53 protein-coding genes, 1 tRNA gene and 2 pseudogenes (2 of these 56 cut by a window edge) are annotated in these 57,671 nt (G+C 35.4%); 31 read left to right on the plus strand and 25 right to left on the minus strand.

Going from position 1 to position 57,671, the window contains the following annotated elements:
• The 4 genes from ACFIK0_RS03345 to ACFIK0_RS03360 all read left to right on the plus strand — a co-directional run.
• Positions 1 to 151: the end of an SUF system Fe-S cluster assembly protein gene (locus ACFIK0_RS03345; RefSeq protein ID WP_375663483.1), read on the plus strand. The gene continues 251 nt to the left of window position 1, outside the view; the window shows 151 of its 402 coding nt (coding positions 252-402); its start codon lies off the left edge, out of view; its stop codon occupies positions 149 to 151.
• Between the two features lie 83 nt (positions 152 to 234).
• Complete coding sequence (locus ACFIK0_RS03350; protein ID WP_375659999.1) at positions 235 to 1,875, plus strand: site-specific DNA-methyltransferase; 1,641 nt, start codon at positions 235 to 237, stop codon at positions 1,873 to 1,875.
• 22 nt (positions 1,876 to 1,897) lie between these two features.
• The gene (locus ACFIK0_RS03355; RefSeq protein ID WP_375663484.1) at positions 1,898 to 4,651 is read left to right on the plus strand and encodes a DEAD/DEAH box helicase; all 2,754 of its coding nucleotides are present in this window, start codon (positions 1,898 to 1,900) and stop codon (positions 4,649 to 4,651) included.
• Between the two features lie 376 nt (positions 4,652 to 5,027).
• Positions 5,028 to 5,966 carry a COG2958 family protein gene (locus tag ACFIK0_RS03360; RefSeq protein ID WP_375663485.1) on the plus strand — a complete coding sequence of 313 codons (939 nt, stop codon included), beginning with the start codon at positions 5,028 to 5,030 and terminating at the stop codon, positions 5,964 to 5,966.
• 531 nt (positions 5,967 to 6,497) lie between these two features.
• On the opposite strand, the gene sodC is transcribed toward ACFIK0_RS03360, so the two are convergent.
• The 4 genes from sodC to ACFIK0_RS03380 form a co-directional block, all read right to left on the minus strand.
• Positions 6,498 to 7,025, minus strand: a complete 528-nt coding sequence (gene sodC, locus ACFIK0_RS03365) for a superoxide dismutase [Cu-Zn] SodC (protein WP_375663486.1) — start codon at positions 7,023 to 7,025, stop codon at positions 6,498 to 6,500.
• A 386-nt stretch (positions 7,026 to 7,411) separates the two neighbouring features.
• Entirely contained in the window at positions 7,412 to 7,750 is a 339-nt protein-coding gene (locus ACFIK0_RS03370) for a hypothetical protein (protein ID WP_375663487.1), read from the minus strand.
• The gene (locus tag ACFIK0_RS03375; RefSeq protein ID WP_273791056.1) at positions 7,728 to 8,072 is read right to left on the minus strand and encodes a hypothetical protein; all 345 of its coding nucleotides are present in this window, start codon (positions 8,070 to 8,072) and stop codon (positions 7,728 to 7,730) included. The genes ACFIK0_RS03370 and ACFIK0_RS03375 overlap by 23 nt, the downstream gene beginning before the upstream one ends.
• Positions 8,073 to 8,499: 427 nt before the next feature.
• On the minus strand, positions 8,500 to 9,726 hold the full coding sequence (locus ACFIK0_RS03380; RefSeq protein ID WP_375637628.1) for a UbiH/UbiF family hydroxylase: 1,227 nt from the start codon (positions 9,724 to 9,726) through the stop codon (positions 8,500 to 8,502).
• A 182-nt stretch (positions 9,727 to 9,908) separates the two neighbouring features.
• Here ACFIK0_RS03380 and pcsA point away from each other — a divergent pair, with 182 nt between their 5' ends.
• From pcsA to ACFIK0_RS03395, 3 genes are read left to right on the plus strand one after another with little or no spacing between them, the layout of a single operon-like run.
• Positions 9,909 to 10,727 (plus strand): phosphatidylcholine synthase, encoded by an 819-nt coding sequence (gene pcsA, locus ACFIK0_RS03385; protein ID WP_273791054.1) that lies wholly within the window; start codon positions 9,909 to 9,911, stop codon positions 10,725 to 10,727.
• A 21-nt stretch (positions 10,728 to 10,748) separates the two neighbouring features.
• Entirely contained in the window at positions 10,749 to 11,795 is a 1,047-nt protein-coding gene (locus ACFIK0_RS03390; RefSeq protein WP_375663488.1) for an enoyl-CoA hydratase/isomerase family protein, read from the plus strand.
• Positions 11,792 to 12,208, plus strand: a complete 417-nt coding sequence (locus ACFIK0_RS03395) for a DUF6163 family protein (RefSeq protein WP_273791052.1) — start codon at positions 11,792 to 11,794, stop codon at positions 12,206 to 12,208. The genes ACFIK0_RS03390 and ACFIK0_RS03395 overlap by 4 nt, the downstream gene beginning before the upstream one ends.
• Positions 12,209 to 12,515: 307 nt before the next feature.
• Here ACFIK0_RS03395 and ACFIK0_RS03400 read toward each other — a convergent pair whose 3' ends face one another.
• From ACFIK0_RS03400 to ACFIK0_RS03430, 7 genes are all read right to left on the minus strand, one after another.
• Positions 12,516 to 12,875, minus strand: a complete 360-nt coding sequence (locus tag ACFIK0_RS03400; RefSeq protein WP_375613428.1) for a hypothetical protein — start codon at positions 12,873 to 12,875, stop codon at positions 12,516 to 12,518.
• Between the two features lie 109 nt (positions 12,876 to 12,984).
• On the minus strand, positions 12,985 to 13,794 hold the full coding sequence (locus ACFIK0_RS03405; RefSeq protein WP_375631133.1) for an MBL fold metallo-hydrolase: 810 nt from the start codon (positions 13,792 to 13,794) through the stop codon (positions 12,985 to 12,987).
• Between the two features lie 10 nt (positions 13,795 to 13,804).
• A complete protein-coding gene (locus tag ACFIK0_RS03410; protein ID WP_273791049.1) occupies positions 13,805 to 14,578 on the minus strand; it encodes a TatD family hydrolase in 774 nt (257 codons plus the stop codon).
• Positions 14,568 to 16,127 carry a methionine--tRNA ligase gene (gene metG / locus ACFIK0_RS03415; protein WP_375663489.1) on the minus strand — a complete coding sequence of 520 codons (1,560 nt, stop codon included), beginning with the start codon at positions 16,125 to 16,127 and terminating at the stop codon, positions 14,568 to 14,570. The genes ACFIK0_RS03410 and metG overlap by 11 nt, the downstream gene beginning before the upstream one ends.
• A 76-nt stretch (positions 16,128 to 16,203) precedes the next feature.
• Complete coding sequence (locus ACFIK0_RS03420) at positions 16,204 to 17,247, minus strand: DNA polymerase III subunit delta' (RefSeq protein ID WP_375611915.1); 1,044 nt, start codon at positions 17,245 to 17,247, stop codon at positions 16,204 to 16,206.
• The gene (gene tmk, locus ACFIK0_RS03425) at positions 17,244 to 17,888 is read right to left on the minus strand and encodes a dTMP kinase (RefSeq protein WP_375663490.1); all 645 of its coding nucleotides are present in this window, start codon (positions 17,886 to 17,888) and stop codon (positions 17,244 to 17,246) included. The genes ACFIK0_RS03420 and tmk overlap by 4 nt, the downstream gene beginning before the upstream one ends.
• 28 nt (positions 17,889 to 17,916) lie before the next feature.
• Entirely contained in the window at positions 17,917 to 19,080 is a 1,164-nt protein-coding gene (locus ACFIK0_RS03430; protein WP_375654471.1) for a D-alanyl-D-alanine carboxypeptidase family protein, read from the minus strand.
• Between the two features lie 719 nt (positions 19,081 to 19,799).
• Here ACFIK0_RS03430 and ACFIK0_RS03435 point away from each other — a divergent pair.
• Positions 19,800 to 20,024: a hypothetical protein gene (locus ACFIK0_RS03435; RefSeq protein ID WP_273791044.1), complete on the plus strand. Its 225-nt coding sequence runs from the start codon at positions 19,800 to 19,802 to the stop codon at positions 20,022 to 20,024.
• Positions 20,025 to 20,173: 149 nt separating this feature from the next.
• Here ACFIK0_RS03435 and ACFIK0_RS03440 read toward each other — a convergent pair whose 3' ends face one another.
• The gene (locus tag ACFIK0_RS03440; RefSeq protein WP_375631127.1) at positions 20,174 to 21,073 is read right to left on the minus strand and encodes a septal ring lytic transglycosylase RlpA family protein; all 900 of its coding nucleotides are present in this window, start codon (positions 21,071 to 21,073) and stop codon (positions 20,174 to 20,176) included.
• A 277-nt stretch (positions 21,074 to 21,350) separates the two neighbouring features.
• Between ACFIK0_RS03440 and ACFIK0_RS03445 the strand changes: the two are divergent.
• Positions 21,351 to 21,540 (plus strand): annotated as a pseudogene (locus ACFIK0_RS03445) (hypothetical protein); the annotation flags it as partial.
• A 90-nt stretch (positions 21,541 to 21,630) separates the two neighbouring features.
• Here ACFIK0_RS03445 and ACFIK0_RS03450 read toward each other — a convergent pair.
• Positions 21,631 to 21,706: transfer RNA gene (locus ACFIK0_RS03450), tRNA-Lys, on the minus strand.
• A gap of 1,225 nt (positions 21,707 to 22,931) precedes the next feature.
• Between ACFIK0_RS03450 and lexA the strand changes: the two genes are divergently transcribed.
• On the plus strand, positions 22,932 to 23,636 hold the full coding sequence (gene lexA / locus ACFIK0_RS03455) for a transcriptional repressor LexA (RefSeq protein ID WP_273791042.1): 705 nt from the start codon (positions 22,932 to 22,934) through the stop codon (positions 23,634 to 23,636).
• Positions 23,637 to 24,097: 461 nt separating this feature from the next.
• A complete protein-coding gene (gene rimO, locus ACFIK0_RS03460; protein WP_375657786.1) occupies positions 24,098 to 25,411 on the plus strand; it encodes a 30S ribosomal protein S12 methylthiotransferase RimO in 1,314 nt (437 codons plus the stop codon).
• A gap of 531 nt (positions 25,412 to 25,942) precedes the next feature.
• Here the strand turns inward: rimO and ttcA are convergent.
• The 4 genes and pseudogenes from ttcA to ACFIK0_RS03480 form a co-directional block, all read right to left on the minus strand.
• The gene (gene ttcA, locus ACFIK0_RS03465; protein ID WP_375663491.1) at positions 25,943 to 26,818 is read right to left on the minus strand and encodes a tRNA 2-thiocytidine(32) synthetase TtcA; all 876 of its coding nucleotides are present in this window, start codon (positions 26,816 to 26,818) and stop codon (positions 25,943 to 25,945) included.
• Between the two features lie 265 nt (positions 26,819 to 27,083).
• Positions 27,084 to 27,701: a 30S ribosomal protein S4 gene (gene rpsD / locus ACFIK0_RS03470; RefSeq protein ID WP_375663492.1), complete on the minus strand. Its 618-nt coding sequence runs from the start codon at positions 27,699 to 27,701 to the stop codon at positions 27,084 to 27,086.
• 170 nt (positions 27,702 to 27,871) lie between these two features.
• Positions 27,872 to 28,699: a glutamate racemase gene (gene murI / locus ACFIK0_RS03475; protein ID WP_273791039.1), complete on the minus strand. Its 828-nt coding sequence runs from the start codon at positions 28,697 to 28,699 to the stop codon at positions 27,872 to 27,874.
• Positions 28,692 to 29,529 (minus strand): annotated as a pseudogene (locus tag ACFIK0_RS03480) (RNA methyltransferase). The gene murI and the pseudogene ACFIK0_RS03480 overlap by 8 nt, the downstream one beginning before the upstream one ends.
• Positions 29,530 to 29,807: 278 nt before the next feature.
• Here ACFIK0_RS03480 and sfsA point away from each other — a divergent pair.
• From sfsA to radC, 3 genes are read left to right on the plus strand one after another with little or no spacing between them, the layout of a single operon-like run.
• Entirely contained in the window at positions 29,808 to 30,524 is a 717-nt protein-coding gene (sfsA, locus tag ACFIK0_RS03485) for a DNA/RNA nuclease SfsA (RefSeq protein WP_273791037.1), read from the plus strand.
• Positions 30,517 to 31,347, plus strand: coding sequence for a type I methionyl aminopeptidase (gene map, locus ACFIK0_RS03490; RefSeq protein WP_375663493.1), 831 nt, complete (start codon positions 30,517 to 30,519; stop codon positions 31,345 to 31,347). The genes sfsA and map overlap by 8 nt, the downstream gene beginning before the upstream one ends.
• Positions 31,348 to 31,364: 17 nt before the next feature.
• Positions 31,365 to 32,159: a DNA repair protein RadC gene (gene radC / locus ACFIK0_RS03495; protein ID WP_273791035.1), complete on the plus strand. Its 795-nt coding sequence runs from the start codon at positions 31,365 to 31,367 to the stop codon at positions 32,157 to 32,159.
• A 43-nt stretch (positions 32,160 to 32,202) separates the two neighbouring features.
• Here the strand turns inward: radC and ACFIK0_RS03500 are convergent, their stop codons facing one another.
• The 4 genes from ACFIK0_RS03500 to ACFIK0_RS03515 form a co-directional block, all read right to left on the minus strand.
• Positions 32,203 to 32,415, minus strand: coding sequence for a DUF3126 family protein (locus ACFIK0_RS03500; RefSeq protein ID WP_375659991.1), 213 nt, complete (start codon positions 32,413 to 32,415; stop codon positions 32,203 to 32,205).
• A gap of 616 nt (positions 32,416 to 33,031) precedes the next feature.
• Positions 33,032 to 33,805 (minus strand): alpha/beta fold hydrolase, encoded by a 774-nt coding sequence (locus ACFIK0_RS03505; RefSeq protein WP_273791033.1) that lies wholly within the window; start codon positions 33,803 to 33,805, stop codon positions 33,032 to 33,034.
• Positions 33,802 to 34,314: a DUF192 domain-containing protein gene (locus ACFIK0_RS03510; protein ID WP_375663494.1), complete on the minus strand. Its 513-nt coding sequence runs from the start codon at positions 34,312 to 34,314 to the stop codon at positions 33,802 to 33,804. Before ACFIK0_RS03510 ends, ACFIK0_RS03505 begins: the two co-directional genes overlap by 4 nt.
• Positions 34,315 to 34,565: 251 nt before the next feature.
• Complete coding sequence (locus tag ACFIK0_RS03515) at positions 34,566 to 35,141, minus strand: cold-shock protein (protein WP_375663495.1); 576 nt, start codon at positions 35,139 to 35,141, stop codon at positions 34,566 to 34,568.
• Positions 35,142 to 35,464: 323 nt separating this feature from the next.
• Here ACFIK0_RS03515 and ACFIK0_RS03520 point away from each other — a divergent pair, with 323 nt between their 5' ends.
• The 5 genes from ACFIK0_RS03520 to ACFIK0_RS03540 all read left to right on the plus strand — a co-directional run bounded on the left by ACFIK0_RS03520 (position 35,465) and on the right by ACFIK0_RS03540 (position 40,323).
• Positions 35,465 to 36,598 carry an ABC transporter substrate-binding protein gene (locus tag ACFIK0_RS03520; RefSeq protein ID WP_375663496.1) on the plus strand — a complete coding sequence of 378 codons (1,134 nt, stop codon included), beginning with the start codon at positions 35,465 to 35,467 and terminating at the stop codon, positions 36,596 to 36,598.
• Positions 36,599 to 36,712: 114 nt separating this feature from the next.
• On the plus strand, positions 36,713 to 37,789 hold the full coding sequence (locus ACFIK0_RS03525) for a branched-chain amino acid ABC transporter permease (protein WP_375663497.1): 1,077 nt from the start codon (positions 36,713 to 36,715) through the stop codon (positions 37,787 to 37,789).
• Positions 37,789 to 38,847: a branched-chain amino acid ABC transporter permease gene (locus ACFIK0_RS03530; protein ID WP_273791028.1), complete on the plus strand. Its 1,059-nt coding sequence runs from the start codon at positions 37,789 to 37,791 to the stop codon at positions 38,845 to 38,847. The genes ACFIK0_RS03525 and ACFIK0_RS03530 overlap by 1 nt, the downstream gene beginning before the upstream one ends.
• Complete coding sequence (locus tag ACFIK0_RS03535) at positions 38,844 to 39,626, plus strand: ABC transporter ATP-binding protein (RefSeq protein ID WP_273791027.1); 783 nt, start codon at positions 38,844 to 38,846, stop codon at positions 39,624 to 39,626. The genes ACFIK0_RS03530 and ACFIK0_RS03535 overlap by 4 nt, the downstream gene beginning before the upstream one ends.
• The gene (locus ACFIK0_RS03540; RefSeq protein ID WP_273791026.1) at positions 39,613 to 40,323 is read left to right on the plus strand and encodes an ABC transporter ATP-binding protein; all 711 of its coding nucleotides are present in this window, start codon (positions 39,613 to 39,615) and stop codon (positions 40,321 to 40,323) included. Before ACFIK0_RS03535 ends, ACFIK0_RS03540 begins: the two co-directional genes overlap by 14 nt.
• A gap of 96 nt (positions 40,324 to 40,419) precedes the next feature.
• Here the strand turns inward: ACFIK0_RS03540 and gatA are convergent, their stop codons facing one another.
• Complete coding sequence (gene gatA, locus ACFIK0_RS03545) at positions 40,420 to 41,904, minus strand: Asp-tRNA(Asn)/Glu-tRNA(Gln) amidotransferase subunit GatA (RefSeq protein WP_375663498.1); 1,485 nt, start codon at positions 41,902 to 41,904, stop codon at positions 40,420 to 40,422.
• A gap of 31 nt (positions 41,905 to 41,935) precedes the next feature.
• The gene (gatC, locus tag ACFIK0_RS03550; RefSeq protein ID WP_273791024.1) at positions 41,936 to 42,223 is read right to left on the minus strand and encodes an Asp-tRNA(Asn)/Glu-tRNA(Gln) amidotransferase subunit GatC; all 288 of its coding nucleotides are present in this window, start codon (positions 42,221 to 42,223) and stop codon (positions 41,936 to 41,938) included.
• 147 nt (positions 42,224 to 42,370) lie between these two features.
• On the opposite strand from gatC, the gene ruvX reads away from it, so the two are divergent.
• Complete coding sequence (ruvX, locus tag ACFIK0_RS03555; protein ID WP_375625758.1) at positions 42,371 to 42,850, plus strand: Holliday junction resolvase RuvX; 480 nt, start codon at positions 42,371 to 42,373, stop codon at positions 42,848 to 42,850.
• On the opposite strand, the gene ACFIK0_RS03560 is transcribed toward ruvX, so the two are convergent.
• Complete coding sequence (locus tag ACFIK0_RS03560) at positions 42,835 to 44,454, minus strand: acyl-CoA dehydrogenase family protein (RefSeq protein ID WP_375663499.1); 1,620 nt, start codon at positions 44,452 to 44,454, stop codon at positions 42,835 to 42,837. The two genes, ruvX and ACFIK0_RS03560, sit on opposite strands and share 16 nt — an antisense overlap.
• Positions 44,455 to 44,579: 125 nt before the next feature.
• Here ACFIK0_RS03560 and ACFIK0_RS03565 point away from each other — a divergent pair, with 125 nt between their 5' ends.
• From ACFIK0_RS03565 to dprA, 4 genes are read left to right on the plus strand one after another with little or no spacing between them, the layout of a single operon-like run.
• Complete coding sequence (locus ACFIK0_RS03565) at positions 44,580 to 45,545, plus strand: aspartate carbamoyltransferase catalytic subunit (protein WP_375631119.1); 966 nt, start codon at positions 44,580 to 44,582, stop codon at positions 45,543 to 45,545.
• A complete protein-coding gene (locus tag ACFIK0_RS03570; protein ID WP_375663500.1) occupies positions 45,542 to 46,843 on the plus strand; it encodes a dihydroorotase in 1,302 nt (433 codons plus the stop codon). Before ACFIK0_RS03565 ends, ACFIK0_RS03570 begins: the two co-directional genes overlap by 4 nt.
• Before the next feature lie 11 nt (positions 46,844 to 46,854).
• Positions 46,855 to 47,487: a glycerol-3-phosphate 1-O-acyltransferase PlsY gene (plsY, locus tag ACFIK0_RS03575; protein WP_273791019.1), complete on the plus strand. Its 633-nt coding sequence runs from the start codon at positions 46,855 to 46,857 to the stop codon at positions 47,485 to 47,487.
• On the plus strand, positions 47,444 to 48,676 hold the full coding sequence (gene dprA / locus ACFIK0_RS03580; RefSeq protein WP_375663501.1) for a DNA-processing protein DprA: 1,233 nt from the start codon (positions 47,444 to 47,446) through the stop codon (positions 48,674 to 48,676). Before plsY ends, dprA begins: the two co-directional genes overlap by 44 nt.
• Here the strand turns inward: dprA and ACFIK0_RS03585 are convergent.
• Positions 48,606 to 48,812: a hypothetical protein gene (locus ACFIK0_RS03585; protein ID WP_005773510.1), complete on the minus strand. Its 207-nt coding sequence runs from the start codon at positions 48,810 to 48,812 to the stop codon at positions 48,606 to 48,608. The genes dprA and ACFIK0_RS03585 overlap by 71 nt on opposite strands.
• A gap of 261 nt (positions 48,813 to 49,073) precedes the next feature.
• Here ACFIK0_RS03585 and topA point away from each other — a divergent pair, with 261 nt between their 5' ends.
• From topA to ACFIK0_RS03620, 7 genes are all read left to right on the plus strand, one after another.
• Positions 49,074 to 51,647, plus strand: coding sequence for a type I DNA topoisomerase (gene topA, locus ACFIK0_RS03590; RefSeq protein ID WP_375663502.1), 2,574 nt, complete (start codon positions 49,074 to 49,076; stop codon positions 51,645 to 51,647).
• A gap of 3 nt (positions 51,648 to 51,650) precedes the next feature.
• Positions 51,651 to 53,927, plus strand: a complete 2,277-nt coding sequence (gene rnr, locus ACFIK0_RS03595; protein WP_375663503.1) for a ribonuclease R — start codon at positions 51,651 to 51,653, stop codon at positions 53,925 to 53,927.
• Positions 53,928 to 54,193: 266 nt separating this feature from the next.
• On the plus strand, positions 54,194 to 55,366 hold the full coding sequence (locus tag ACFIK0_RS03600) for an MFS transporter (protein ID WP_375663504.1): 1,173 nt from the start codon (positions 54,194 to 54,196) through the stop codon (positions 55,364 to 55,366).
• A gap of 102 nt (positions 55,367 to 55,468) precedes the next feature.
• Positions 55,469 to 55,636 (plus strand): 50S ribosomal protein L33, encoded by a 168-nt coding sequence (rpmG, locus tag ACFIK0_RS03605; RefSeq protein WP_004864083.1) that lies wholly within the window; start codon positions 55,469 to 55,471, stop codon positions 55,634 to 55,636.
• A gap of 331 nt (positions 55,637 to 55,967) precedes the next feature.
• On the plus strand, positions 55,968 to 56,531 hold the full coding sequence (locus ACFIK0_RS03610) for a thermonuclease family protein (protein WP_375611942.1): 564 nt from the start codon (positions 55,968 to 55,970) through the stop codon (positions 56,529 to 56,531).
• Positions 56,532 to 56,559: 28 nt separating this feature from the next.
• Positions 56,560 to 57,189 (plus strand): uracil-DNA glycosylase family protein, encoded by a 630-nt coding sequence (locus tag ACFIK0_RS03615; protein ID WP_375637613.1) that lies wholly within the window; start codon positions 56,560 to 56,562, stop codon positions 57,187 to 57,189.
• Positions 57,190 to 57,210: 21 nt separating this feature from the next.
• Positions 57,211 to 57,671, plus strand: partial view of an Lrp/AsnC family transcriptional regulator gene (locus ACFIK0_RS03620; protein WP_015856433.1) — the 5' portion only. 31 nt of this gene lie beyond the right edge of the window; only the first 461 of its 492 coding nucleotides appear in the window; the start codon lies at positions 57,211 to 57,213; its stop codon lies off the right edge, out of view.

Consider the following 57,671-nt stretch of genomic DNA (forward strand, 5'->3'; position numbering starts at 1 on the left):
CCCTGTTGCTGGTGAAATGCCGGGGTGGGTAGAAAATGCAGTCAGTGCAGTTGAAGGGGTTTCGTATGTTGAAGTCACTATGACTTTTGATCCACCATGGACACCTGATTGTATGTCAGAAGAAGCTCAAATTGCTGTCGGATGGTACTAAAAGTATTGTTAAGAGACTCTAATTTAGCCATTCATGAATAAGCTGGTTACTTTTCACAAGCATTTGAATTTAAGGACGATCGCATGAGTTATAATAAACAAAAACTAGAACTCACTTGGATTGGAAAAGAAAAACGCCCAAAACTAGAGCCTCGTATCTTATTAGAAGATCTTGAAAAATCTTATCACGCTTCGCATCAAATATCATCCCAAGATATTTTTGATAATAAGCTTATTTTTGGTGACAATTTGCTCGCACTCAAAGCGCTTGAGAAAGAATATATGGGGAAGGTAAAATGTATCTATATCGATCCGCCTTATAATACAGGCAATGCCTTTGAACATTATGAAGATGGTTTAGAGCATTCCATATGGCTCAGTCTTATGAGAGACAGGCTAGAATTGTTACATCATTTACTGGCGGATGATGGAAGTATCTGGATATCAATTGATGATGATGAACAAGCCTATCTTAAAGTGATGATGGATGAAATTTTTGGTCGCCAAAATTTCATCAACAATATTATTTGGCAAAAGAAATATGCTCCACAAAATGATACAAAATGGCTTTCCGATAACCATGATTTTATCATGGTTTATGCTAAAGATAAAACGATTTGGCGCCCTCAATTGCTTCCTCGTTCAAGCGATATGGATGCGCGCTATAAAAACCCTGATAATGATCCGCGTGGATTATGGCAATCGGGAGATTTATCCGTGAAAAGAGTGACGCCTAAGGATATTTATGAAATCATCACGCCTACTGGACGAAAAGTTATGCCTCCTGCTGGAGCTAGTTGGCGTGTTAGTAAAAAAAAATTTGCCGAGCTATTAGAGGATAATCGTATTTGGTTTGGAACAGATAACGGCGGGGTACCAAGGATTAAACGTTTTGTTTCTGAGGTTAAGCAGGGAATAACCAGTATGACGATTTGGCCTTATACAGAAGTAGGGCATAATCAAGATGCTAAAAAAGAAGTTAAAGTTTTTAATTCTGATAATGTCTTTACAACTCCCAAACCTGAGCGGTTAATGGAACGCATTATTCAACTTGCCACTAATCCTGGTGATCTTGTTTTAGATTCTTTTGCGGGTTCCGGCACAACCGGTGCTGTTGCTCATAAAATGGGAAGAAAGTGGATTATGATTGAACTTGGTGAACATTGTCACACCCACATTATCCCTCGTTTAAAACAAGTCATTGATGGAACTGATCAAGGGGGAATTTCCAAAAGTGTCAATTGGCAAGGTGGCGGTGGATTTCGCTATTATCGTCTTGCACCTTCTCTGTTGCAAAAAGATCCATGGGGACAATGGATTATTAGTCGCGAATATAATGCTGCGATGCTTTCAGAAGCAATGTGCAAACATATGGGATTTACCTATGCACCTGATGAAAATCATTATTGGATGCAAGGGTACTCAACCGAAACAGATTATATTTATGTCACAACAAGCGCTATGACCCATGAACAACTCCGTATAATGAGTGAAGAGGTAGGCTCTCATCGCACGTTGCTGATTTGTGGTACAGCCTTTGATACAAAATCAGCATCCTTTGAAAATCTGACACTCACTAAAATCCCCCGTGCAGTGTTAGAAAAATGCGAATGGGGAAGGGACGATTACAGTTTAAATGTAGCCAATCTTGAACCAGTGATTGTGGTAAAAGAAAACAACAAAAATAAAGATATTGCGCAAGCAGAATTAGATTTATTTGAATAGTATATAAAAAGCGGAGTTTTTCATGAACACTATTGAAAAAAGGATTTCTGCTCGCTTATCGTTACGTGATCCTCAACGTGAATCTTTAAATATTTTGGTAAAAATCTTAGAAAATATAGAGCTTTCTAAAAATGCTGATTTGGTTGCAGAGTTAGAAGTGATAAAAAATCTTTATCCTTCTGTACAAGATTTTGAACGAAACTTTCCCTCTTTTTGTTTTGCCTTAGCAACGGGTGTTGGAAAAACGCGACTTATGGGGGCTTTTATTAGCTATCTTTATTTAACAGGTCGCAGTCGCCATTTTTTTGTTTTAGCGCCAAATTTGACTATTTATGAAAAGTTAAAACAGGATTTTAGTCCCCAAAGTCCGAAGTACGTTTTCAGTGGAATGAGTGAATTTATTGCCAATAGACCCGTTATTATTACAGGTGAAGATTATGAAAGTGGTAAAGGTATTCGCGCTGATGAACACCATTTTCAAGGACAAAAGCGTTTGTTTGAGAATAGAGATACGGCTTTTATCAATATTTTTAATATTTCTAAAATTAATACAACAGATAATAAAAAAGGCGCACTAAAATCTAGTATGCCGAGGATTAAACGCTTACAAGAGACAATTGGCGAAAGTTATTTTGATTATCTCGCAAATCTTCCTGATTTAGTTTTGTTAATGGATGAAGCACATCGTTATCGAGCTTCTGCTGGTGCGGCAGCAATTAATGAGTTAAAACCTGTTTTAGGAATAGAGCTTACAGCGACACCAAAAACAATAGGTGCAAAACCCGTAGATTTTAAAAATGTTGTCTATAGTTATTCACTTGCAGAGGCTATGAGGGATGGTTTTGTAAAAGAGCCTGCTGTTGCTACACGTAAAGATTTTCAACCTCAAAATTATACATCTGAACAATTAGAACATATCAAATTACAAGATGCAATTCATGCCCATGAAAACGTGAAAGCAGATTTAATTGTCTATGCAAAAGATTATAACAAAAAGTTCGTTAAGCCTTTTATTTTAGTTGTCGCTCAAGATACAAATCATGCACAGAAATTGCGTGATTTATTGGAATCAGATGATTTTTTTGCAGGAGCTTATAAGGGAAAAGTTATAGAGATTCATACAAAACAGTCGAATATAGAAGAAGATCAAAATATTCAAAAGCTGATTGCAATTGAAGATTCTCATAACCCAACAGAAATTGTTATTCACGTTAATAAATTAAAGGAGGGGTGGGATGTTACGAATCTCTATACTATTGTACCGTTGCGTGCATCGGCTTCAGAAATTTTAACAGAGCAAACAATTGGGCGTGGATTGCGTTTGCCTTATGGGTATAGAACAGGCGTGGAAGCTATTGATCGTTTAACAATTATTGCGCATGATCGTTTTCAAGATATTATTGATCGTGCAAACGATCCAAACTCAATTATAAAAAAGCATATTGAGATTGGAACAGGAGGGAATATCCCCTTTGAAAAGACCGATATATTGACAGTTCCAAGTCAAGTAGAAGCTTTATTGATGCAAACGATGGTAACACGTAATTCCGATATAAATGGAGCATCTTCTGATTTACAAGGTATCATATTACGTCATACAGATTCCCCTACATTAACACCTGAAGAGCAAGATATTGTAGCGATCGCGTGGGATCTTATCAAAGAGAATGATAAATTGCCAAGTTCTCAAATGCTTTGTTCTGCACAGATACAAGAAAAAATTGCTAATAAAGTTATGAATATTAAGCCTTCATCACAAAAGTCTCTTGTATCAAAAGTGGTGACAATTCTGACAAAACAATTAACAGAACTGATAATAGATATTCCAAATATTATACTCATACCTTCGCGTGATGTTACTTATGGTTTTTATGATTTTGATTTAAAAAATCTAGAAAGCTTAAATTTTCAACCTGTTAGTAAAGAACTTTTAATTCGAGAATTGCGTACCCATAAAAGCATTTTTCTTACTTCTAAGAATGAATATGTAAAAGAGCCTTATCTTGAAAACTACATCATTCGTGGTTTGATTGATAATGACTTTGTCGATTATGATAACCATACGCTCTTATTACGAAAATTAGCTAGTCAGATACTAGAACATTTCCGATCTTATTTACCCAATGATACAGCTGTTGAGAACGTATTAATTCACTATCAGCACAAGCTTACTAGTTTTATTGTTGCGCAATTAAGAGAACATCAATGGGAAACGCAAAAAGATTATGCGGTTAAAGTTACACGAGGTTTTGCAACTTTATCACCTATCCATTATGTGTTACCGCAAGGGACGTCTCCTCTTGATTTTCGTAATATTCCTGCCATTAAAAGTGATATTAAAAAACTTGTATTCAGCGGCTTTAGAAAATGCTGTTATCCTTTACAAAAGTTTGATTCAGTAGAAGGGGAATTACGATTTGCTCAAATATTAGAGGATGATGCACAAGTCTTGAAATGGATGAAACCCGCTCGAGGTTTTTTCAGAATAGAATATGATAAAGGATCGACTTATGAACCGGACTTTGTTGTAGAAACGAAGGATGCCAAATATCTTTGTGAGCCTAAAAAAGCCTCTGAAATGCAAAATCCTATTGTTTTAAAAAAGAGAGAAGCTGCAGTTCAATGGTGTTGTCATGCAACGCGCTATGCGGCGACTTATGGCGATAAAAAATGGTATTATGTTCTTATTCCCCATGATGCTATTAAAGCAAATAGTAGTTTTGAAGGTTTGTGTGCAGAGTTTACCATTTCAGAATCTATACTTGAGAGCTCGTAACTTTTTGCTTCAAAAATAAAACACATAAGTTTTTTAATTGACGGGTGTGAGGTTCAATCAAATGTTTGAATAATTATTTTTAACTTTTTTCTAACGACGTTAAAATAAAAAGAAAAATGTATAGAAAAGTTATACAAGATTATGCTTTTGTATGGGGATTTGTAGCACATTTACAATTTTTTATAAAAGTACAATCTTATTTTCGTTATGTGAAAAGATCTTTGAGTTATAGTCATAAATTAAAAAAATATTTTGATTTTATTGAGTAATTTGATAAATGTTCTTTTTTTAAAAAACTTAAACAGTTTATTGTTCTTTCATTTAAAACGCCTGAATATAATGAAATACCCAGAGGATAAAAGGGGGAGTTTTTCATATGACTTTAAATTTAACAAACACTGTTTTTAATTTTTTAAAGAAAAACCCGACGAAAAAGTTTACAGCTCGAGAAATTGCTCAATGGATATTTGAAAATTACCCAGAGAAATGCCGCCAAAAACAAAAGCATTCAACGGCGATAATCAATCCCCTTAATAGTGATGCTGCTCTTATTCAGCAAATTGTTGCTGAAATAGGATCGCAGCGCCCTCAATTACAAAAGCGTTATTCAGAAATTAAAACCACTGAAGGACGACCGCGACAATATTATTTTACTAAACAAACAGATAGTGCTGAAATTGACGCAATAGAGGACAATGCAAAGAGTAGAACAGAAGGTAGCTCTGTTAAAGAGCATGATCTTTATCCGTTATTATCTAAATTTTTATGGTCAGAGCTTGCAGTTTATAGCAAGCGCATTAATGAGAAATGTTCTCGTAATAAACATGGTGCAGGCGGAAATAAATGGCTTTATCCAGATCTCGTAGGGATGCAAGATTTAAGCAAGGAATGGAATCGTGAAATCAAAGACTGTGTTTTGCAATATTTTGATAAAAAGACAAAGCTTTGGTCTTTTGAAGTAAAAATTCTCATCAATCGTTCAAATTTACGAAAAGCATTTTTTCAAACAGTTAGTAATTCTTCATGGGCTAATTTGAGTTATTTAGTAGCTAGTGAAATTGAAGGAGTTGATACATTAAAAGAGCTTCGGATGCTTTCAAGTTTGCATGGAATTGGATTTATAAGACTTAATAAGGAAAACTCTTCCGAGAGTGAGATATTAATTCCTGCCAAAGAACGTAGTGATATTGACTGGGATACTGCTAATAGATTAGTGGAGGAAAACAAAGATTTTCTTGATTATATTAAGCTCATTCGTCAATTTTATCAAACTGGTGAGATGCGTCCTCTAGATTGGGATCATATGTATCTATGAGGGGTATTTTAAAAAAGACTCCATTGTTTAAAAGCCCTTTTTTCAGGGTGATGAAAAATTACTCTAACTATTTTGTTTGACTTATTATATTGATATTGTATCAATTAAATTTTTTTCGCGTACCTCATGAGTGGGGGAAGAGTAAAAATTCTGTTTTAGGCCTGTTCTATTTTGTGCATTGGGCATGATTCCATTAGATACTAGACTTAATGACTATAATTTATTACAAATTTGCTACTTTAGAGAGTGAAATTCGACTTTTTTGCTTTGTTTATATCAAGCATTAAAAATATTACTTTCTCATATTGAAGTCTTCTTACGGAGAATTTACACTACTATTTCTTTAATTTCTACTGCTGTTCATTTTGAATATTATTAAGTTTTTTATTATCCGAAGTAAACATTCAAAATATTAATTTTATAAAATATTCACAAAGTTTACTCAATTTCTTGAAATAGATTTAAAAAATAAATTTTTCTCACATCTTATAGTAAAGGGGTGTACTATCACAGTTTGCCACAATACTCTCTTTATTTTTCAATAATACCGCACGCTAAACGTGCACCACCTCCGCCAAGCGGTAATGGTTTATCTGATTGATTATCAGCCCCTAAATGAATGACTAAAGAGCGCCCTTTAATTTCAGAGATTTTTTTTAATCGTGGAGCAAGAACGCTCATTATGGCATATCCGTGCTTATCAACATAAAGTGCTGGTAAATCACCAAGATGACCATTGATATTATAAGGTCCTAAATGTTTTCCGGTATGTTCCGGATCATAATGTCCACCTGCGCTTCCACCAATTATGCCATCTTTTGTATCACATGAAGGATTCACATGTACATGAAAACCATGCATCCCTTCTGATAAAGTAGATAAATTAGGGATGAAAATCAAACCGTATGTGTTTTCTTCAATTTTAATGCTACCAATAGCCTTTTTGAAATTGTTATCTTCTAATTTATAAATATTTACTTTTGTTGATAGTGCTAATACAGAATTTTTATGAATTAAAAATGCCATAAAAAACAATAATGATAATAATATTTTTTTCATAAAATACCTTTATACTTATTTTTAAATAGATTATTATCTATAATTAATAATCTATACTAATAATATATTATATAAGTGTCTTAAATTGAACTTTAACAAAAATAATTTAAATAGAAATATTAGTTATTAGAAAGAGCAAATAAATTAAAGTATGTTTATATATATATTTCTAAACATAACTTTCATTTTTTGATCTATAAAAAATGTAGCTTCCATAGACTGATAATTATATCTCGCTTACATTTCTTCAAGAGATGCTTTAAAAAATCTACTTTTTTGATGTGTAATAAAGAATTAAGCAAACAGTTTTAATAAGTTAGATGTTATTTCATTTATAATATGATAATCGTTTCATCAAAAAAAAGAACATATAATTTGTTGATGATTTAATTGTTTTCATAGAAAAAATGACGAGAGACTTCCCATAAAATACAGCATATACCGACACTTCCTCCCATTCCTGATCCTATCAGTGCTCCTATTATTATTCCGGCAGAAAGTGCTACTCCTATACCCATTGCGATAACTGGACCAAATCCTGGAAGAGCAATATAACCATAAGCTGAAAGAATTGCCGCGATAGCTCCTGATATGCTTCCATTTAAACCGCCAATGAAAGCAAATTCTTTAATAGAATGGCAGCACTTTTTTAAATTTTTTTTCTTACGGCTGTAAAAAGAAACGTTGCTGTAAGTTTTAAAATCAATCATATTCTTTTCTTTCATTTTGAATGCTAACTGTTCCTGAATAGTCAACGGATACGAAAAAATGGGACTTTTTAAATTTTACTAAAGCACGCCAGATGCCATTGTCATCTAAACGCAATCGTTTAATATTCTCAAAACCATTTTGCATAAGACAATTTTTAACTTGTGAAGCAGTAAATGAGTTCTGACCTATTTTAGTGACATTTTGAGTAGAGCTATAGGTAAAGGTTTGACAATAAGGAAGGTGAAAAACTTCACTTATTGAAGTAGTGACTATCAACGAGACACATACAATCATTATAAAAAAAGTACTTAATTTCAAAAATTTATTTAGTGTCATCTTGTTACCATTTGTTAAAACAACACTTCATTAACCTCTGTGTTACTAACAGGTTCCAAAGATGATTTTATTTTTAATATTATACTTAATAATAAAAAGATTTTAAAATCCATTGATTAAATAAAACTGTTTTTTATTATTTATTTTCTTATTAAAATTAATATTATAAAATAACTCTTTAAAAACGGTATTATTTTTCATTTTCTTTATAGTGCAAAATTTAACAGATGTGATTTAGCAAGATATCTTTACAATTTAAGCTTTAGTCTATAATTAAGTTTTATCTTATTTCATATCAATATGCTAAATATATATAATAATTTTTTCTTTCCTAGAAAGAACAAAGATATTTTTTGCATCAGTAATATGATATGATTGCAAAATGCAATTTATTATTTTTTTATTTTACGTTATTGTCCATTATTGTTCAGTAGGGCTGTTTTGATGATTTTGTTGGAGATATTTGCATAATTTCCTTGAATCCATAACCCGGATACATTCCTTCGCGCATAAATAAATTACGTAATGGTGGGAAACTATGTAACAAACCAAGCCCAATGCTTCGTATGATATGAACAGGCAACATATGAGAAAGTAGAGCAGAGTTCAGTGTATGAACAGCTCCACTTCGGATTAATATATCTGGTTTGCGACATTTGTTATAATGTGCAACAATCATTTCAGAGTTAGAATTGGATATTTTATTAGGTAAAATATCAATTAAAGTTTGGACATCACGGAATCCTAAATTCAATCCTTGTGCCCCAATAGGGGGGAAAACATGAGCGGCTTCACCGACTAAAATTGTTCGATTAGCAGCAAAATGACGAGAAAGAAGTCCGAAAAGCGGCCATGCTTGAATTGATGTTTCTAAGCTTAGCTTTCCAAGCATTGATTGCATTTTGTTTTCGATCATTTTTGCAATTGTTTTTGGTTCTGTATTCAATAATTCTTCAGCACGGGAAGGATGAACAACCCATACAAGACTAGATCTTCGTCCTGGTAGTGGAACCTGTGTAAATGGACCGTGTTCTGTATGAAATTCGGTTGATGTATTTTGATGAGAAAACTCATGAGAAAAGTTGAGAACAAGTGCTTTTTGTGGATAATTCCACTGTTTGACACTTATCCCTGCTGCGGCACGTGTAAGAGAGTGACGTCCATCAGCTGCAATAACAAGTGGTGCTTGAATGACTCTACAATCAGCAAGAGTAATACATACATGTTTTTTTGTGTGATGAACAGATTTGGCTGCAGAAACAAATCTTGTAATATTAGGCGTATGTGTAACAGCATCGACTAAAGCACTGTTCAATTTTACATTAGGTATATTATAGCCAAAAGCTTTTTCACCAATTTCAGCAGAAGAAAAATGCACCGTAGGAGCATGCACAATTCTAGAAGTTATATCTATAATTCTCATGGAAGATAAAGCTGCTGCATGTTTTTGAAGATTATCCCAAATATTGAGTTTTTGAAGCATGCGTATTGCAGGCATCATAAGAGCAGTTGTCCGTAACTCATCTGTATGAGCAGGGGGCCCAACAAGAAAAACAGAAAGCCCCTCATGTGCAAGACTCAGCGCCGCTAACATTCCGACAGGGCCTGCACCAATAACAGCAATATCTTTATGCTCTTCCTTTTCAAATATCACAATGACTTGAACCTTTCTCCATTGAGAAAATATTTTAACATTTCCAAATGATCGCTCTCTTTTTATTATATGAAGCTCTTCTATTATAGTATGTAATAAATAATGCGATATAAAAAAGTAACCTTTTTATGATTTTTTAAAATGCTGAGTTATATCATCGGTAAAAAATGGCGTATTGATAGATGGTTGAAGACTTTAAAAACGAGGATAAGAAAAACTTGAAACGTAAACTAACAAAGAAAATCAAAACAAATGCTAAATTATTACGCCATAAAAAAGTAACAATGCCACAAGCAAAGGCCTTTTCTGTTCATTTACTAACAGCTTCGGGATCATTTTTAGCGTTTCTTTCTCTTATATCAGCCTCTCAAAAAGAATGGACAGCTATGTTCTGTTGGCTTGGGCTTGCTCTTCTCGTTGATGGTATAGATGGACCAATTGCACGTAAACTTGATGTTAAATACGTTCTTCCAACATGGTCTGGAGAGCTGTTAGATAATATTATTGATTACGTGACTTATGTCTTAATTCCTGCCTTTGCACTCTATCAAAGTGGTTTTATGGGGGTAGGGTTATCATTTTCATTGAGTGCAATTATTGTTATTTCATCTGCTATTTATTATGCAGATACTAGTATGAAAACCAAAGAAAATTTTTTTAAAGGATTTCCTGTTGTTTGGAATATGATGATTTTTACGCTTTTTGTCGTCAGACCAGGAGAGTGGATTACTTTTATCATTATTGTTTTATCGGCGATTATATCTTTTTTGCCAATTTATTTTATTCATCCAGTAAGAGTCCTTCGTTTACGTAGGGTTAATTTTCCCATTTTTCTCTTATGGTGTTTTTTTGGTATTTCTGCCTTCTTTTATCAACTAGAGGCTCCCTATTGGGTTAAAATAGGAATTTCGGTAACAGGAATTTATATATATTGTATTGGTGCAATCATGCAAATATTTCCTCAACTTGGGGCAAAAAATATAAAAAAAACAATGAAATAGTTGTTTTAAGAAGGGTGTGAGATGCAAATTAATTTTGGAGCAGATGATGATATTTCTTTTACGAAAGAAGGGCGAGCTGGTATTATAAAGCTCACACGTCCTTCAGCATTAAATGCTCTTAATCAACGAATGGTTTCAGCTTTAAAAAAAGCTCTCAGAATATGGGAAACAGATGATAATGTTTCTTGTGTCTTAATTGAAGGGGAGGGGCGTGCTTTTTGTGCTGGTGGAGATGTTGTAGAAATCTATCATATGGGGAAAAGTGTTGCTGCTTGTCAATACTTTAGGGATGAATATAGCTTAAATGCTTATATTAAACATTTTTCAAAGCCCTACATTGCTTTCTTAAACGGTATTTGGATGGGAGGAGGGGTCGGTATTTCTCTCTATGGTTCGCATCGAATTGTTACAGAAAATACAGTTTTTGCTATGCCAGAAGGTGCGATTGGATTTTTCCCAGATGTAGGTGCAAGTTTTTTCTTACCATCTCTTCCCAATCATTTTGGCATCTATCTTGCATTAACGGGCGCACGCATAAAGTGGGGAGATTGCTTAAATTTAGGATTAGCAACACACGCCGTTGCTGAAACTGAATTCGATATGATTAGAAAAGCTGTTATTGAGCAAGGAGATCCTACTTTAGCTTTAAACGAGCGAGCAATTACAAAAGACTATGAAACAAGTTATGAAATACGTTGTATTATTAACAGTTGTTTTAGTGCCCATAGCTTAGAAGAATGTCTTGAGTTACTACATAAAAAAAGCAATGAAGATGTTTTATTTGCTAAAGAATGTTATGATATTTTGCAGTCACGTTCTCCGACAAGTTTAAAAGTTATCTGGAAACAAATGAAACAAAATTCATCTCAAACGTTGGAAGATTGTATGAAAATTGAAAACCGCATAGCGCATCATATGATTCATTCACATGATTTTTATGAAGGTATACGTGCTATGTTAATCGATAAGGATAAAAGACCTCAATGGCAGCCAGATAAATTTTCAAATGTGACAGATGAAATGGTAGATTCTTACTTCCAACCTGTTGAACAAGAGTTATTATTGTGAAAAATAATTCTCACAAACAGATTTCAAAAATCAATTTAATCTATAACTGTTACTTACGGTTTTTGGCACTTATTTGCTTAGTTCTAGGTATTTGTTATTGGATACGCCTTGTTGGTGTTTTTCCAGGTATTCTATGGCGTTTTGATCTTATGCCTTGGCAGTGGCAATTTGCATCAGTTATATTGGCTATTCTCTATCCTATTGCCTTAGTTGGACTTTGGATGTATTCACTATGGGGCATCATTGTGTGGTGTATTGCAGCATTGATTGAAGCAATAACAATGTATTATTCCGATTTTATTTATCAGCCATTTGTACCATTATTTCATGGAATATTGTTTTTAGCTTTTATAGCACTACAAATTGTGATGATTTTTTTTAAAAGAGTAAAAAATAAAAAACATTGTGATTGAAATTTTCGAGCCAGAATAACAGGCTCGATTTTCAATCTTAGCTAACTTAAGTAGCTCATTTTAAAGATTCGTTCTTCAAAGCGCTGATGCTAGATATACTTCTTCTATAAAGTTCCATAATATATATTATGCGATAATATGATGCAGAAGATAAATCCTTTATCCAAAAAGAAAACCCTACTTTAAAACATCATCATAATATTTATATCATACAATTTACTTTTAAAATAAAATTTGGTCTTTAAGGTATATTCCTTAAAGACCCAAAATAGTGATAACGAAATTACGTATAATAAAATAAGGAAAATTATTGCATTATTTTACAACGTTTCATACGTGCAAGATCACTCAAAACAGCATTACGATTGTTTAAAGCCGAAATTTCATTACTTTCACTGGATTTAGTATCCATAAAAAACAAAGCAGGTACAAATACAACACTTGCCGCTGCTAAAGCCACGTTTTTATTTCTTGCTTTAGAACGCTCTGCAATTGTATCATTAATCTGACGTTTATTAGCAAAAAACTCCCGTTGAATATCGGCACAACTCATTGATCCGTCATGTAATGTTGTCGTTGCAATATTTTTTTCTAAACGCCCCCCACATGCTGTTAAGGAAACCGCTAAAACCACAATACATACACCCCGCTTAAAATTCTTATACATAAAAGCCTCATTTTTGACATAAAAAACACTAAATATGTCAAAAATGAAATAAAATAAAGGATAAATTTAAAAGTATTTTATTTAACTTAAAATATTGCGCATAATAAGCTTATGCATCTGTTTCAAAAGTAAGACCTTGATATGCAGGTTTTACATAGGATGGAACGTAATTTATAACCTTATTGTAATCCAGCGATCTGTCCATATGTGTGAGTATTGCTTGTTTTGGCTTTAAATATTCTATCCACTGTAATGCTTGATCAACAGAAAAATGACTCGGATGGGATTTAAATTGAAGAGCTTCAATGATGAGAACATCCAAATCCATTAATTTGGATAAAGTTTTTTCAGGAAATTTACTAACATCCGTACAATAGGCAACATTCCCAATCCGAAAACCTAAGGAATGAATGTTTCCGTGGTGTTGTAAATGTGTATTGACGCTTATTTCTCCGCCCTGCCCCTGAATAATAAATTGGCTATCTTCATTGATAAGATGCTCTTTTAAAATGGGAGAATAAGATGAATCTTTTGGAGTTTGAAAACAATATCCGAAAGCACTTTTGAGATGCTCTAGTGTAAATCTGTCGGCATAGATATCTATTAAACATTTTTGTGCAAGTGCATAGCTGCGTAAATCATCAATACCGTGGATATGGTCTGCATGAGAATGCGTGTAAAGAGCAGCATCAAGATGGCTTACACGCGCATCGATCATTTGTGAGCGAAAATCTGGACCTGTATCAATAACGATCGTTGTTTTGCCTCCTGAAGGTTTAATACGTTCAACTAATAAAGAACTTCTGTAGCGTTTATTTTTAGGGTTATTCGGATCACATGTTCCCCAATCACCATTAGGTCTTGGCACTCCTGGAGAAGGACCACAACCTAATATTGTAAATCGGTATTGATCACACATATCTTTTGCCTTATTTCATTTTGCTAAATAAACGAAAAGCATTACGCGTTGTTATTTGAGCTGTTTCTTCAATGCTTAAGCCAATTGTTTCAGCCAAAACAGCTGCTGTATAACATACAAAAGATGGTTCATTTGTTTTGCCCCGATGGGGACTAGGTGCTAAAAATGGAGCATCTGTTTCCACTAACAAATGCTCATGGGGCACAATTTTTGCTATTTCACGGATTTCAAATGCGTTTTTAAAAGTAAGAATACCTGAAAAAGAAATATAACCACCAAGTTCAATTCCAGCACGAGCAAGTTGCATTCCAGACGAATAACAATGAAGGATAAAGGGAAAAGCTCCTTCTTTTGTCTGTTCACGTAATATTTTCTCCATATCGATATCGGCATTGCGTGAATGTATAACAAGAGGAATCTGTGTTTCTCGAGAAGCAATGATATGTTCATGAAAAACTTTCTTTTGCTCTTCTGGAGTAGAATAATCATAATGATAATCAAGCCCCCCTTCCCCAAACGCAACAATTTTAGGGTGATTCGAGAGCTGTATAAGCTCTTCCGCTGTAATATTTTGTTCTTCATGCGCATGATTGGGGTGTGTTCCAACGGAACAAAAGACTTGATCATAGCTTTGCGCAATGGCTAACAGCTTATCTAACTTATAAACATGGGTTGAAATTGTTATCATACGTTTAACGTCAGCATCTAAAGCCCGTTGGATAACATTATCCAAATCTTGTGAAAAATCTTCAAAATCAAGATGACAATGTGTATCAATCAACATGATGAGTATCTTCTTTCTTCAAGATATAACGAGGAAAAATTGGTTCTGGTGGTGGAAGATCAAGCCCTTCTTGAATTTTTGAATGACTTATATGATACAATAACCGATCATCTTCAGCAACCGCAAGGCTATCAAGAAGTTTCGCTGCTGATTGGGGTATGAAAGGCAAAAGCATAATTCCTATTCTCCGCAAGATTTCTACAGTTATATAAAGAACTGTAGAAAATCGCTCTCGATCATTTTTACGTAAACTCCAAGGTTGTTCGTTGGCAAAATAGCGATTGGCATCTGCTACAATTGAAAAAATAGCTGAAAGTGCTAAATGCATACTATAAGAAGACATAGCTTGGTGTACAGTTTCAAGTACTTGAAGAGATTGTTCTAAAAGCTGTTTATCTTGAGCTGAAAATGAAGCTGGTTTCGGGACTTGTGCATTACAATTTTTGGCAATCATAGACAAACAGCGCTGTGCTAAATTACCAAGATCATTAGCAAGATCAGCATTAATACGGTTCACAAGGCTTTCATGACTATAACTACCATCTTGTCCGAATGGCACTTCACGGAGAAGGAAATAACGGACCTGATCAAGACCATAGTGTTCAACCATTTCAAAAGGATCAACGACATTTCCAATAGATTTTGACATTTTTGCACCACGATTAAGTAAAAAACCATGTGCAAAAATATTTTTAGGCAATTCAATTCCAGCAGACATTAAAAATGCCGGCCAATAGACTGCATGAAAACGAATAATATCCTTACCAATAATATGCGTATTTGCAGGCCAAAAATCACGTTTTTTTGAATTTTCATTGAAAAAACCTATTGCTGATAGATAATTTGTAAGCGCATCAACCCAGACATACATCACGTGCTTTGGATTCTCAGGAACAGCAATTCCCCAGTTAAAACTTGCGCGTGAAATAGAGATATCTTTTAAACCTGATTTGATAAAACTTATAATTTCATTACGCCGCTCAAATGGAGCAATAAAATCAGGATGTTTTTCATAATATTCAAGAAGAGCCTTTTCATAATGAGAAAGTCTAAAAAAATAACTTTCTTCTTCATTCCATTCAACTGGAGAGCCTAATTCCTTCTCACGACGGATGTTGTCTGGTCCAACTTCCGTATCTTTTTCTTCATAATAGGCTTCTTGGCGAACCGAATACCACCCCGTATAACGACCGAGATAAATATCGCCATTTGCTTCCATCTTTTTCCAAATTTCTTGACAAGCTTGATAATGGCGTTCTTCTGTCGTACGGATAAAATCATCGTTAGAACAATTTAATACTGCAAGCATTTTTTGAAACACCGCACTATTATGATCTGCAAGCTGCTGAGGTGTCATGCCTAATGCAGCTGCGGTTTGTTGCATCTTGAGACCATGCTCATCTGTACCAGAAAGAAAAAATACATTTTTTCCGTTTAACCGTTGAAAGCGGGCTAAAACATCGCTTGCAATTGCACTATAAGCATGTCCAATATGTGGAGCACCATTAGGATAAAAAATGGGAGTTGTTATGTAATATGTGTCACGCATGTCATACTCGTTGTAAAACGCTATAAATAAAAGATATTATGACATAACGTTTGTTTATCGCATTGTCACGGAAAAACTAATCCTCATGAATGATCTTATGAACTTTAAAAAGCAAGTTAATAACAAACTGCTTTTTATCGAGATTAAACAGTTGTATTTCCTCTATTTCTTGATGAATCTCCCGCCATTTTTCCGCATATTTTTTTGAGAGAAATAAGTCTCCCTTTTCAACGAGCATGATAGCTTTTTTTTGAATTTTATTAAGAATTTCATCACAAAATTGTTGAAATTGGAATGTAGAAGAAACAGATGAAAATGTTTGTGCAAGAGTATGTACAATCATTGCGTTACAAACAGGTTTCTCTAGGAGAGCATCAATTGTTTTAATAATTTCAAAACCGCCATGGCAAACAAGTAAAGCAGCTTTTCGAGGACTTCCTTTAGATTTTTCAATAATCATTTCAATTGTTTTCTCATCAGGTAAATCCTGATTGGCGAAAATATGTGTAATAACTTTTTTCATTTCATCGTTATTCAAGGGACGAAAAGAGATTTTTTGACACCGTGAATGGATTGTTGGAAGCAATTTGCCAGAAGAATGCGCGATAATAACAAATAACGTTTTTGTAGGTGGTTCTTCAAGTATTTTAAGAATTGCATTTGCTGCATTTCTATTCATATCATCTGCAGAATCAACAATAACTATACGCCATCCATTTTCTTGTGATGTTCGGCTTAAAAAATGCATAATATCACGGATATCATCAACGAGTATTCCTGTTTTAAACTTTTGCGTTTTCACATCAAATCGACGTGAAATATACAAAAGACCAGGGTGACTTCCTTGTGTAATTTGGCGCCATGGGGTAGAATAAGGATCGGGTTTCAAGAAAGCACTCTGTTGAAAACTTAAAATGTTCCAAGCAAGATGAAAGGCTAATGTAGCCTTTCCAATCCCATATTCTCCTTCAAATAATAATGCATGATGTAAACGCTCTTCTTTAAGCATTTGTGTCAAAAAATGACGCACATCCTCATGACCAAAGATAACATTGTTCTGGGATGGTGATAAAATTGTATCAATATCATCATATTGGCGTAAGGTATTTACATTACTCATGAAAGCTGATCCAACAATACCTGATGACAAATATTTTTTATTTGATGAGCAATGGCTTCCACTGAGCCAGTGGCATCAATAACTCGAAATCTATGGGGTTCCTGTTTGGCCAATTGAAGAAAAGCCTGACGCCTTTGTTCTTGAATTTCCAACAGATCTTTTTCAAAATAATCAATTTCTTCTGTTTTTTTTCTTCGCAAATTTGCACGCTTCATACCACACATTGCAGGCATATCTAATAAAAATGTTAAATGAGGCAAAATACCATTGAGCGCAATACACTCTAAAACAGAAAGAAGAGAAGAACTGACGGTATCATTGAGTCCTTGATAAACGCGTGTAGAATCAATAAAGCGGTCACATAAAACGATTTTACCTTTTTGCAAAGAAGGTGCGATAACCTCAGTAACATGGTCGACACGTGCAGCTGTAAACAAAACAGCTTCAATCAACGGTCCATACTGTCGCGTCTGCCCCGACAACAAAATATGCCGGATTGCTTCTGCTCCTGGTGTTCCTCCTGGTTCTCGTGTTGTGACAACATCATAACCTTGGTGTGAGAGAGACTCAGCAAGTAAAGAAATCTGCACCGTTTTCCCTACCCCGTCCCCTCCTTCGAATGTAATAAAATAACCTGACACGTATGATCTTAACCTTATTAGCGCGTAACTATAAATATTTTCGTAACCATCCAATTGTTATTTCATAGAATGCATTTTTTACTTTTGCAAAGAAACTTCCTTCCTGAACATTCATTCCGGCAAAAACTGGTTTTTCCAGAAGAACCTTTTTATCTTCTAAAATTTGAATAACGCCAACTGATTGCCCAGAAACGATGGGAGCTTTCAATGGACCATGATATTTAATTTTTGCTTTAACATTTACTTTTTTTTCATTCGAAAGCATAAAACTTATTGGTGTTTTAACAATGAGTGGAACAAAACTTTGTTTACCACCATAAACAGAAGCACGACCAACCGTTTCTTCTTTTGTAAAAATCGTTTTGAGATCAAAAGCCGTCATTCCCCATTGAAGAATGCGTTCTATTTCTTTTGTATATTTTTTACCATCTTGCAAACCATTGATTGCTAAAAAAAGACGTCGATGATTTTTAGAAATGGTGGCAACCATTGAAAAACCTTCTTTTTCACTGTAGCCAAAACCAAATCCTTCTACACCAATTTCCTTAGAAATAAGAGGATTTTTATTACGTTGAAAAATATTATTCCATGTAAAATGAGGCTCACAATAAAGTGCATAATAGTCCGGATATTCCTGAACAATATGACGTGCTAATATAATCATATCACGCACAGTTACAAATTGTCCCTCTTCGGGTAACCCTGTTGCATTAACAAAATGACTCTGAGATAACCCGATTATTTTTGCGCGCTGATTCATCAGTTTTACAAAATGATCTTCATGTCCTGATATTCCTTCAGCAAGAATAATAGCAGCATCATTTCCATTCACAATAATTAAACCACGTAAAAGATCAGAAACACTGATTTCTGTCTTTATCTTTGCAAACATAGTGGTTGTACCGGAAGGTGCTCCACCTTTGCGCCAAGCATTTTCACTGACCTTGAATTTCTGCGTACTCTTTAACAGTCCCTCCTTTAAGTGATGAAATACGACTTCCACTGTCATCAATTTTGCTAATGAAGCAGGAAAAAAAGGAATATCACTTTGTTTTTCATAAAGTATTGTCTCTGTATCATCATCGAGTAATAACAATTGTGAAGCAGAAATTTGAAAATCTTCTGCTTTCCCCCACGTGACAAATACCAATACCCCCCATAAGGTCAATAAGATCCTTAATATTGTGTACATAGCTGCTCCTCCCATCCCAAAGATCAACATAAAGAATCTTATATAGGAAAAAACTTTTTTATTTCCGCAAATTGAGGAATTATTGATAACTCAAGAAAAGATTTTATTTTTATTCAGCGTTAGCAAAAGTAAAATGATGCACTTCTTATCTTCCACCTAGATTCAATTTTATGTTTTAAAGCATGAGAGACAAAAATTTTTTTTATTTGTTGTTTTATATTGATAGTAGATTGATTTATTATGATAAATTATAATCTTTTAACGTGGATCTGATTCAAAATACTGTAAGATTCTTTCGTTATATTTCCTCTCATATTGAATTCAATAAAATCGCTTGCTTACGCATCATAAGTAGGGTTCGTATATAGATAAAAATTATTAAAAAAGAGAGTAAAAATACTTCTTATCAACCTCTCAAGTGTTAAGAATTATCGCATAAAACATTGGGGCTTGCAAAGTGTATGACGGTGTCGGTTTATATCTTCATAAGTGTGAAGATGGTGATATCTAAAGGCGTTACAGTTATGCCATTCACAGGCGCTGTCGTAAAATAGACCTGTAGCGTGTTGAAGTATGTCTCTTTTAAATAAGTTCGTGAATTGGCAATGTAAGCGTATTTTGTTTGAGACGCTCTGTTTTTCGTGAGAGAACTTACTCCATTAAAGAACATGATAAACAAAAGCATGAGGTAATATATAATCTCTTCATAAGATATTACCGTGGATACTTTGGAAAATTGCAAAGCCGAATCAAAAGAAAATATTTTTTTACTTGTTAAGCTTTTTATTCCTCTCAAATCGATTGTACAGTTGTTTTGGAGATTACACAAACAGACTGATACAATAATCTACCTTCGTCTAGCAAAAGCTATTACAGTAAGAAAAGTACGCGCTTTATTAAGCAAGCAATATCATAAAACGACGAATAGACCAGCAATGGAGTAGAAAGGCCGTACTGAATTTATAATAATAGCACCCCACCACGCTTTTTGAAAAGGACAACGCGCTTTAAGATGAAAATCTTACACTAAATCCGTAAGTTCTTACCTTTTTTACTAGAAAATTATATAGATAAAAAATCAATGCATTTTTTCTTAAAACAGTTGTAGCCAATTGACCTTTGTTTTTTTGTTTAGCTTATTTATAGAAGCAACTTGATCAAATGGTATCGGCTTATCAACCATGATAGGACCAATTTCTGGCAATTTAACTGCAACAGTTTTATTACGTTGTTCTTGTTCAACAGCAGCTGCTTTAGCTAATTCTTTTTTGTTTCCTGTATTGCGCTGCTCTTTTAACAAAACAGTTTCTCTTTTTTTCGCAATATTTTCCGACGCTAATGAATATGGGGCAGCATTTCCAGGAGTATAAGAGGACATTAAATATGCACCATCATAATAGCCAACAGGTGCTTCAGCAATATATTCTACTTTAACATCTGCAACCCCCCTATCTACATACCCCAGTATTGTCGCAGCTTGCCTTGATAAATCAATGATTCTGTCTTTCATAAAAGGTCCGCGATCATTCACTCTAACAACGATTGAAGATCCATTTTTCAAATTAGTGACACGAGCATAGCTAGGTAAAGGCATTGTAGGATGAGCAGCAGTCAAAAGATTCATGTCATAAATTTCACCGTTGGCAGTTAAACGTCCATGAAAATCTGAACCATACCATGATGCTTCGCCAACACGTTTATAAGTTGGATCACTTTGAGGATAATACCACTTTCCTTTTATTTGATAAGGTTTACCAACAATCGCTCGTCCACGCTTTTTTTCTTCCGATTGATTCTTCTTATTGGAGACTTGTTGAGGTAGTACAGAAGTGTTTACGTTAATTGGTTTATTATGATAGGAATCTTTTATTGAAAAATTCATAGTTTGGCTTGCGCAACAAGATACCAGTGACTGAGAAATGACGATCATAGAAAACAATTGAAGTGTTGGTTTAATCATAAAAGTAAATTTCTTTTTTCTATTTGAAGGCATCTATTCAGTCCACTTATTTCTGTTAAGTACTACTGTAAAAACCACGTCACGCTTTTTGTACGCAACGGAAGAATTTACGTTTTTAAATGATTCCCCTCGCGCATATACCACTCTTGAATTGGCCCCTTCTATCAAGAAATTAACGTATTGTTAACCTTTTTATGATCTTCATAAGAAATAAATGTACTATAGTAGATGTTAAAAAGAGTAAAAATTAAATAAATCAACATCTTATAGAAAAGTCATTTCATAATATAAAGTGTGAATAAGTGGTGATTTTAGCAACTTGTTTTGCGAATCATGTAATGCAGTGGGTATTAAAAAATCAACCTATTATAGATTGAGAAAATTAGAAACCACATGTGCTGCCAACGCAGGTACAATCCTATCGTAATCTTAAAGCTCTTTTTTGTTGGACAGGAGACAGCATAGCATCGCTCTATTTCAAAACAGCTGATAGAAAATGACAGGTTATAGAATCAACAAAAAACTTCAAAAAGAATAAAAACAAGAAAGATTCTTAAATTTTTTATAGCCTATTGATATTAATTTAAATTTGGTGAGCGCGCAGGGATTCGAACCCTGGACCTACTGATTAAAAGTCAGTTGCTCTACCAGCTGAGCTACGCGCTCTCATACAAGCTATCTAGTTTGCACACTATCTAATTTGTAGAAAGTGAAGGGAACATACGGTTGACTTTCCATTTGGTCAACACCTTTTGGAGAAAAATATTATTATTTTCTTCAATTATCAATAATTTTTCGTTTTCACCCCTTTACTTCATCATTGTATAAGTACTCTTTAATCTTATTTTTGAAGTTTCAATAAAGGAAAAATTTCACTGCAAAATATTGCATAGATTCGAAGCGTTAAAATTATGAGAAATTACCCCCTTCCCCTCACATGGGTTGTTGAGCATAATGGGTAGAGAAGAAAAAATACCTTTTATTATAATATTATTTTTTATATCTTTATATCTTAGTGTTCAATTTTCAAATATAAATACAGATTTATAAGATAATATATTGATTTATAATAATTTATCATTTTTATCACTTGAGTGATAAGTCTCAAATACTGTAAGCTTATCTCATTTCAAATCTTTTTTATATTGAAACAATAAAAAGCATTTTCTTGACCAATATAAGTGAGAGAATAAAACTATAAAAAAGAAATGAAAATACCTTTTATGCCTCCTTTCAATAATCAAAATTTATCGTAACATTAGGGTTCATGAAAATAGTATATAGCAGTTGACACGTTAGACCTGAAAATGGAACAATGAGCAACAATGGCATTTTGAGAGTATAATTTTATTTATGCATAATGAATATATAACGAAAGCCAGTTTATCCTATAGAATAAAGTAGATATGAAGCAAAAATTTAGTCTCATTGAAAATATCTCGAATGACTATAAATTGTGTTCACTATTAGAGCTGTAGATAATTTTACTAAGAATAAAAAAGCAGAAATAATATGCAGTATGTAAAATGATTTTAAATACCCATAGAGAGTTCTAAATATATAGAATACCTTCTATTTAACTTTTTTATATCAGAAATTACAAAACATGTAGATATATTTTTAGAAGAAAAGGATAATACTGGTCATAAAATTTGGTGTTAGATAATTCAGTCAGAACTATAAAGTATTTTATACATTATTTAATATTAATGTAGCTATATAGTATATAAATAATAATTTAAATATATCTATAAATAAACATATTTATTTATTAAACGATAAGATAAAAAATAAAGAAAATAATTTTGATTTGGCGATAAAAATTGTAAAAGTTTTATATATACATGTATTTTTACTTTAATAATTTTTATTATTTTGATTGGAATATTGAATGCTAACATGTAAACAGTATGAGCTACTCTTATTTATTCATAACCATATAAAAGAAACTGGTGTTCCTCCTTCTTTTGAAGAAATGAAAAATGCATTAGAACTTTCTTCAAAGTCTGGTATTCATAAGCTCATTATAGCCTTAGAACAAAGAGGTTTTATACGTCGTTTGCCCAATCGTGCTCGTGCTGTGGAGGTAATTCGACTTCCTGAGAAAATAACATTTAACCTTTCTTTAGCACGTAAAATTTCTCCCAGTATAATAGAAAGAAATAAAAGGGAAATATCAAAAAGCTTGAGTCCCTTTGATGAAGAAGAAAAAAAAAATATCACCATTCCTATTATGGGACGTATTTCTGCAAGCGTACCCGCCTCTGCTATACTGCAGCAAATAAACAGCCTTTCTCTTCCACTCGATATGGTTAATACAGGTGAGCACTACGCATTAGAAGTTAAAGATGATTCTATGATGGAGGCTGGTATCTTTGATAAAGATACGATCATTGTGAAACGTCAAAATACAGCAATAACAGGTGAAATTATTGTTGCGTTTATTGATAAAAAAGAAGCAACATTAAAACGTTATCGACGCAAAGGAGCTTCTATTGCATTAGAAGCTGCAAATCCTCATTATGAAGTACGGACATACGAATCTGAGCGTGTAGAAATACAAGGCAAACTTACCGGACTTATTCGCAAATATTAAAAAATAAACCTTATAGTACGCGATATATATCGCAATAAGAAGCTGTTGAGTATTTTTTTATTGTGCCACACGCAATTGACTTCTTCTCCACAGCCAAAGGATGCCCCCAATTCGGTTTATAAACAATCCAGATCCTTATCGAGCGGATTTCACTTTCCCTTCCCTCCATTGTTCTTCACTTATGTCAAGGCTTGGCAAGTAAGCTTTAAAATATTCACCACGTACTTTGAAAAGAACTTGAATGCTTTTAAGAAAGCAGCCTTATATCCTCGTCCTCAATGATGGAATTTTACGATATAATAAAACAAAATTGTATGCATGCATAAAAACACATAAAATTTTGTAGAAAAAAATCAAATAACTTTGTAACAGACTGTATTGCATAGGTATAAAAATAAAGAACATTATTTTTAAGTTAATAAAAACGTAACTGAATCATTCATAGTAATTGTAGGATCATCATGGTAGCACCTCGTATTAGTTTTGTCTCCCTCGGATGCCCAAAAGCACTCGTAGATTCTGAGCGAATTATTACACGCCTTCGCTCTGAAGGGTATGAAATTTCACGTCAACATCAAGGAGCTGATGTCGTTATTGTGAATACCTGTGGTTTTCTTGACTCGGCAAGGAAAGAATCATTAGCCAATATTGATGAAGCTCTTAAAAAAAATGGAAAAGTTATTGTAACAGGGTGTCTTGGTGCTGATCCTGATGCTATTCGCCAAACATATCCTAATGTATTGGCTATTACAAGACCGCAAGCTTATGAAAGCGTTATAGAAGCTGTTCATACAGCAATTCCTCCAATTCATGATCCTTTTCTTGATTTAGTTCCTCCCCAAGGTATTCGTTTAACACCTCGCCATTACGCCTACTTAAAGATTTCTGAAGGATGCTCTAACCAGTGTAGTTTTTGTATCATCCCTACTCTGCGTGGTAATCTCACTTCACGTCCCATCAGCGATGTTCTTCGTGAAGCTGAAAAACTCGTGCAAGCGGGTGTAAAAGAACTTTTGGTTATTTCACAAGATACGAGTGCTTATGGTGTTGATCTTAAATATCTCGAAAATTCTTGGAAAGATCGTACAATCAAAACGAAATTCTTTGATCTTTGTCGCGAACTAGGCGATATGGGTATTTGGATACGTATGCATTACGTTTATCCTTATCCCCATGTTGATGAAGTTATCGAACTTATGGCTGCAAAAAAAATTCTTCCTTATCTGGATATTCCTTTTCAGCATGCATCACCGGCTGTTTTGCGTCACATGAAGCGTCCCGCACTTATGGAAAAAACAAACCGTAGAATTGAAAAATGGCGGAAAATCTGTCCAGATCTTACTTTGCGATCAACATTTATTGTTGGTTTTCCTGGTGAAACGAATGAAGATTTTAATATACTTCTAGAATGGCTAGAAGAAGCAAAAATTGAACGCGCTGGGTGCTTTAAATATGAAGAAGTAAAAGGAGCTGCCGCAAATGATTTGGGATTAGAAAATATTCCTGAAGAGGTAAAAGAAAACCGCTGGCATCGTTTTATGGCAAAACAACAACAAATTTCTACACATCTTTTAAAGAAAAAAATTGGAAAAAGACTCCAAGTTCTTATTGATGAAAGTCAAGGAAAAGTTGCCAAAGGACGTAGTCAGTACGATGCTCCAGAAATAGATGGTGTTGTCCATATATCATCACGACGCCCACTGCGTGTTGGTGAATTTGTCACCGTTAAAATCGAACAATCGGATGCCTATGACCTTTATGGTATAGCCGTTTAAAAATTTAACTCCTTCTCTGTCCTCAATGATGAAGATTTCTATCAGCATTGGTTTATAAAAGGTCGGCTACTCACAATCGAACTTGATCACTTATGTAACTCACTTCATGAGAATTTACGAGCAATTCTTTCCCTGAGTGTTGCTATACACTCCCAAAATATCAAGCAGTTATATATTCTCTTAATTTAATGCCTTAAATGACGGTGACGGCGGCGCAACAGAATAAAATAAAATCCACAAGGTTCACCATTTTTAATTAACAAAAGAGAAAATCAACAACCGTACTATTTTCCTATTTTTGATATTGCGACAGTCATTGGTTAGTGAAAGGAAAATTTTTTCAAGAGAGTTTGATGCACACGAGAATTTCCTTTGTGATATGCAGGCAGATGTTTTTTATAGATGCAATATAAGAGAATTTGAAACAAAACAATCTGACGGTATTTAAATTAAAAAACAATAAATTATCATTATAAATAAGTATCTTATCTTAAACTCTTTGAACTTATTTTTTTAAATATCTAATTTTTATTAACACGTTTTAAAATCAAAGAATTTCTTATCAAGCAAATGACTTGGGCGTACATTTGTTAAAGCGCGAATCATCGTATCTTTACGTCCTGGCATTTGTCTTTCTATATTTTTCAGCATTTCTTTCATGGCATTACGTTGTAAACCATCTTGACTACCGCAAAGATTACAAGGAATAATCGGAAATTGCATTGCTTGAGAAAATTTTTCCATATCTTCCTCAGCAGCATAAACAAGAGGACGTAACACAAAAAGATCTCCTTCATCATTTTTAAGTTTTCCAGGCATGGCAGCTAATCGGCCACCGTGAAACAAATTCATAAAAAATGTTTCTAAAACATCATCACGATGATGACCTAAAACTAATGCAGAACATCCCTCTTCACGTGCAATACGATAGAGATTACCACGTCGTAATCGAGAACAAAGTGAACAATATGTCTGCGACTCTGCCAATTTATCTGTAACAATGGAATAAGTATCCTGATATTCAATACGATATGGAATTTTATAAGAACTTAAAAAGTCTGGAAGAATATGCTTAGGGAATCCTGGTTGCCCTTGATCAAGATTACAGGCAAGAATTTCAACGGATAAAAGACCTCGCCACTTTAAGTCTAAAAGAAGCGCTAATAAACCATAAGAGTCTTTTCCACCCGATAAAGCAACAAGCCATTTTTCTCCTGTAGAGAGCATAGAAAAATCATCCAAAGCTTGTCGCATATGACGTAAAAGTCGTTTGCGTAATTTATTAAATTCTACGCTTGAAGGAGCAACACGAAACATTGGATGACAATTATCTGCTTCGCTTATTAAAGGATCACCTCTCCCTTCGTTTTCTTCTATTACTTGATATTCAACTGGAACATCATTCATAATACCATATCCTGCATAAGTAACAGCTCGTTTTGCAAAGATAAAAAAATATTAAAGCAAGCTTACATTTATGTTTTTTGAATTTATAAATTAGATACACAAAAAAGAAATGGAACTATACAAATTTATGACTATAAAACATAGCAATAAACTTAATATAGAACCATTTACAAAAAGAACTTATTAACTTCAAATATTGTAAGAATAACACAATATTTTGAAGTTATCATACTAGAAGAGAGAAACAATTTCTCTTACAGAAAAATTATCGAGAATAAAATTCAACAACCAAATTAGGTTCCATTTGCACAGCATAAGGAACATCTGCAAAAGCAGGAATACGCGTAAAGGTTGCTTTCATCTGTTTATGATCTGCTTCAATATAATCAGGGACATCACGTTCTGCCAATTGCACTGATTCTAAAACTAAAATAAGTTGTTTCGATTTTTCCCGAACCTCAATAACATCACCTGGTTTACAACGATAAGATTGAATGTTTGTGCGCCGCCCATTGACATTAACATGACCGTGATTGATAAATTGGCGAGAAGCAAAAATCGTAGGTACGAATTTTGCACGATAAACAACAGCATCCAAACGTGATTCTAACAGACCGATAAGATTTTCGCCAGTATCGCCCCGTCGACGAGCAGCCTCTTCATAGGTTTTATGAAATTGTTTTTCTGAAATATCTCCATAAAACCCTTTCAATTTCTGTTTAGCGCGCAACTGCACCCCATAGTCAGAAAGTTTTCCTTTACGACGCTGTCCATGCTGACCTGGACCATAATCACGACGATTGACAGGAGATTTTGGACGCCCCCAAATATTTTCTCCCATACGACGGTCAATTTTATACTTTGTTGTTTCGCGTTTACTCATCGCATTTCCTTATAAAATAAAACACGAGATCTTAAGATCCCAAGGAAACGCGCCCTCCTCTGCCTTTAAATACTAAAGACTGACAGAATACCTTAACATATCAATATGCAAAGTTATCCACGGGACACGTCAATTAATGCTATTTTCTTGAAAAAATAGCCAGATCATCATTATTGGTCTCGTAACCCAAAGTCAACTCCTTTCATGAGTTTTAAGCCAAATCCTTTAAACAAATTCTCCGTTAAAGAAGTGATATTTTTCGATGTCAACAACGCAAAATCTTGATATTTCTTTATATATTGATGGTGTATTTCTCCCGACAATGGTAATAAAGATCTGATATGTTTGGCGATCGCTTTCGCCGGATCAATCCACTCAACGGACCATAAAGCATGTTCACGAAAGAAATTAATCAAAAAAGGATAATGTGTGCAGGCTAAAACAATAACATCCGTATATTGTCCATTTTTTTCCACAAAACATGGCAGGATTTCTTTTCTTAACTCTTCTGAATCGATAGATTTTCCCCGTAAATAATCTTCAGCAAGTCCAGCCAGCTTTTTACTTCCCACAAGCTGAACATGACACTGTCCAGCAAAAGAGTTAATTAATTCATTTGTATAAGCACGTTTAACTGTTCCAGGAGTCGCTAATACGGAAATAAAACCAGATTTTGTTTGTTCTGCAGCTGATTTAATTGCAGGAACCGTTCCTACAAAAGGGACATGAGGAAAATTCTGTCGTAAATCTGCTATCATCAGTGTAGAAACAGTGTTGCAAGCAATCACACATAAAGCTGGATTGTAGCGTGTCAAAAGATTTGTAAAAATCTTCAAAATACGCTCTTTCAAAATATTTTCTTTCCAATTTCCATAAGGAAATCCTGCATCATCAGCAACATAGATAAATTGCATTTCAGGAATAAGAATACGCGCTTCCCTAAACACTGTTAAACCACCAATACCGCTATCAAAAAAAAGAACAGGTCGTTCATCCATTAGTTTTCACACTTATTTTTAATTTTTTTACGATCACGTTCTTCAGGTGCTCTACTCCCCCGTGGATACTGTGGCGAAAAATGATCCAAAGAAGATATAATGCCTCGCAATAAACGAACCTCAGGTTCACTAAAGTTAGCGCGCGTAAAAACAGAGCGCAAATTTGCAAGCATTACTTCTTTGCGTTCTGGGGGTCTAAAATACCCACGGATATTCAAAGCCTCTTCTAACTGAGATAAAAAACCATGAAATATTGTTTTATTTGCAGGTTCCATCTCTGCGGCACGAAATGCCGTATCGCTGACATTCTCTAAACCAGTTTTCATCCATTCGTAAGACATTAAAAGAACCGCTTGCGCAATATTAAGTGACGCAAAAGCAGGATTAACTGGAAAAGTAATAATTTCATCAACAAGGCTGATTTCATCATTTTCTAGTCCCCATCTCTCTCTTCCAAAGGCAATACCTGTCTTATGTCCGATACTTTCACGCTGACGTAATACGCTTGCTGCTTCGACAGCACTTTTTACAGTTTTAAATCCACATCTTTCACGTGCTGTTGTGGCAAAAACATAGTGTAAATCTGCAATTGAATCACGCAATGTATTAAAAATCACAGCGTTGTTAATGACATGATCAGCTTTACTTGCAGCAGCTCTAGCTTTTTCATTTGGAAACATTTCTCGAGGTTTGACTAATCGAAGCTTAGAAAGCCCAAAATTCGCCATTGCCCTTGCGACCATACCAATGTTTTCAGGAAGCTGCGGTTCAACTAAAATAATAATGGGACCATTTGTTAAATTTTCACGATTCTTATTCGTTCCTGCCATCAATCTTACCTAGTTTCACTTAAACTATCTCCCTCTCCACTATTTTTTACGAAACCTTTTTCACAATACTCTAATGCTGTTTAATAATAAATTATAGACAATGTTATCTTTTCATTCAAAGATAATAGTTTCTAAACCTAATAATAAATTTTAAAAGCCATTAAAGTGAACGATATCGTAGCGTTTTTTACATCAATTTTATCTACTTTTAATAGGAAACAGCCCCTGCAAATCATAATCTCAGTTGAATTATGAAATCATAAATCCTAAAAAGGGATATGCACTTTATTCCCAAACTTTTTCCTGCAAAGCTTATCCGTCGTTATAAACGTTTCCTTGCAGATGTTCAACAAGATGATCAGCATGTCCTCACCGTGTCTGTACCTAATACAGGATCAATGCTTGGATTAACAGCTTTCAACTCCAATATTTGGCTTTCTTATCATAACGACATCAAACGAAAATATGCCTATCAATTAGAAATTATTGAAGCCGATAATACTTTGGTTGGCATTAATACTTCTTTACCCAATAAGCTTGCGTTAGAGGCAATTCAAAACGGATTACTACCAGAATTAAGTGGATATAAAACAATTTTAAAAGAACAACGCTATGGGACACAATCACGAATTGACTTTCTTTTACAAGATGACATTCTTCCTGATTGTTACCTAGAAGTCAAAAATGTTCATTTTATTCGTCAGAAAGGATTAGCAGAATTTCCTGATAGCGAAACAAAACGTGGTGCACGTCACCTTGATGAGCTCATAGGAGTTGTACAACAAGGAAAACGAGCTGCTATGCTTTATATTATTCAACGAGAAGATTGCACAGCTTTTACAATTTGTCATGATCTTGATCCACTCTATGGACGTAAGTTTGATTTAGCATTAAAATCAGGGGTAGAATGTTATGCTGTAAAGTGTCATGTAAGTGTAGAAGGCATTTTTCCGATTCAGAGAGTAAAAATAGAAAATAGAAGAAACAATGACTGAGTATATCGAATATAATAAAATCCCTTTAAAATTTAATGGAAAAATCCGCATTTTCGATGATTATGCTTTTGCTAAAATGCGTGAAGTTGGTCGTATTGCTGCAGAATGCCTTGATGCGCTTACGGATATTATTAAGCCGGGCGTTACTACGCAAGAAATTGATGATTTTGTATTCGTTTTTGGTGCTAAGCGAGGAGCACTTCCTGCTGATCTAAATTATCATGGATACAGCCATTCATGCTGTACATCTATCAATCACGTTGTCTGCCATGGCATTCCCAATAAAAGACCTTTGCAAGAAGGTGATATTGTAAATGTTGATGTAACCTTTATCCTTGATGGTTGGCATGGGGATTCAAGCCGAATGTATCCTGTTGGAAAAATTAGGCGTGCAGCAGAACGCTTGCTAAAAATAACCTATGAAAGTCTTATGAAAGGAATCGCTGTCGTTAAGCCTGGAGCAACGACAGGTGATATCGGGGCAGCCATTCAACAGTATGCAGAATCTGAACGCTGTTCAATTGTGAGAGACTTTTGCGGACATGGTATCGGCCAGCTTTTTCATGATGCTCCTAATATCCTCCATTATGGAGCCTCTGGAGAAGGAGTCGAATTAAAACAAGGTATGATGTTTACAATTGAGCCTATGATTAACCTTGGTAAACCACAAGTTAAGATTTTATCTGACGGTTGGACTGCTGTTACCCGTGACCGTTCTCTGACAGCACAATATGAACATACAATTGGTGTGACAAATGAAGGATATGAAATATTTACGCAATCTCCTAAAAATATTTTTTATATTCCAAATTCGCATACCTAACGCAACGTAGAGATGTTATGGCTAAAAAATTAAATCAAAAGGAAGGTACTCAAAGTAATCACTTTGCATTAACATCGAGTTCTCCACTCACCCCAGTATCAGAAAGAAAAAGTGAAGAGCCTCAGAAAAACGCACAGCTTCATAAACATTATCAAGGACATCGTGAACGTCTTCGGAAGCGCTATTTAAAGTCAAAAGGAAATGCAATTGAAGATTATGAGTATCTTGAATTATTGCTTTTTCGCACAATACCCCGTGCAAACACAAAACCCATAGCTAAAAATTTGATAGCGCGTTTTGGTTCATTAGCTGATGTATTGGGAGCGGATATTCACCGACTTCAAGAAATTCCAGGATGTGGTCCCGCCACTGCAATTGATTTAAAAATTATTTCAGATGTTGCTGGACGTCTTGCTCGTGCGCAATTGTTTAAACGCGATATTTTTTCATCATGGGATAAAGTTTTAGCTTATTGTAAAGCTGTTATGGCTCACGAAACACGTGAACAATTTCGTATTTTATTTCTTGATAAGAAAAACGGCTTGCTTGCTGATGAGGTGCAACAAACTGGAACCATTGATCATACCCCTGTTTATCCTCGTGAAGTTATTTCTCGCGCTTTAGAGTTATCCGCCTCAGGACTTATCTTAGTCCACAATCACCCTTCTGGCGATTCCACCCCCTCTGATGCAGATATAACAATGACATATAGATTAAAAGATGCAGCAAATGCATTAGGCATTATTATCCATGACCATCTTATTATTGCACGAAATAACCATACGAGCTTTAAAGCGTTAAAACTTATATAAATCTTATGGGATAAAAAGACTTCATTCAACTATGAATAACAAATCAATTTTCTAAATCAATATCTAATATAGCCATTGAAAAATTATAGGAGAGCTCTTCTTCATCTTCATCTCGATAGATAATGCCTAAAAACTCATCTCCCATATAAACCTCACAAGAATCACTCTTTTTAGGCCGTGCTCTGACTTGCAATGCTGAGTTTTGGAATATATTTTTAAAATAATGATCAAGTTTTTTTATTTCATCAGCATTCACTATGCTCTCCTGTTTTTTGAGACGATTAAAATAATTGCGTGTCGCGCAAATAAGACACTCTTATGATTCTGTAAAGTCAGTAAAAAAGCATAATCTGAATATTTACTTAATGTTACATATATTTACAACGTTCTTTATAAATTCATAAAGAACGTTTACAAAAAGAGTCTATCATTATTAAATATACCCGTATAGATTAAAAAATGGCAAAAAAACTGTATATTTTTAATAATTTTACTTTATCTCCAATTTTAGCATCTGTATTTAGAATGCATATTTGTAAGAATAAATTGATCAATAATTTATAATTTTGTTCCTTTTATAAAAAATGTAAATAACAATATTTTTTTATTTAAAACTACATTTTTTAGCAAAAAATATTTATTATATCATTCAAAAATAATTCTTTTTAATAACTTTTAAAGTATAATTATCTAATCTTAGAAGAGTTACATCTCTGAAAAATATACAAAATAAGCTAATAAGAGTTTATTTTTCTTTTCATTCTTTATAAAAACTTATGTCACAAAAGAAAGATTTTTAAATAAGCTTTTTTAATTTATACGAGATAAAAATATTGGGTATTTCTGTAAATTCTAAAAGCTATGAAGAATTCTTATTTTATAGGATAACGAGAAAGAAAATCGATAACACCTTTTTTATAAACTTTATCGCCTACAGCAAGCATATGATCTCGATCAGGAATTGATATAGCTTCACCACAAGGCAACAAGGCTGCCAATGGCTCTGCAGCACCGCCAATTTCATCTAATGAACCAACAGCAACAAGTGCTGGTTGTTTGATTTTGTAAACTTCAGACGCCGTTAACTCCTGTTTTGATGTAATGATACAAGCAGCAAGAGCACGTCTATCGCTTTTCGTTTGATCTGCAAATTTACGGAACATTAAACCGCGTGCATTGGTAATGGTGGAAATATCTTCTGCTAAAAGGGCCTCAGCAACGGGCTCCCAATTTCCTGCTCCCGTCACCATACCAATACCTAAACCACCAAAAATAACACTGTGTACATATGTTGGATGCAAAAGAGCCATAAAAGCACTAATACGAGCCCCCATAGAATATCCCATAACATGAGCTTTAGATAACTCTAAATGCTGTAGTAACTTTACAGCGTCGCCAGCCATAGCTTGAGGTGTATAAAAGACAGGATCATAACTTTTAACTGAATCTCCGTGACCGCGATTATCAAGAGCAATAACACGATATCCTGCTTCAGTGAGAATACGAAACCAACCCGTTGCATACCAATTCACCCGTGCAGAAGATCCAAAACCATGGATCAACAAAATAGGCGCGCCCTGCCCTTCTTCTCGATAAGCAAATCGCAAACCATTATATTCAAAAAAACGAATATCTTCAGCGGTCATTTTTTATTGCACTTTCCACAAAGTACAGGATGAATAACACGTTGCCCTTTTTGTATCTTTTTTTCAGAAACTTCACCAGCGTTAATCTCAAGTGCAAAAGCTGCAGGAACTTCTGATGAAATGGTCTTTGTTGAAAATGGAGAAGTATTTTCAACAATCGATACAATAACTCCCTCAGAGTTTAAAAAAATCATATCTAAGGGTAAAGGGGTATTTGCCATCCACATAAAAATTTTCTGTTCATCTCCCGATTGGGAACTTTTTAGCTGCTTAAAGAGCATTGCACGATCGCGTGGAAAATCAGTTCGATACATTAAACCAGCTGCTGCTTGAGATGGCGTAAAAGCAATCTCTACCTTATAAAAAACCGGACCTTTCTTTGTATGTATTTCTAAAGGAATCGGATGCACAGGAATCTCTATGGGCTCCTTTGCTACAACAACACGCATATCTAGCATAAAAAGCATCACCAATAAAGCAATATGCCCCTTTTTAAAAGGCTTTAACATTCTTGTCTCCACCACAGAAAAATTTTAAATTTTGTTTATAAAATAAAAAGTACCAGAGTTTAAAAGTCAAAAAACAAGAGAATTGCTTCCTTGTTATTTTCTAGTTTCTTTCAACGTAATATGCACAATTTCCTTCATTTGGTTTATAGATTCACGAGAGCTATATTTTCTTTAAAAATCTACTTCTATAGCAATTTATGAAACAATCACCTTTAAAAATACAGGAAACATACTGATTTCACTCGTGAAATTTAATGCATAGCTAAAGGAATGCCTATATCCGGATAAATCTCTGCTGTCATTAAACCTTTTTCTCCTTTACCAAAACGTACAAGAACAACTTGACCGGAACGAAGCTCTGCTAAACCAAAACGGCGCAATGTTTCCATATGAATAAAAATATCTTCTGTTCCTTGCCCACGGCTAAGAAAACCGTATCCTTTGTCACGATTAAACCATTTAACAATTGCTCGTTCTAGTCCACTTTCTGGAGTAACAACAACATGGGTACGGGCTGGAACTTCTGATGGATGAATTGCTGAAGAACAATCTATGGATTTCACCTGAACGCACTTTAATCCTCGTTCAGTTTTTTCCACAGCACAAATGACTTTAGCTCCCTCCAAAGCTGTTTGAAAACCATCCCTTCGCATTACTGTAACATGCAATAATATATCGGGGAAATGAGGTAAATCAGGTACAATAAATCCATACCCCTTACTACCATCAAACCACTTAATGACACCACTGATTTCGATAATCTCCCCACAAGCACCTATACTATCCTCGGATGGGGAACAATCCTTTAATGCATCCTTACTCGTCATAATAACGTGATCCTGTAGCTTATAAATTGTACGATATTGATTCTCTAGGTTTAAGTAAACATTGCTCTTGTATCAACACGCAAGCCCCAAGATAAGATTTCCCCACATTGTCGTATCTTCTATGTTCATGTCAGAGAATATCAACATGAATATTTATAAAACTATTTGATTGTACACTTTACATACCTTACAAGAAGTGCCCTACAAAAGAGGTCATATAAAAGTTTTTTTACATAATGATATTTTGATTAATGTGTAACTTGCATGATGAAGAAGTTCAATATAAGGTGAAAAAACGACAATTCAATTAAGGAAAATGCGCAATGCAATTGAAGAAAATCCTTACGATAATCGCAGCATTTATGGCATTTACAGCAAATGTTTATGCGAGTGAACCTATTAAGATTGGTGTTTATCTTCCATTAAGTGGTCAAAATGCATTTGGAGGTCAGCTTGAAATTAGAGGTATAGAATTAGCCCATAAAAAAGTTCCAGAAATTTTAGGACGTAAAGTAGAACTTGTTATTATTGATAATAAGTCTGATAAAGTAGAAGCGGCTAATGCTGTTATGCGTTTAACAGCAAGTGAAAAAGTGAGTGGAATCATTGGTAGCTATGGTTCTTCGCTCTCGTTAGCAGGTGGTGAAATATCTGAAAAGGCAAAGACTCCAACCATTGCAACGTCCTCAACAAGTCCCCTTGTTACACAGGGTAAAAAATATTACTTTCGTGCTTGCTTTATTGATTCCTATCAAGGAGTAGGAATCGCAACTTATGTAAGCCAAACTTTACACGCAAAAAAAGCTGCTATCCTTAAAGATATTTCAAGCGATTATGCTATTGGTCTTGCAAGTTATTTTACGCGTGCTTTCAAAAAATTAGGTGGTGAAGTTATCTCAAATTTAAATTATAATTCTGGAGATCAGGACTTTTCAGCTGTTCTCACGCAAATTATCGCCCAGAAACCTGATATCTTATTCATTCCATCTTACTTTTCTGAAGGTGCTATCATCATGAAACAAGCACGAGAATTAGGGGCTAAGTTTCAAATTATGGGTGGAGATGCTATGGATAATCCAGAAACCATTACGATTGCAGGAAAAGCTGCAGAAGGTTTCTTACATACGACACTTCCCTATAGTGAGGATATGCCAAATATGTCAGTAGCTGCGCAAGAATTCACAAAAGAATGGAAAAAAGCTTACCCTGACAAAGAACCAAATATCAATTCTGTTTTGGGATACACGAGTTATATGATGTTCATGAAGGCTATTGAAAATGCTGGTAGCACTGATCGTGAAAAAATTACTATCGCACTTAGCCAATTAAAAGATTTTCCTACCCCCTTTGGGGATATGTCAATGGATAAAAATCATAATCCTAAAATTCCTATTGGTATCATTAAAATACAGGATGGAAAACGTGTTTATTTAGAAGAAGTTAAACCTGTTTTTTAATTAAAAAGTTGTACTTATTAAAATGCAAGAATTGGTTGAGGATCTTTTTCTCAACCAAAAACTTAGAAATTTCTTATTGTCCTATGTAAATTAACAAATGTGGAAGGATGAGAGATGAGCACTGAAATGTTCATCCAGTACTTTTTTAATGCACTGGCATTGGGATCTCTTTATGGGCTTATTGCTATTGGCTACACCATGGTCTACGGTATACTGAGACTCATTAATTTTGCTCACGGTGATATCTTTATGCTGGGAGCATATTTTGTTTTCTTTTCCACAATTGGCTTTATGCCTGCTTGGGCAGCTTTTCTTCTTTTGTTCCTTGCTGCTCTTGTTTATTATTCGGTCTTTATAGGCTTTAAAAGGCGTCCTCCAATTTATTGGATTGCTATTTTTTTAATTCTTGCGCTAGGATTTGTTTATTATTTTAAAATCTTCCCACAAGATTTTACACCGATTTGGGTTTTAGCTCTTTGTTTTTCCATTTTTATTACAAGTGCTGTGGGTGTTGCTGTTGATCAATTTGCTTATAAACCTCTACGCCATGCTCCGCGCATTTCGGCACTTATCGGTGCAATCGGTGTTTCTTTTTTTATTGAAAATCTTGCTACTGTACTCTTTAGTGGTGTGCCGAAAGGTGTACAACAGCCAGATTTTCTTGTAACACCATTTTTATGGCATCTAGGATCAGGAGCAGATGGTATCATCAGAATTGCTCCCATGTCTTTGATCGTTCCCTTTGTGTCATTAATTCTTATTTTATTACTATTATGGATTATCCATAAAACAAAACCGGGTCTTGCTATGCGCGCAATCTCCCATGATATTGAAACAACACGTTTGATGGGTGTGTCTGTCAATAAAGTTATTGCGTTTACATTTGGAATAGGCTCAGCTCTTGCCGCCATAGCAGGCATTATGTGGTCTTTACGTTATCCTCAAATTCAGCCTTATATGGGTGTTCTTCCTGGTCTCAAAGCATTTATCGCTGCTGTTATCGGAGGTATTGGTTCGATACCAGGTGCAATGTTGGGAGGATTGTTATTAGGGTTTATTGAAATTATGATTATCGCATTTTTTCCCGCGCTATCTGGATATCGAGATGCCTTCGCTTTCATTTTATTGATTCTGATTTTATTGATATTGCCCACAGGATTAATGGGTAAAAGAAGTCAGGAGAAAATCTAATGGCGAAATCAGCGACAACTGTTTTATCGTGTATAAGTATTTTCGTTTTTATAGGTTTTTTATTTTATGCTGATAGCCATTTTAATGACTATACGCTTCGTATCATAAATCTGATTGCTATTAATGCGATATTGGCAATTTCGCTTAATTTGATTTACGGTTTCACAGGTATGTTTTCTCTTGGACATGCTGGATTTATGGCTATTGGTGCTTATGTTTGCGCAATTTTACTTCTTTCCCCTGAACAAAAAGAAATGATGTGGATTCTTGATCCTATTGCTGAACCATTATACCATTTACAGTTACCTTTTTTTATCGCTGTTGTTGTAAGTGGTTTGTGTGCTGCAGTTGTAGGTTTATTGATTGCTTTACCAATATTGCGTCTTGGTGGTGATTATCTTGGAATTGCAACATTAGGTTTTGCAGAAATTATTCGCATTGTCATTACGAACGCAACATCGCTCACAAATGGCTCTTTGGGAATCAAAGGAATACCTCAAAATGCAACATTATGGTGGAACTACGGTTGGCTAGCATTTACTGTTCTCTTTATTGTCCTCTTACTGCAAAGCAATACTGGTAACGTATTACGTGCTATCCGTGATGATGAAATAGCTGCGAAAACTATGGGAATTAACGCTTTTTTCTACCGTAGTTTTTCTTTTACTGTTGGAGCGTTTTTTGCAGGTATAGGTGGCGCATTAATGGCGGCTCTTATTTCAACCATTGATCCAAAAATGTTTAATTTTCTTTTGACTTTTAATATTTTGATGATTGTTGTTGCTGGTGGTCTCGGTTCAATTACAGGGAGCATTATTGGCAGCATTATTATTACAGTAATGCTTGAATGGCTTCGTATTATTGAAAGTCCATTTGACTTAGGTTTTATACATATTCCAGAAACCCCAGGACTTCGTATGGTTGTTTTTTCTCTTTTATTGCTGGTAATTATCTTGTTTTGGAGAAAAGGGTTAATGGGACAACGAGAATTCTCATGGAATGGAATTTATAGCTTTTTGACACGCAAAAAGCTTTCTAATACTGAGGGAAAGCTATGAACGACAACATCCTTTCACTCAATAATATTGTAATGCGTTTTGGCGGATTAGTTGCTGTAAATAATGTTAATATGGCAATTAAACGAGGAAGTATTACTGGGTTAATTGGTCCCAATGGTGCTGGAAAAACAACAGTTTTCAATATGATTTCTGGATTTTATGCTCCTACAAGCGGCATCATTCTTTTTGATGAGAAAAAAATTTCTGGAGCGTCTCCTTATATTATCTGTAGAAGCCATATTGCCAGAACATTTCAAAATATTCGTCTTTTTTCAGGGTTAACGGTTTTGCAGAATGTTATGGTAGGAGCGCATGTTCGACAAAAATATCCTTGGTTTTCTTCAGCTCTATTTTTTTCAAAAGCAATGAAAGAAAAGAAGGAAGTTTATAAAAATTCCTTGGAGCTCCTTGAACAGCTACAACTTGATCACCTTGCCAATCAATCGGCAACAGCTTTACCTTATGGTGTGCAACGACGTCTAGAAATTGCACGCGCGTTAGCCACAAAGCCCAAATTGCTTCTTCTTGATGAACCTGTTGCTGGCATGAATCCACAAGAAAGTGAAGATCTTAGAAAATTCATCGCAAAAGTGCAAAAAGACTTTGATCTTACAATTCTTCTTATTGAGCACGATATGAAAGTGGTTATGGGGCTTTGCCAACATATTTTGGTTATGGAATATGGCTGTTGCATTGCCAATGGTACACCAGATGAAATTCGTAATAACCCTAAAGTTATTGAAGCTTATCTTGGCGGAGATGTTTATGGATATTCTTAAAATAAAAAATCTTTACGTTCATTATGGCGCCATTAAAGCTGTCCAAAATCTTTCTATGTCCATAAAGCGGGGCAGTATTGTCACTTTAATTGGAGCCAATGGTGCAGGAAAAAGCAGTATTGTACGTTCTATTACAGGACTTAATCGCTCTGTTTATGGAGAAATTACCTATAATGGCAAATCTATTATTAAAAAATCACCAGAAGAGATTTTGCGATTAGGGATTGCTCTAAGTCCTGAAGGACGACGTATCATGCCCCATCTCACTGTTTTAGAGAATCTTCATCTAGGTGCTTATATTCGTCACGATAAGCAGGGAATTTCCCGTGATATTGAATGGATATTTGACCTTTTTCCGCGCCTACGTGAAAGAGCAAAACAGTTGGGAGGAACAATGTCAGGTGGTGAACAACAGATGGTTGCTGTGGGCCGTGCACTCATGAGCAATCCTGATATGGTCATATTAGATGAACCCTCGTTGGGGTTAGCGCCACTTCTCGTTCGAGAAATTTTTTCTATTATTCGAAAAATTAATGATATGGGAAAAACTGTTCTTCTTATTGAACAAAATGCATTTGCTGCACTTTCCATAGCTGACTATGCTTATATTTTAGAGGTAGGACATATTTTATTTCACGGTGAAGGAAAAACTATGCTCTCTGATTCGCGTGTTAAAGAAGCCTATCTTGGTGGATAAAGACTACGAATTAAGGAAATAGAGCTCATTCCCTCCACCTTCTAAAAAAGCATTTCTCATTAAGGATGAGAAATGCTCCTTTGTGAATTTTGACTATTACATCCACCATTTTTCTGCACTGAATATTCCTGCTTCTTGTTCAATAATATGCGCTATCTGAAAAATGACTTCTTCAGAAAAAGGTTTACCAATCAATTGCAATCCTAGAGGTAAACCATTTGATGACAGACCAGCAGGAACAGAAATTCCTGGTAAACCAGCCATATTGACTGGTACCGTAAAAATATCATTAAGATACATTGCTACAGCATCATTTTTTATTTTTTCATCAGCAATACCAAAAGCAGGTGTTGGTGTTGCTGGTGTCAAAATAGCATCAATGCCTGAAGCAAAACATTGATCAAAATCACGTTTTACGAGTGTTCTTACTTTTTGAGCTCTTAGATAACAGGCATCATAATAACCAGATGAAAGGACATAAGTCCCAACCAAAATACGCCGCTTAACTTCATTACCAAAACCAACAGAACGTGTATTTTCATACATCTCAATGATGTCTTTTCCAGGCATGCGCAAACCAAAACGCACACCATCATAACGCGCTAAATTAGAAGAAGCTTCTGCAGGAGCTATAATGTAATAAGAAGGTAGAGCATATTTTGTATGAGGCAAAGAAATATCCTTAATCTCAGCACCTGCTTCTTTTAACCAATTTATTCCTTTTTGCCAAAGCTCAATAATTTCTGGAGACATTCCATCCACATGATATTCTTTTGGAATACCTATTTTCATTCCTTTGATTGATTGACCAAGATAACTTTCATAATCAGGAACTGGTAAATTGACGGAAGTAGAATCTTTTTCATCAAAAGAGGCCATTGATCTGAGTAAGATAGCACAATCACGAACATCTCTGGCAACAGGTCCAGCTTGATCAAGAGATGAAGCAAACGCGACAACGCCCCATCGCGAACAACGTCCATAAGTTGGCTTTATTCCTACAGTTCCAGTAAAAGCTGCTGGTTGACGTATTGAGCCACCTGTATCTGTTGCTGTTGCCCCAGCACAAATTTGTGCAGCAACAGCGGCAGAAGATCCTCCCGATGAACCACCGGGTACGAGTTTTTCATTCGAGCCTTTTTTTCTCCATGGACTAATAACGGGGCCATAATATGATGTTTCGTTGGATGAGCCCATAGCAAACTCATCCATATTAAGTTTTCCTAACATCACAGCACCGTCTTGCCATAAATTAGCTGTGACAGTTGATTCATAGTGCGGTTTAAAACCATCAAGGATATGTGAACAGGCTTGAGTATGAACACCATAGGTTGCAAAAAGATCTTTAATCCCCAAGGGGATTCCTTCTAAAAGCCCTCCCTGCCCTTTCGCTAAGCGACTGTCTGATTCAGCAGCCATTTTCATTGCCTGTTCTGCTGTTATTGTTACATAAGCATTCAAAATTGGATTAGCTAATTCTATTGCTTGTAAATAAGCTTCCGTTAATTCTGTTGCTTTGAGATTCTTCTTTGTTAAAGCATCACGAGCTTGCGCAATTGTGAGGGTTGTTAAATCAGTCATATTGGTTCTCAAATTTCAAAAATATAAAAAATTACTCAACAATTTTTGAGACAAGAAAAAAATTTTCTTCTGTAACAGGAGCATTGGCTACAATATCTGCTGCTTTATCACCATCTGTAACACTATCTTCACGCATTCGTAGAGTCATCGGCATCACAGATGTTAATGGCTCAATTCCACTGACATCAACTTCATTCAATTGTTCTACAAAACCTAAAATAGCATTGAATTTTTTTGTCACAGGTTCTATCTCATCATCGTGGAGGGCAATCCTTGCTAAATGTGCTATCCGCTTGACTGTCTCTTGATCAACAGACATACTCTTTACGCCTTTCTGCTTTTTTGTTTATTTATTGATCTTTATTCTGGCTATACAAGGCTGCACTTGTAAGTGCAAGAATATTAGATAACATGAATAAAGAATATAACTATAGATCTGAAACATTAAAAAACGTATTATACCCTTATGACTGTTATTAATATAGATGAAGTTATAACACATCTTTTGCCTAAACAAACAATAGCAGGCTTAGATTTAGGGACAAAAACTATCGGAATTGCCATTTCTGATATGGGGCTGACTGTTTCAAATCCACGTCCTGTACTACAGCGAAAAAAATTTACAGAAGATGCTTACACACTTATTAAAATTTTTGACCGTGAAAATGTAGGCGTTATTATCATTGGCTTACCTCTTAACATGAACGGAAGCAGTGGCTCTCGTGTTCAAGCAACCAGAGCTTTTGTGAGCAATATGAAAGCTTATACAAAAATTCCATTTGTTTTTTGGGACGAACGTTTATCAACAATTGCTGCGGAACGGTCTCTTTTAGAAATGAATGTATCGCGCGCTAAAAGAGCAAGCCGTATTGATTCGGCAGCCGCCGCTTTTATATTGCAAGGTGCTCTCAATAGAATTCAACACTTTCATCATATGGAAGGATAGAGGACATTGAGCAAATGCCCTGCATTATATCGTGCAATGAGCATCCCGTAAGAAGATCTCCATTGTCCCCCAAGGCGGCTTTCCATATAGGCATTTGCAACATGTTCTATGTCTGTAGAACGTAATGCTGCTGCTGCTGCAGCATAAGCTACCTGTTCAACAAAAAACCTTCCTGCACCTTCATTTGCTGATGCCATATCACCTGCTGACTTAATGATTTCAATTGCTCTGGGTCCCGCTGGTCCAATATCAAGAGCAATTTTTTCCAACAATTTCTGAAACAATCCCGGTGCTTTTTCAGCAATAAGAATGGCATCCTTTACCAATTGATTAGCAGAACTATTTCTCACAATTCGCGCAGGCCCATTATGCAACATTTGTGATAATGGATTATTCTCTATAAAACTTTCAATACCAAGTTGTGCAATAATTTCACCAATAATAGGCACAACCAATTGACTTACATGATAAGCAATAATAGGTGTCATAATACGGGCAAAAGCTGCTTCAGAACGGTCATTTGCTGCATTGTCAAATGCTCTCGCTAAACGCAAAACCAATGCTTGTGAGGCAGCTATATCTAATGCAATATCTGCAAAAATACGTTCTGTCAGTGGAGGTAACGGCTGATTGGGCATTTTTTTCCGGAAAAAATCTATACCAAATTGAAGAGCCGCTCGTAAAACACCTGCCGATATGACAGATTGATCGAAACGCATCATCGTCTCGATATCTTTAATAACTTTAAGCCCTTCTCCAGCATTTCCCAAAAGCCAGCCATAACTGCCTTGGAAATCGACAACCCCCTCTGGTGTTAAAAGTTCTCCAGAACGCTGAATTAAATGACGAATCGATATAGATCCATTTAATGCGCCATTTTCTTGTATGCGTGGAATAAAAAAACAACTTAAATGACCATTTAAATCTGCACTAACAAGATATCCGTCAGCGGTAGGATTAATAACATTGGTTTTTACAACATTTAAACGATATAGATCACGTTCCATACTTTCATCGAAAGAAATTTTCTTAACACTTGGAAAATTGAAAGCGTATTTTTCAATATCGTCAAATGCACAAGTTAGAGAAGCAGCTTTTTTATGATGAATAGGCTTTGATGAAGAATCATATTGGCGTGATAAAAGTACATTTTGCCATTTTTTGAAGAGCTCAATATCACTAATTAAAACAGCAATAGCTGCACTCGTTATGATAACTTCATTCAAATGTCCTGTTTCTAAACCAGCAGATAAAGCTAAACGAATCGCACGCGCTTGATAGCGTACTCCATTTTCTGAACTCGCATTTTCCCAAAGTGAGGTAACCAAACCTGCTTGTCTAGAATATTGTTGAAGAGCTTGATAGGAAGAATGGATCTCTAATTTTTCCGTTGGTTGCCCCCATTCATCATTATAGCGTAATAAAGGCTTATAATGATTCGCTAAGCAAGAAAGTTTCCATGCTTCTCGACTCGCGGCAAAATCCCCTATTTCTTCAAAACTTGCTAACAAAAACTTAGGCAAAGTAGAAGCAATACGAAACATAAGCGTATCACTAAGAAATGTATTTTTTCGACGAGTATTTTGCGCAGATACAGCACTCATAGGTATATTCCTACATTCAAATCATTCATATCATAGACTATTTGTCTTTTTAGAGTTAAGAAACATTTATCATATTCAAACAAATGCTTGTTTAACCTGTTTAGAGAGAGATAAAGAAGAATGCTATGATTCAAGATAATTTTTTTCCACTTTTCCCTCATCAACATCTTTTAGCTATTAAAGATCTGAGTGTACAAGATCTTAATACATTGCTTGATCGTGCAGAAGCAAATGTTATCCTTTCTAACAAAATTGATAAAATAAAATCTACTTTGCATGGACGGACTCAAATTAATCTCTTTTTTGAAGCCTCTACGCGAACACAATCTTCTTTTGAATTAGCGGGTAAAAGGCTAGGTGCACATGTGATGAGTCTTGCGATCGGCAACTCATCTGTAAAAAAGGGAGAAACATTACTTGATACAGCTACAACTCTCAATGCAATGAAGCCAGATATACTGGTTTTTCGCCATAACAGTGCAGGAGCGGCAGCTTTATTAGCGCAAAAAGTTGATTGTTGTGTTATTAATGCAGGTGATGGTGCTCATGAACATCCAACCCAAGCTTTATTAGATGCTCTAACCATTAAAAGGGCAAAAGGTCGTATTGAAGGATTAACTGTTGCGATTTGCGGAGATATCTTACACTCACGTGTTGCCCGTTCCAATATCTTGTGTCTTAATGCTTTGGGTGCTCGTGTTCGTGCTGTTGCTCCCTCAACACTCTTACCCGCAGAAATCGCTCATATGAGTGTTGAGGTTTTTAACACGATGAAAGAAGGTCTTAAAAATGCTGACGTTATCATGATGTTGCGCTTACAGCATGAACGGATGACAGGCTCTTTTATTCCCTCTACGCGTGAATATTTCCATTATTTTGGCTTACATAAAGAAAATTTAGCCTATGCCAAAAATGATTCTATTATTCTGCATCCTGGCCCATTAAACCGTGGTGTAGAGATTGCATCCGACATAGCAGATGGACCACAAAGTATGATTCATACACAAGTAGAAATGGGAATTGCAGTGCGTATGGCTGTCATGGAGGCTTTATTAGATTCACGCGCAAAGATCAGTGGAGAAAAAAAATGATAAAACCAATTGTTTTTCAAAATGCTCGTATTATTGATCCTTCGCGCACAATCGATGAAATTGGTACAGTTATTGTTGAAAATGGACGAATTATAGCCGCTGGAAAAGAAGCTCTGAATCAGGGATTCCCTGAAGAAGCAGAAGTTATTAACGCACAAAACAAAGCAATTCTCCCTGGACTCGTTGATGCGCGCGTTTTTGTTGGAGAATTAGGGAATGAGCATTGTGAAACAATTGCATCAGCAAGTCAAGCGGCCGCAGCAGGTGGTATTACTTCCTTTCTTATGATGCCAAACACGCATCCAGTTATTGATAATATTGCTCTGATTAAATTTATTACGCATACAGCACAGGAAATCTCATTGGTCAATATTTATCCCGTTGCTTCAATCACACAAGGTTTCAACGGACAAGAAATAACCGAATTTGGTTTGCTCAAAGATGCAGGAGCCGTTGCTTTTAGTGAAGGCAAAAAAACACTTCAAAATTCATCTGTTATGCGGCGTGCAATGACTTATGCACGCGATTTTGATGTTCCATTGATGCATGAAACGCAAGATAAAGATCTTACAGGGCAAGGTGTGATGAATGAAGGACTGCTTGCCAGTTGGCTTGGTCTTTCTGGCATCCCTCGCGAAGCAGAAGTTATCCCACTTGAAAGAGATCTGCGATTAGCAGTATTAACGCAAACACGCTATCATGCCGCTCAAATATCGACAGCACTCTCTGCTGATGCACTTCGTTTAGGTAAAAAACGCAGTGAGAAAATTTCAGCGGGTGTATCTATTAATCATTTATCTTTCAATGAAAATGACATTGGTGAATATCGCACCTCTTTTCGCTTAATACCCCCATTGCGTACAGAAGAAGACCGTATAGCAATGATTGAAGCAATAAAGGATGGGACTGTAGATGTTATTGTCTCTTCTCATGATCCTCAGAGTATCGACAAAAAACATTTACCATTTAATGACGCGGCAGTTGGCGCTATTGGTATGGAGACCTTATTGAGCGCAGCCTTACGCCTTTATCATGATGATAGCCTATCTCTTCTACGGATAACGGAACTTTTGTCAACGGCGCCTGCAAAGCTCTTTGGACTCAATGCAGGAACACTCAAAAAAGGTGCTCATGCAGACTTTATTGTGGTTGATCTTGAAGAACCATGGGTTGTTTCGAAAGAGAAGCTCTATTCACGTTCAAAAAATACCCCTTTTGATAATGCACGTTTTCAAGGACGTGTGCTCCAGACCTTTGTGAAAGGGAAATCCGTTTTTAAACTTGATCAACAAACTTAATGAGATTCTTAATGAATGAAGCAGAAATATTTTTTCAGTCCACTCCATGGTTTATTTTCCTCATATCTTATCTCATTGGCTCGATTCCATTTGGTCTTCTTTTTACGAGATTGTTCAAAATTGGTGATATAAGAACAATCGGTTCCGGCAATATTGGAGCAACAAATGTTTTACGAACAGGAAATAAAAAGCTTGCTGCTCTAACACTTCTTTGTGATATGTTAAAAGGAACTATCGTTGTTTTGATTATAAAGTTTTTTAGTAATCCGCTAGACAATAGTATACTTGTTTCTCTAGCGGGTTTTTTTACTTTCTTAGGACATCTTTTCCCCGTATGGCTTAAATTTAAAGGTGGCAAAGGTGTTGCTACCTATCTAGGGGTCTGTTTAGGAATCTATTGGCCCGCAGCAATTATTTTTATTATTGTATGGAGTGCGATTTTTCTTCTCATGCGTTATTCTTCATTATCTGCGCTTATTGCTGTTACGATCACACCGATATTTGTTTTTTATTTTTCCGCTTCTTATTTCTATTGTATGCTGATTGTGATGAGCGTATTTGTGTTTATAAAACATTCTGCAAATATCAGTAGATTATTAATTGGGGAAGAAAGTAAGATTGGTACGCAACACGGAGATAAATAAAGGAATCCTGCTTACTGATCGTCAACGTCTAAGCTGGTTACGGTTGTTGCGCAGTGAAAATATTGGAGCTGTTAGTTTTCGCAATCTCATTGATCATTATAAAACAGCAGAAAATGCTCTGGCAGCGCTGCCAGAGCTTAGTAGAAAAGGTGGTGGTTCTGTATCTATAAAAATAGCAAGCTTAGAAGATGCAGAAAAAGAAATGCAAGAAGCTGAAAGATTAGATATTCGGTTCATCGGTGTGGGCGAACCAGACTATCCAGCTTTTCTTAAGGTTACAGAAGCCCCTCCGCCGCTTATTGCTATCAAAGGTAATATTTCAATTTTTCAAAAAACTTCTATTGGAATTATAGGTTCTCGAAATGCTTCAGCTGCTGGGAAAAAGCTTACGGCTCAATTTGCGCGTTTTCTCGGAGAAGCAGACTTTGTAACAATTTCTGGTCTCGCTCGTGGAATTGATAGCGTTGCGCATCAAGCAAGTTTAAAAACAGGAACTGTTGCAGTCATGGCTGGAGGAATTGATCATATCTATCCTCCTGAAAATAAAAAGTTGCACGAAGATATTATCGCCAACGGTGGAGCCATCATCAGCGAAATGCCCATTTCTTGGAAGCCGCGTGCTATCGATTTTCCAAGAAGAAACCGTATTATTGCAGCTCTATCACTTGGTCTCTTGGTTGTAGAGGCAGCCCTGCGCTCAGGGTCCTTAATTACCGCACGTCAAGCAGCTGAAATGGGACGGTTAATTTTTGCCATTCCCGGTTCTCCACTTGATCCAAGATCTGTTGGTACAAACAATCTTATCAAAGACGGTGCTCTACTCACCACACATCCTTCTGACATTATAGAAACACTTACGCCATTAATTTCACCGCTTCCAAATTCGCAACTCAATTTTTTTGAGGAACCATCCTCTTTACAACTTGAAAAGGAGAATTTTAATTTAGCAGATGAAAAAAACAGCGGTCTCTCTTTAGCAGATGACAATGCAGCACGTGCAGCAGTTCTCTCCGCTCTTTCAACAACGCCAATCGATTTAGACACACTTAGTATCCACTCAGGTGTTTCACTCCCAGCTCTCTACCTCTTGTTGGTAGAACTCGACCTTGCTGGAAAGCTTATTCGACACTCTGGTGGTTGTGTGTCATTGTCGAATCTTGATCTTCCCCAAGAGCCTCAGCACTATTAATAATGCTTTGCCCTTCTTTGGCAACCATATCCAAAAGCAATGCTAAAAGCGGACTATGCGCCTGACGCGCCATCTGATTCATTTGCTTTGACATGTCTGTAATATATTGGATAACTTTTAAATGATTTATAAACATAATCCTCTATCCTTGAGCATTTCCCCTCCTACCTCTCAATAGACGTCTTAGTATTTCGCCGTATGTTTTTGTAATAACAGTGGAAAATAAATCGTGTAATTCTATATAGGGTGTATTCTAATAATGACAATCATAAGTTGTACAATATTCATGTTTTTTATATGGCTAATATTTTTTTATGTGCTCTTAAGCAATTGGCATTAGCTATTCGCGTAAAAGGCGTTTATAAAAAAATTTTTATTTCAATATTTGGGTAAAATTATGAATATCGTTATCGTTGAATCTCCAGCAAAAGCAAAAACAATTAATAAATATCTTGGATCTCAATACAAAGTTGTCGCATCATTTGGACATGTTCGTGATTTGCCTGCAAAAGATGGTTCTGTTTTACCGGATCAAGATTTTTCTATGAAATGGGATATAGATTCTGCTGCCGCTAAACGTTTAAATGAAATAGCAAAAGCCGTTAAAGAAGCCGATAGCCTTATATTAGCAACAGACCCTGATCGTGAAGGGGAAGCTATTTCATGGCATATTCTGGATGTTCTCCGTCAAAAAAAAGTTTTAAAAGATAAACCTATTAAAAGAGTTGTCTTCAATGCCATCACCAAAAAGTCTGTGCTTGATGCTATGAACAATCCACGTGATATTGATACATCACTTGTAGATGCTTATCTTGCACGTCGCGCTCTTGATTATCTCGTTGGTTTTACACTTTCACCTGTTTTATGGCGGAAACTTCCTGGTGCCCGTTCAGCAGGACGCGTTCAATCGGTTGCTTTGCGTATTATTTGTGATCGTGAATCAGAAATAGAACATTTTATCAAAGAAGATTATTGGTCCATTACAACACAGTTAAAAACCATCCGAAATGATAGTTTCCAAGCAAGATTGACAATGTTTAATCAAAGAAAAATAGGCAAGCTTGATATTCAATCTCAAGAACAAGCAGACCAAATTCGCCTTATGTTGGAGCAAGCCCAATATCATACACTCAGTGTTGAAGCAAAACCTACAAAGAGAAATCCTTTTCCTCCATTTACAACCTCCACACTACAACAAGCAGCTTCTTCAAAATTAGGATTTTCAGCTTCTCGCACTATGCAAATTGCCCAAAAGCTTTATGAAGGCATTGAAATTAATGGTGAAACGGCAGGGCTTATTACTTATATGCGTACCGATGGTGTGCAAATAGCACCAGAAGCTATTGATTCAGCACGAAAAGTTATTCATGAAACTTTCGGTAAAGACTATATTCCTGAAAAACCACGTTTTTATTCAACAAAGGCAAAAAATGCACAAGAAGCACACGAAGCGATCCGTCCAACAGATTTTCAACGCAATCCTAGTCAAGTCCGTAATTTTCTCGATAGCGATCAAGCAAAGCTCTATGAGCTGATATGGAAGCGTGTTATTGCCAGCCAAATGCGTTCTGCTGACATTGAACGTACAACCGTTGAAATTGAAGCACAGCAAGGAGAAAACCGTGCAAATCTACGAGCAACAGGATCTGTTATTCGCTTTGATGGCTTTATTTCCGTCTACACGGATCAACGAGACGAAGAAAATAATGAAGAAAATGAAACAACACGTTTACCACAAATAAACACTGGTGAAGCACTTACAAAAGAAAAAGTTGAATCCGTACAACATACCACAGAGCCCCCTTCTCGTTATTCTGAAGCTTCATTAATTAAAAAGCTTGAGGAGTTAGGAATTGGTCGTCCTTCGACTTATGCCTCCACATTGGCGACATTGTGTGACCGTGGATATATTGTCATTGATAAACGAAAGCTTATTCCCGATGCTAAGGGACGTATTGTTACGGCCTTTCTTGAAAATTTCTTTAATCGCTATGTAGAATATGGTTTCACAGCAGATCTTGAAGAAAAGCTGGATCTTATATCTGACGGCAAACTTTCTTGGAAAGACGTCTTAAGGGATTTTTGGGATGGATTTAATGCATCTATTAGCAATATCCAAGAACTCCGTATAACCAATGTCCTTGATGTTTTAAATGTAACATTAGCACCTCTCGCCTTTCCTGAACGCGAAGATGGAAGTGATGTGCGTTCCTGTCCTCTTTGTAAAAATGGTCAATTATCATTAAAACTCGGTCGTTATGGTGCTTTTGTTGGCTGTTCCAATTATCCCGAATGTAAATACACACGCCAACTTGGTACAGATACTGGAGAAGATAATGAAGCTGTACGCAATGATGAACCTGTTATACTTGGTATTGACCCTGAAACAGGAAAAGATATCTCTCTTCGCAATGGCCGGTTTGGACCCTATATTCAACTTGGTGAAAGCAAAGAAGTTAAGCGTGCAGGACTACCAAAAGAGTGGCAGGCAGAAAATGTAACCCTTGATAAAGCCTTGGCTTTACTATCCCTTCCCCGTGAAATTGGCATTCATCCTGAAACTGGAAAAATAATCACGGCTACGATTGGACGATATGGTCCCTATCTTAGCCATAACGGAAAATCTGCGCGCCTTCTTCATGCAGATGAAGTTTTTGATATTGGTATCAATCGCGCTGTTACAGTATTGGCAGAACAACAAGAAAACAAAACCAAGCAAAGCAGAACAACACCTGAAGCATTGGCAACATTAGGAGAGCATCCAGAAGGAGGAACCATTACCGTGCGCAACGGGCGTTATGGTCCTTATGTCAATTGGGGTAAAATTAATGCAACATTGCCAAAAGATAAAGATCCCATTAGTGTAACACTTCCAGAGGCACTAGAACTTATATCGGTTAAAGCATCGAGTAAAAAAACAACTTCAAAAAGAGCTTCTTCTAAAACAAAAGCAAAAATAAAAGAGACATAAATTTTGGCTAAAGGTGAAAAAAACATAAAATATCTCTCTTCATTCAAGGGGAAAACTTTTCCCAATAAGGAAGCAATCCTTTCCTTTATAATTGAGAATCCTAACCACTCAAGTAAACGAGAAATCGCTAAAGCTTTTAACTTAAAAGGCGATTCTCGTATCTGGCTTAGAGATATGTTACGTGAGTTAAAGGATCAAAATCTCATATCTAAACACCACAAAAGAGCAATAAACAAAGGAAAATTACCCCCTGTTTCTTTAGTAAAAATTAGCGGACGTGATAAAGATGGAAGTTTTATTGCACAACCTCTTGAATGGGAAGATTCTCCAAAGCCCAATATTGAAATACACTCTTTTCATCACATAACAGGAAGTAATATTGGTGTTGGAGATCATATTCTTGTAAAAGTTTTTCGAAATAAAAATTCTGAAAGCTCAAGCCATCCTTATACGGGACGAATTATTCGTAAAATTGATGTATCTCCCAAAAGCGCATTTGCTATTGTACGAAAATTGGAAAATGATCAATGGCGCCTTGATCCTATAGACCGCAAAACCAATGAACTCATTGTTGAAATGTCTCCAGAAATGAAGATTCAAATTGGTGATCTCGTTGAAGTCGAAATAAAAAAAAATACTGGTTACGGATTAAAGAGCGCAAAAATAAAGAATGTTTTAGGGCACATTAAGAGTGAGAAGACACTCTCAATGATAGCGCTTCTTTCGAAAGGAATTCCTTATATTTTTCCTGAAAGTGTTCTTGAGCAAGCCAAACATATCAAAGCTGCCAATATGGATAATCGTGAAGATTGGCGACAATTACCCTTTATTACAATTGATCCACCAGATGCAAAAGACCATGATGATGCAGTTTATGCAACCAAGGATAAGGATCCAGCAAATAATGATGGTTGGATTATTATTGTAGCCATTGCAGATGTTTCTTATTATATCAAAACAGGAAGCGCTTTAGATAAAGAAGCATTGAAACGTGGAAATTCTGTTTATTTTCCCGATACCGTTGTGCCAATGTTACCTGAACGCCTTTCTCATGATTTATGTTCTCTGCGTGAAGGAAAAGAAAGACCAGCTTTAGCCGTTCGTATGATTTTTGATGCAAACGGTAATAAACGAAAACATAGTTTTCATCGTACTATGATTCGTGTAAGAGCCAAACTTTCTTATCAAGAAGTACAATTGGCAATTGAAGGTAATATAAATGAAAAAATAACCCCTCTTTTTGAGAGCATTTTGCACCCCTTATGGGAAGCCTATGCATGCCTTAAAGCTGCGAGAAATCGTCGCCAACCACTAGAATTAGAAATTGCAGAAAAAAAGATTATTCTTGATCAAAATGGATGCATAAAAGATGCTGTGAGTGAAACACAATTAGAAGCGCATCGTTTAATTGAAGAGTTTATGATACAAGCTAATATTGCAGCTTCTGAAACATTAAAACAACATCACCAGCCGCTCATTTATCGTATTCATGAAAAACCTTCTCTTGCTAAGCAAGAAATACTTCGGAGCTTTCTTCAAAGTTTGGGGATACCACTCTCCCGCGGAAGCGAACTTACCTCAGCGCGCCTTAATAGAATTTTAGAAAAGGTCGCTCATACTCAACAACAAGAACTAGTCAATCAAGTTATTTTGCGTTCACAATCACAAGCAGAGTACAACCCTAAAAATAGTGGCCATTTTGGTTTGAATTTGCAGAACTATACACATTTTACATCACCAATCCGTCGTTATGCTGATCTCATTATTCATCGAGCACTCATTAAAGCTCTCAAATTAGGAAATGATCAATTAACAGATACACAAGAACAAAATCTTGCAGAAATTGCTACGCAAGTTTCTTTATACGAACGCCGTGCAATGATGGCTGAAAGAGAAACGATTGATCGGCTTGTTGCTCACTATTTAACGAATAAAATCGGTCGTATTTTTACAGGCCGCATTTCCGGAGTTACAAAAGCAGGTCTTTTTATCTCACTTGATAAACTCAATACAGATGGTTTTGTCCATATTTCTACACTTAAAAATGATTATTATCATTTTGATGAAGCACAACATGTTCTTGTAGGACAGCGTAGCCATAAAGGCTATCAGCTCAGTGATGTTGTAGAAGTAAAACTTATAACGGTACAACCTTTTGCTGGCGCTTTATGCTTTGAACTGTTAACAAAACCTCGTCCAATAAAATTTTCACCGACATCCTACCATAAAAACAAATTAAAAAAACAAAAGTATACTTTTTATGGGAAAAGAAAAAATTAAGCTTCTTGCCCTCCATTGAATATAATATGAATAATAAATTCAATTTAAGAAATGACTTATATTATATAATATTTATATGTACAATCTTCTTTCTTTAGTATAAAAGAGAATAAATTTTATTGTTAAGTCTATAATAACCATATAAAAATCTTGCAGTTTTTTATACTTAGAAAATGAGAGAAACTGCAAAGGATAGTTTTGGCTCCCTTTCATTTCAGCTCATCTTTTCATTGTTTAAATAAACAAGAGTACCTTAAGCCATTCTCATGAAAAAAAAACCTTTTGACTCTCAAAATAATTCTTTGCGTGCAATTATTGCCGCTATTGCAACCATTGGCACTGTTGGAACAGCATTGGCAATGGGAACACAACTTGTCTCTCTTCTTATGGCAGAGAAAGGACTTTCCAACAGTACAATCGGCTATAGTGGAACAGTTGGTGGAATCGCCACAATTATTGCAGCTATTTTTACGTCTCGAATTGCCTTATGCTTAGGAATCGCTCAAACAATATTGCTTATGATGGCGATAGGATCTTTAAGTTTTTTAGGATTCTATTTTTTTGATCCCATATGGATTTGGTTTATTTTAAAGTTTATATTACATTTCAGCATGACAGTTATGTTTATCCTATCAGAGTTTTGGATCAACAGTTATGCTCCCCCCAAAAAACGCGGTTTGATCCTTTCTATTTATGCTATTGTCTTAGGATTAGGGTTTATAATAGGTCTAACGCTGCTAGCAAAAGTGGGAACACAAGGATTTATTCCTTTTGCTGTTGGATATAGCCTTATTATACTTGCTACTATACCAATTCTTACCGCTTGGAAATTAAGTCCAGAATTTCAAAAAAATCAATATATGCCATTTTTTCGTTATCTTTTTCACGTTCCAAGTGCAATGATGGCGGTCCTTGTTTACGGGGCCATTCAAATGGGCGTATTAACTCTTATAATACCCTTTAGTTTATCCATTGGTTATAATGAGAATGAAGCAGCACATTTTATGGCAACCCTTGCACTTGGGAATATTTTCCTCTTAATTCCTATCAGCATTATAAGCGACTACGCCAAAGATCGACGCTACCCGCTGATGAGTTGCGCTATTTTAGGTTTTATAGGAACTTTTATAGTACCATGGATTCTTCAATATCCATGGATTCTGATGCTTGATTTGTTTTTTCTGGGTGGTGTATCAGCGAGCCTTTATACAATTAGTCTTGCACATTTAGGAGCCCGTCTCAAGGGGCAAGAGCTTGCTGCTGCTAATTCTGCTTTTATTTTTTGTTATGGAATTGGTATGCTTATCGGACCGACCTTTATCGGAAAATCCATGGATATCTTTAAACACTTTGGTTTTTCAATAGCCATGGCTGTTTTTTTCGGTTTATATGTCATTTTGGTGTTTGTCCAACTTATGAGAAAATTAATCAGCTCTTGACTTTTTTGAGAACATCCGTAGTGTTGCCGGAAAATCTGATGATGTCGGAAATAAGTTTTGACAGAAATAATATTTTTTCAGTATAAATAGGGTATTTACATTATGGCTAAAGCAGCAACCATTAAGATCAAGCTTTTATCAACTGCAGATACTGGTTTTTTCTATGTAACAAAGAAAAACAGCCGTACAATGACAGATAAAATGAGCAAGCGTAAATATGATCCAGTTGTAAAAAAGCACGTTGAATTTAAAGAAACAAAAATTAAATAAATAAAATTATTATTAAATTGATAGATTTTATACTCCAAAAGAAATGTGGGAGTATTGCTCTTCAAAGTTATTTTTTGAGGGGTGTTTTTTTATTTCCTTAAGTTTAAAAAGTTTACTTTAAACTTTGTATGTTTTGTACGGATTTGGATAAGTTGATTTATTATTTAAGTTGCTTACATATATTCTGTATGAGTATTTGATTATTGTGATATCTAATGAAAATTTTGTCATTAAAACGAAACACTGTTTCGTCATATGAATAAAGTTTCTCGGGTCAATTATAAACAATACTAAAATAGAGTTATAATAATGTTAGCAGTTTCTTTATTTCATGAAAAAATCTTTTTCTCATTTTAATCTAAGAAGCTTTAATCTAAAAGTTATCGGTTTCAGTATTTTTGTCGCTGCTAGCATTCTTATCATTATGTCAACTTATTTTAAGAAAACTCAGCTGTTGCCTCAAAAAGAAAAATTTTCTTCTCAAAACACTGTTGAAGGAAATGCATTAATCATTGATGGCGATACCATTATGATTTCTTCAATTAAGATTCGACTAGCTGGAATTGATGCTCCTGAACTCCACCAATTTTGTGGAAAAAAAGAAGCACGCTACCCTTGTGGGCTTGAGGCAAAGAAATATTTAGAAAAACTATTAAAAAATCAAACTGTTACATGTCACTGGCAAAAAACAGATAAATATCGCCGTATTCTTGCAACATGTAAAACAAAACAAGTTAGCAATATCAACGCAACACTTGTACATAATGGTTGGGCTGTAAATTATTATGAATATCCTAAAGAAGAGCAAGAAGCTAGAAAGAAAAAGAAAGGAATATGGGCATCAAGTTTTCAACGACCAAAAGAATGGCGCAAAGCAAATCCTCGCACAGAATAAGAAAAATATTTTTTAATTTTATTTACCAATGAAACAATGTAGCCAAATTATCAAACTTGAAAAAGAGATCTATTCCTGTCGTGTTTGCGTCCAACAACCCCATTATTTTCCTCCTCTTCCTCATGAACCAAACCCTGTCGTTTATTTATCCGATACCGCTTCGATTGCAATTGCAGGCCAAGCACCAGGGTTGCGTGTCCATGAAACTTCTATCCCTTTTAATGATCGTTCTGGCGAAAAATTGCGTAATTGGCTGGGTGTCACGAAAGAAGAATTTTATAATAGATCTCTTTTTGCTATTGTTCCTATGGGATTTTGTTTTCCAGGCTATGACAAAAATAAAGCTGATTTACCACCAAGACGTGAATGTCGAGAAATATGGCATGAAAAGATATTTCAAGCGATGCCTCAAATAAAGCTTGTTCTTGCTATTGGCAGTTATGCGCAAAAGTGGCACATTACAGAATTAAAATATAAAACCGTTTCTGCAACTGTTGGTGATTGGAGAAATATTCTTTCCATTCCCCAACCTCGAGGCTATAATGTTATGCCTTTGCCTCATCCATCATGGCGAAATACTTCTTGGTTACAGAAAAATCCATGGTTTAATGATGAGCTTATTGTATATCTGCGTTGTTTAGTGCGTAAATTTTTATAAATTAAAATATTGAGAATAAATATGGATCGTCTTGACCGAAAAATTTTACATCTTTTGCAAGAAAATGCGACACTTTCTGTTGCTGATATTGCTAAAAAAGTGGGACTTTCGACCACTCCTTGCTGGCGTAGAATTCAAAAACTTGAAGAAGATGGCGTCATTCAGCGTCGTGTTGCTGTTCTTTCTCCTGAAAAAGTAAACGCACACGTCACTGTTTTTGTGTCTATTCGCACAAACACACATAGTCATGAATGGTTTAAGCGTTTTTCAAAAATTGTGCAAGAATTCCGTGAAGTCATTGAATTTTATCGAATGAGTGGAGATATTGACTATTTATTGCGTGTTGTTGTGCCCAACATTGAAGCTTATGATCTTTTTTATAAAAAATTAATTTCTAAAATTGATATCCGTGATGTCTCATCTTCTTTCGCAATGGAACAGATTAAATATACAACGGAACTTCCACTTAATTATATTAAATT

The organism is Bartonella sp. CL63NXGY, from assembly GCF_042194905.1.
Classification (GTDB): Bacteria; Pseudomonadota; Alphaproteobacteria; order Rhizobiales; family Rhizobiaceae; genus Bartonella.

Coding starts and splice junctions, on each gene's coding strand:
- ACFIK0_RS03615 (WP_375637613.1), top strand. CDS start 56,560: ATGAAACAATGTAGCCAAATTATCAAACTTGAAAAAGAGATCTATTCC.
- rpsD (WP_375663492.1), bottom strand. CDS start 27,701: ATGAGTAAACGCGAAACAACAAAGTATAAAATTGACCGTCGTATGGGA.
- ACFIK0_RS03535 (WP_273791027.1), top strand. CDS start 38,844: ATGAACGACAACATCCTTTCACTCAATAATATTGTAATGCGTTTTGGC.
- gatC (WP_273791024.1), bottom strand. CDS start 42,223: ATGTCTGTTGATCAAGAGACAGTCAAGCGGATAGCACATTTAGCAAGG.
- ACFIK0_RS03410 (WP_273791049.1), bottom strand. CDS start 14,578: ATGTTGATTGATACACATTGTCATCTTGATTTTGAAGATTTTTCACAA.
- ACFIK0_RS03400 (WP_375613428.1), bottom strand. CDS start 12,875: ATGTATAAGAATTTTAAGCGGGGTGTATGTATTGTGGTTTTAGCGGTT.
- ACFIK0_RS03370 (WP_375663487.1), bottom strand. CDS start 7,750: ATGAAAGAAAAGAATATGATTGATTTTAAAACTTACAGCAACGTTTCT.
- murI (WP_273791039.1), bottom strand. CDS start 28,699: ATGGATGAACGACCTGTTCTTTTTTTTGATAGCGGTATTGGTGGTTTA.
- ACFIK0_RS03565 (WP_375631119.1), top strand. CDS start 44,580: ATGATTCAAGATAATTTTTTTCCACTTTTCCCTCATCAACATCTTTTA.
- ACFIK0_RS03530 (WP_273791028.1), top strand. CDS start 37,789: ATGGCGAAATCAGCGACAACTGTTTTATCGTGTATAAGTATTTTCGTT.
- ACFIK0_RS03585 (WP_005773510.1), bottom strand. CDS start 48,812: ATGTTTATAAATCATTTAAAAGTTATCCAATATATTACAGACATGTCA.
- rimO (WP_375657786.1), top strand. CDS start 24,098: ATGGTAGCACCTCGTATTAGTTTTGTCTCCCTCGGATGCCCAAAAGCA.
- ACFIK0_RS03390 (WP_375663488.1), top strand. CDS start 10,749: ATGCAAATTAATTTTGGAGCAGATGATGATATTTCTTTTACGAAAGAA.
- ACFIK0_RS03560 (WP_375663499.1), bottom strand. CDS start 44,454: ATGAGTGCTGTATCTGCGCAAAATACTCGTCGAAAAAATACATTTCTT.
- ACFIK0_RS03360 (WP_375663485.1), top strand. CDS start 5,028: ATGACTTTAAATTTAACAAACACTGTTTTTAATTTTTTAAAGAAAAAC.
- ACFIK0_RS03350 (WP_375659999.1), top strand. CDS start 235: ATGAGTTATAATAAACAAAAACTAGAACTCACTTGGATTGGAAAAGAA.
- ACFIK0_RS03355 (WP_375663484.1), top strand. CDS start 1,898: ATGAACACTATTGAAAAAAGGATTTCTGCTCGCTTATCGTTACGTGAT.
- sfsA (WP_273791037.1), top strand. CDS start 29,808: ATGCACTTTATTCCCAAACTTTTTCCTGCAAAGCTTATCCGTCGTTAT.
- gatA (WP_375663498.1), bottom strand. CDS start 41,904: ATGACTGATTTAACAACCCTCACAATTGCGCAAGCTCGTGATGCTTTA.
- plsY (WP_273791019.1), top strand. CDS start 46,855: ATGAATGAAGCAGAAATATTTTTTCAGTCCACTCCATGGTTTATTTTC.
- ruvX (WP_375625758.1), top strand. CDS start 42,371: ATGACTGTTATTAATATAGATGAAGTTATAACACATCTTTTGCCTAAA.
- ACFIK0_RS03505 (WP_273791033.1), bottom strand. CDS start 33,805: ATGACCGCTGAAGATATTCGTTTTTTTGAATATAATGGTTTGCGATTT.
- ttcA (WP_375663491.1), bottom strand. CDS start 26,818: ATGAATGATGTTCCAGTTGAATATCAAGTAATAGAAGAAAACGAAGGG.
- map (WP_375663493.1), top strand. CDS start 30,517: ATGACTGAGTATATCGAATATAATAAAATCCCTTTAAAATTTAATGGA.
- radC (WP_273791035.1), top strand. CDS start 31,365: ATGGCTAAAAAATTAAATCAAAAGGAAGGTACTCAAAGTAATCACTTT.
- ACFIK0_RS03430 (WP_375654471.1), bottom strand. CDS start 19,080: ATGTACACAATATTAAGGATCTTATTGACCTTATGGGGGGTATTGGTA.
- ACFIK0_RS03510 (WP_375663494.1), bottom strand. CDS start 34,314: ATGTTAAAGCCTTTTAAAAAGGGGCATATTGCTTTATTGGTGATGCTT.
- ACFIK0_RS03515 (WP_375663495.1), bottom strand. CDS start 35,141: ATGACGAGTAAGGATGCATTAAAGGATTGTTCCCCATCCGAGGATAGT.
- ACFIK0_RS03405 (WP_375631133.1), bottom strand. CDS start 13,794: ATGTGTGATCAATACCGATTTACAATATTAGGTTGTGGTCCTTCTCCA.
- ACFIK0_RS03570 (WP_375663500.1), top strand. CDS start 45,542: ATGATAAAACCAATTGTTTTTCAAAATGCTCGTATTATTGATCCTTCG.
- rpmG (WP_004864083.1), top strand. CDS start 55,469: ATGGCTAAAGCAGCAACCATTAAGATCAAGCTTTTATCAACTGCAGAT.
- topA (WP_375663502.1), top strand. CDS start 49,074: ATGAATATCGTTATCGTTGAATCTCCAGCAAAAGCAAAAACAATTAAT.
- pcsA (WP_273791054.1), top strand. CDS start 9,909: ATGGTTGAAGACTTTAAAAACGAGGATAAGAAAAACTTGAAACGTAAA.
- ACFIK0_RS03375 (WP_273791056.1), bottom strand. CDS start 8,072: ATGACACTAAATAAATTTTTGAAATTAAGTACTTTTTTTATAATGATT.
- metG (WP_375663489.1), bottom strand. CDS start 16,127: ATGCGTGACACATATTACATAACAACTCCCATTTTTTATCCTAATGGT.
- ACFIK0_RS03520 (WP_375663496.1), top strand. CDS start 35,465: ATGCAATTGAAGAAAATCCTTACGATAATCGCAGCATTTATGGCATTT.
- ACFIK0_RS03610 (WP_375611942.1), top strand. CDS start 55,968: ATGAAAAAATCTTTTTCTCATTTTAATCTAAGAAGCTTTAATCTAAAA.
- ACFIK0_RS03420 (WP_375611915.1), bottom strand. CDS start 17,247: ATGAGTAATGTAAATACCTTACGCCAATATGATGATATTGATACAATT.
- sodC (WP_375663486.1), bottom strand. CDS start 7,025: ATGAAAAAAATATTATTATCATTATTGTTTTTTATGGCATTTTTAATT.
- ACFIK0_RS03600 (WP_375663504.1), top strand. CDS start 54,194: ATGAAAAAAAAACCTTTTGACTCTCAAAATAATTCTTTGCGTGCAATT.
- lexA (WP_273791042.1), top strand. CDS start 22,932: ATGCTAACATGTAAACAGTATGAGCTACTCTTATTTATTCATAACCAT.
- ACFIK0_RS03440 (WP_375631127.1), bottom strand. CDS start 21,073: ATGCCTTCAAATAGAAAAAAGAAATTTACTTTTATGATTAAACCAACA.
- ACFIK0_RS03540 (WP_273791026.1), top strand. CDS start 39,613: ATGGATATTCTTAAAATAAAAAATCTTTACGTTCATTATGGCGCCATT.
- ACFIK0_RS03525 (WP_375663497.1), top strand. CDS start 36,713: ATGAGCACTGAAATGTTCATCCAGTACTTTTTTAATGCACTGGCATTG.